The sequence below is a fragment of the Telluria sp. AC161 genome (assembly GCF_979258535.1).
Genome location: NZ_OZ409861.1, coordinates 2,451,700 through 2,509,370 on the forward strand (window position 1 = coordinate 2,451,700; position 57,671 = coordinate 2,509,370).

At 64.7% G+C, this 57,671-nt stretch carries 46 protein-coding genes (2 of these 46 only partly in view); 22 read left to right on the forward strand and 24 right to left on the reverse strand.

Annotated elements, in window-relative coordinates:
* Window positions 1-1,099, forward strand: partial view of a sensor histidine kinase gene (locus ACZ0AJ_RS10930; protein WP_499454478.1) — the 3' portion only. It extends 494 nt beyond the left edge of the window; the window shows 1,099 of its 1,593 coding nt (coding positions 495-1,593); its start codon lies beyond the left edge, outside the window; the stop codon is at window positions 1,097-1,099.
* Window positions 1,100-1,585: 486 nt separating this feature from the next.
* On the opposite strand, the gene ACZ0AJ_RS10935 is transcribed toward ACZ0AJ_RS10930, so the two are convergent.
* The gene (locus ACZ0AJ_RS10935; protein ID WP_499454479.1) at window positions 1,586-2,119 is read right to left on the reverse strand and encodes a DUF6985 domain-containing protein; all 534 of its coding nucleotides are present in this window, start codon (window positions 2,117-2,119) and stop codon (window positions 1,586-1,588) included.
* Between the two features lie 326 nt (window positions 2,120-2,445).
* Between ACZ0AJ_RS10935 and ACZ0AJ_RS10940 the strand changes: the two genes are divergently transcribed.
* From ACZ0AJ_RS10940 to tssA, 5 genes are all read left to right on the forward strand, one after another.
* On the forward strand, window positions 2,446-3,663 hold the full coding sequence (locus ACZ0AJ_RS10940; protein ID WP_499454481.1) for an efflux RND transporter periplasmic adaptor subunit: 1,218 nt from the start codon (window positions 2,446-2,448) through the stop codon (window positions 3,661-3,663).
* A 6-nt stretch (window positions 3,664-3,669) separates the two neighbouring features.
* Window positions 3,670-6,843 carry an efflux RND transporter permease subunit gene (locus ACZ0AJ_RS10945; RefSeq protein WP_499454807.1) on the forward strand — a complete coding sequence of 1,058 codons (3,174 nt, stop codon included), beginning with the start codon at window positions 3,670-3,672 and terminating at the stop codon, window positions 6,841-6,843.
* Window positions 6,844-6,850: 7 nt separating this feature from the next.
* Window positions 6,851-7,531 carry a winged helix-turn-helix domain-containing protein gene (locus tag ACZ0AJ_RS10950; protein WP_499454483.1) on the forward strand — a complete coding sequence of 227 codons (681 nt, stop codon included), beginning with the start codon at window positions 6,851-6,853 and terminating at the stop codon, window positions 7,529-7,531.
* Window positions 7,528-8,937, forward strand: coding sequence for a sensor histidine kinase (locus tag ACZ0AJ_RS10955; protein WP_499454809.1), 1,410 nt, complete (start codon window positions 7,528-7,530; stop codon window positions 8,935-8,937). The genes ACZ0AJ_RS10950 and ACZ0AJ_RS10955 overlap by 4 nt, the downstream gene beginning before the upstream one ends.
* Window positions 8,938-9,042: 105 nt before the next feature.
* Complete coding sequence (gene tssA, locus ACZ0AJ_RS10960; RefSeq protein ID WP_499454486.1) at window positions 9,043-10,152, forward strand: type VI secretion system protein TssA; 1,110 nt, start codon at window positions 9,043-9,045, stop codon at window positions 10,150-10,152.
* 356 nt (window positions 10,153-10,508) lie between these two features.
* Here tssA and ACZ0AJ_RS10965 read toward each other — a convergent pair whose 3' ends face one another.
* From ACZ0AJ_RS10965 to ACZ0AJ_RS10975, 3 genes are all read right to left on the reverse strand, one after another.
* Entirely contained in the window at window positions 10,509-11,162 is a 654-nt protein-coding gene (locus tag ACZ0AJ_RS10965; protein ID WP_499454488.1) for a YitT family protein, read from the reverse strand.
* Between the two features lie 223 nt (window positions 11,163-11,385).
* Window positions 11,386-11,535, reverse strand: coding sequence for a hypothetical protein (locus ACZ0AJ_RS10970; RefSeq protein ID WP_499454489.1), 150 nt, complete (start codon window positions 11,533-11,535; stop codon window positions 11,386-11,388).
* A complete protein-coding gene (locus ACZ0AJ_RS10975; protein WP_499454491.1) occupies window positions 11,522-12,451 on the reverse strand; it encodes a LysR substrate-binding domain-containing protein in 930 nt (309 codons plus the stop codon). Before ACZ0AJ_RS10975 ends, ACZ0AJ_RS10970 begins: the two co-directional genes overlap by 14 nt.
* A gap of 94 nt (window positions 12,452-12,545) precedes the next feature.
* Here ACZ0AJ_RS10975 and ACZ0AJ_RS10980 point away from each other — a divergent pair, with 94 nt between their 5' ends.
* Window positions 12,546-13,628 carry a tartrate dehydrogenase gene (locus ACZ0AJ_RS10980; protein WP_499454811.1) on the forward strand — a complete coding sequence of 361 codons (1,083 nt, stop codon included), beginning with the start codon at window positions 12,546-12,548 and terminating at the stop codon, window positions 13,626-13,628.
* 63 nt (window positions 13,629-13,691) lie between these two features.
* Window positions 13,692-14,174 (forward strand): RDD family protein, encoded by a 483-nt coding sequence (locus tag ACZ0AJ_RS10985; RefSeq protein WP_499454492.1) that lies wholly within the window; start codon window positions 13,692-13,694, stop codon window positions 14,172-14,174.
* On the opposite strand, the gene ACZ0AJ_RS10990 is transcribed toward ACZ0AJ_RS10985, so the two are convergent.
* Window positions 14,175-15,341, reverse strand: coding sequence for a mandelate racemase/muconate lactonizing enzyme family protein (locus ACZ0AJ_RS10990; RefSeq protein ID WP_499454813.1), 1,167 nt, complete (start codon window positions 15,339-15,341; stop codon window positions 14,175-14,177).
* A 96-nt stretch (window positions 15,342-15,437) separates the two neighbouring features.
* On the opposite strand from ACZ0AJ_RS10990, the gene ACZ0AJ_RS10995 reads away from it, so the two are divergent.
* The gene (locus ACZ0AJ_RS10995) at window positions 15,438-16,331 is read left to right on the forward strand and encodes a LysR family transcriptional regulator (RefSeq protein ID WP_499454493.1); all 894 of its coding nucleotides are present in this window, start codon (window positions 15,438-15,440) and stop codon (window positions 16,329-16,331) included.
* A 193-nt stretch (window positions 16,332-16,524) separates the two neighbouring features.
* Here the strand turns inward: ACZ0AJ_RS10995 and ACZ0AJ_RS11000 are convergent, their stop codons facing one another.
* Window positions 16,525-18,726, reverse strand: a complete 2,202-nt coding sequence (locus tag ACZ0AJ_RS11000; protein ID WP_499454494.1) for an NADP-dependent malic enzyme — start codon at window positions 18,724-18,726, stop codon at window positions 16,525-16,527.
* 141 nt (window positions 18,727-18,867) lie between these two features.
* A complete protein-coding gene (locus ACZ0AJ_RS11005; protein WP_499454496.1) occupies window positions 18,868-19,761 on the reverse strand; it encodes a LysR family transcriptional regulator in 894 nt (297 codons plus the stop codon).
* 81 nt (window positions 19,762-19,842) lie between these two features.
* Here ACZ0AJ_RS11005 and sugE point away from each other — a divergent pair, with 81 nt between their 5' ends.
* Window positions 19,843-20,163 (forward strand): quaternary ammonium compound efflux SMR transporter SugE, encoded by a 321-nt coding sequence (sugE, locus tag ACZ0AJ_RS11010; protein WP_499454497.1) that lies wholly within the window; start codon window positions 19,843-19,845, stop codon window positions 20,161-20,163.
* A gap of 214 nt (window positions 20,164-20,377) precedes the next feature.
* Window positions 20,378-20,587 (forward strand): cold-shock protein, encoded by a 210-nt coding sequence (locus ACZ0AJ_RS11015; RefSeq protein ID WP_258834693.1) that lies wholly within the window; start codon window positions 20,378-20,380, stop codon window positions 20,585-20,587.
* Window positions 20,588-20,704: 117 nt separating this feature from the next.
* Here the strand turns inward: ACZ0AJ_RS11015 and ACZ0AJ_RS11020 are convergent, their stop codons facing one another.
* The 3 genes from ACZ0AJ_RS11020 to ACZ0AJ_RS11030 all read right to left on the reverse strand — a co-directional run bounded on the left by ACZ0AJ_RS11020 (window position 20,705) and on the right by ACZ0AJ_RS11030 (window position 26,048).
* Complete coding sequence (locus ACZ0AJ_RS11020; RefSeq protein ID WP_499454498.1) at window positions 20,705-21,292, reverse strand: nitroreductase family protein; 588 nt, start codon at window positions 21,290-21,292, stop codon at window positions 20,705-20,707.
* Between the two features lie 71 nt (window positions 21,293-21,363).
* Window positions 21,364-23,934 (reverse strand): PepSY domain-containing protein, encoded by a 2,571-nt coding sequence (locus ACZ0AJ_RS11025; protein WP_499454499.1) that lies wholly within the window; start codon window positions 23,932-23,934, stop codon window positions 21,364-21,366.
* Entirely contained in the window at window positions 23,931-26,048 is a 2,118-nt protein-coding gene (locus tag ACZ0AJ_RS11030; RefSeq protein ID WP_499454501.1) for a TonB-dependent siderophore receptor, read from the reverse strand. Before ACZ0AJ_RS11030 ends, ACZ0AJ_RS11025 begins: the two co-directional genes overlap by 4 nt.
* Window positions 26,049-26,301: 253 nt before the next feature.
* On the opposite strand from ACZ0AJ_RS11030, the gene ACZ0AJ_RS11035 reads away from it, so the two are divergent.
* Window positions 26,302-27,285: a tripartite tricarboxylate transporter substrate-binding protein gene (locus tag ACZ0AJ_RS11035; protein WP_258834697.1), complete on the forward strand. Its 984-nt coding sequence runs from the start codon at window positions 26,302-26,304 to the stop codon at window positions 27,283-27,285.
* Between the two features lie 64 nt (window positions 27,286-27,349).
* On the opposite strand, the gene ACZ0AJ_RS11040 is transcribed toward ACZ0AJ_RS11035, so the two are convergent.
* Genes ACZ0AJ_RS11040 through ACZ0AJ_RS11055 form a run of 4 tightly spaced genes read right to left on the reverse strand, consistent with a single transcriptional unit; the run spans window position 27,350 to window position 31,411 of the window.
* Entirely contained in the window at window positions 27,350-28,528 is a 1,179-nt protein-coding gene (locus ACZ0AJ_RS11040; protein ID WP_499456776.1) for a CaiB/BaiF CoA transferase family protein, read from the reverse strand.
* A gap of 30 nt (window positions 28,529-28,558) precedes the next feature.
* Entirely contained in the window at window positions 28,559-29,716 is a 1,158-nt protein-coding gene (locus ACZ0AJ_RS11045) for an acyl-CoA dehydrogenase family protein (protein WP_499454502.1), read from the reverse strand.
* Between the two features lie 28 nt (window positions 29,717-29,744).
* Complete coding sequence (locus ACZ0AJ_RS11050) at window positions 29,745-30,587, reverse strand: HTD2 family dehydratase (protein WP_499454503.1); 843 nt, start codon at window positions 30,585-30,587, stop codon at window positions 29,745-29,747.
* Between the two features lie 26 nt (window positions 30,588-30,613).
* Entirely contained in the window at window positions 30,614-31,411 is a 798-nt protein-coding gene (locus ACZ0AJ_RS11055; protein ID WP_499454505.1) for an HpcH/HpaI aldolase/citrate lyase family protein, read from the reverse strand.
* A gap of 179 nt (window positions 31,412-31,590) precedes the next feature.
* Here ACZ0AJ_RS11055 and ACZ0AJ_RS11060 point away from each other — a divergent pair, with 179 nt between their 5' ends.
* Window positions 31,591-32,520 carry a LysR family transcriptional regulator gene (locus ACZ0AJ_RS11060; RefSeq protein ID WP_332530844.1) on the forward strand — a complete coding sequence of 310 codons (930 nt, stop codon included), beginning with the start codon at window positions 31,591-31,593 and terminating at the stop codon, window positions 32,518-32,520.
* Window positions 32,521-32,794: 274 nt separating this feature from the next.
* Here the strand turns inward: ACZ0AJ_RS11060 and ACZ0AJ_RS11065 are convergent, their stop codons facing one another.
* Window positions 32,795-33,934, reverse strand: coding sequence for a glycerate kinase (locus ACZ0AJ_RS11065; RefSeq protein WP_499454507.1), 1,140 nt, complete (start codon window positions 33,932-33,934; stop codon window positions 32,795-32,797).
* Window positions 33,935-33,946: 12 nt separating this feature from the next.
* Entirely contained in the window at window positions 33,947-35,260 is a 1,314-nt protein-coding gene (locus ACZ0AJ_RS11070; protein WP_499454508.1) for an MFS transporter, read from the reverse strand.
* A 245-nt stretch (window positions 35,261-35,505) separates the two neighbouring features.
* On the opposite strand from ACZ0AJ_RS11070, the gene ACZ0AJ_RS11075 reads away from it, so the two are divergent.
* Window positions 35,506-36,702: a sugar diacid recognition domain-containing protein gene (locus ACZ0AJ_RS11075; RefSeq protein WP_499454509.1), complete on the forward strand. Its 1,197-nt coding sequence runs from the start codon at window positions 35,506-35,508 to the stop codon at window positions 36,700-36,702.
* On the opposite strand, the gene ACZ0AJ_RS11080 is transcribed toward ACZ0AJ_RS11075, so the two are convergent.
* A complete protein-coding gene (locus ACZ0AJ_RS11080) occupies window positions 36,677-37,570 on the reverse strand; it encodes a hypothetical protein (RefSeq protein WP_499454820.1) in 894 nt (297 codons plus the stop codon). The two genes, ACZ0AJ_RS11075 and ACZ0AJ_RS11080, sit on opposite strands and share 26 nt — an antisense overlap.
* 266 nt (window positions 37,571-37,836) lie before the next feature.
* On the opposite strand from ACZ0AJ_RS11080, the gene ACZ0AJ_RS11085 reads away from it, so the two are divergent.
* The 3 genes from ACZ0AJ_RS11085 (at window position 37,837) to ACZ0AJ_RS11095 (ending at window position 41,987) form a co-directional block, all read left to right on the forward strand.
* Window positions 37,837-38,289 carry an RcnB family protein gene (locus tag ACZ0AJ_RS11085; RefSeq protein ID WP_499454512.1) on the forward strand — a complete coding sequence of 151 codons (453 nt, stop codon included), beginning with the start codon at window positions 37,837-37,839 and terminating at the stop codon, window positions 38,287-38,289.
* 169 nt (window positions 38,290-38,458) lie between these two features.
* Entirely contained in the window at window positions 38,459-41,200 is a 2,742-nt protein-coding gene (locus tag ACZ0AJ_RS11090; protein ID WP_499454513.1) for a TonB-dependent receptor, read from the forward strand.
* Between the two features lie 190 nt (window positions 41,201-41,390).
* Window positions 41,391-41,987, forward strand: coding sequence for a PEP-CTERM sorting domain-containing protein (locus ACZ0AJ_RS11095; protein ID WP_499454514.1), 597 nt, complete (start codon window positions 41,391-41,393; stop codon window positions 41,985-41,987).
* A gap of 33 nt (window positions 41,988-42,020) precedes the next feature.
* Here the strand turns inward: ACZ0AJ_RS11095 and ACZ0AJ_RS11100 are convergent, their stop codons facing one another.
* Window positions 42,021-42,398: a hypothetical protein gene (locus ACZ0AJ_RS11100; protein ID WP_499454515.1), complete on the reverse strand. Its 378-nt coding sequence runs from the start codon at window positions 42,396-42,398 to the stop codon at window positions 42,021-42,023.
* Window positions 42,399-42,792: 394 nt separating this feature from the next.
* Here ACZ0AJ_RS11100 and ACZ0AJ_RS11105 point away from each other — a divergent pair, with 394 nt between their 5' ends.
* Window positions 42,793-44,994: an EAL domain-containing response regulator gene (locus ACZ0AJ_RS11105; protein WP_499454516.1), complete on the forward strand. Its 2,202-nt coding sequence runs from the start codon at window positions 42,793-42,795 to the stop codon at window positions 44,992-44,994.
* Window positions 44,995-45,097: 103 nt separating this feature from the next.
* On the opposite strand, the gene ACZ0AJ_RS11110 is transcribed toward ACZ0AJ_RS11105, so the two are convergent.
* From ACZ0AJ_RS11110 to ACZ0AJ_RS11135, 6 genes are read right to left on the reverse strand one after another with little or no spacing between them, the layout of a single operon-like run.
* Complete coding sequence (locus ACZ0AJ_RS11110) at window positions 45,098-47,086, reverse strand: T6SS phospholipase effector Tle1-like catalytic domain-containing protein (RefSeq protein WP_499454823.1); 1,989 nt, start codon at window positions 47,084-47,086, stop codon at window positions 45,098-45,100.
* Window positions 47,079-47,549, reverse strand: coding sequence for a hypothetical protein (locus ACZ0AJ_RS11115; protein ID WP_499454518.1), 471 nt, complete (start codon window positions 47,547-47,549; stop codon window positions 47,079-47,081). The genes ACZ0AJ_RS11110 and ACZ0AJ_RS11115 overlap by 8 nt, the downstream gene beginning before the upstream one ends.
* 38 nt (window positions 47,550-47,587) lie before the next feature.
* Window positions 47,588-48,499, reverse strand: a complete 912-nt coding sequence (locus ACZ0AJ_RS11120; RefSeq protein WP_499454825.1) for a DUF4123 domain-containing protein — start codon at window positions 48,497-48,499, stop codon at window positions 47,588-47,590.
* Window positions 48,496-48,696 carry a hypothetical protein gene (locus ACZ0AJ_RS11125; protein ID WP_499454520.1) on the reverse strand — a complete coding sequence of 67 codons (201 nt, stop codon included), beginning with the start codon at window positions 48,694-48,696 and terminating at the stop codon, window positions 48,496-48,498. The genes ACZ0AJ_RS11120 and ACZ0AJ_RS11125 overlap by 4 nt, the downstream gene beginning before the upstream one ends.
* A 9-nt stretch (window positions 48,697-48,705) precedes the next feature.
* Window positions 48,706-51,576 (reverse strand): type VI secretion system Vgr family protein, encoded by a 2,871-nt coding sequence (locus ACZ0AJ_RS11130; RefSeq protein WP_499454521.1) that lies wholly within the window; start codon window positions 51,574-51,576, stop codon window positions 48,706-48,708.
* On the reverse strand, window positions 51,573-52,385 hold the full coding sequence (locus ACZ0AJ_RS11135; protein ID WP_499454523.1) for a hypothetical protein: 813 nt from the start codon (window positions 52,383-52,385) through the stop codon (window positions 51,573-51,575). Before ACZ0AJ_RS11135 ends, ACZ0AJ_RS11130 begins: the two co-directional genes overlap by 4 nt.
* A gap of 267 nt (window positions 52,386-52,652) precedes the next feature.
* Between ACZ0AJ_RS11135 and ACZ0AJ_RS11140 the strand changes: the two genes are divergently transcribed.
* The 4 genes in view from ACZ0AJ_RS11140 to tssM are tightly spaced (at most 49 nt apart) and all read left to right on the forward strand, a layout consistent with a single transcriptional unit that may run on beyond the window.
* Window positions 52,653-53,495 (forward strand): M15 family metallopeptidase, encoded by an 843-nt coding sequence (locus ACZ0AJ_RS11140; RefSeq protein ID WP_499454525.1) that lies wholly within the window; start codon window positions 52,653-52,655, stop codon window positions 53,493-53,495.
* Window positions 53,496-53,504: 9 nt separating this feature from the next.
* On the forward strand, window positions 53,505-53,774 hold the full coding sequence (locus ACZ0AJ_RS11145) for a PAAR domain-containing protein (RefSeq protein ID WP_499454526.1): 270 nt from the start codon (window positions 53,505-53,507) through the stop codon (window positions 53,772-53,774).
* Window positions 53,775-53,808: 34 nt separating this feature from the next.
* Window positions 53,809-55,272 carry a hypothetical protein gene (locus ACZ0AJ_RS11150; RefSeq protein ID WP_499454528.1) on the forward strand — a complete coding sequence of 488 codons (1,464 nt, stop codon included), beginning with the start codon at window positions 53,809-53,811 and terminating at the stop codon, window positions 55,270-55,272.
* 49 nt (window positions 55,273-55,321) lie between these two features.
* On the forward strand, window positions 55,322-57,671 hold the 5' portion of the coding sequence (gene tssM / locus ACZ0AJ_RS11155; RefSeq protein WP_499456777.1) for a type VI secretion system membrane subunit TssM. It continues 1,565 nt past the right edge of the window; the window shows 2,350 of its 3,915 coding nt (coding positions 1-2,350); it begins with the start codon at window positions 55,322-55,324; the stop codon falls past the right edge of the window.

Genomic DNA, 57,671 nt, shown 5'->3' on the forward strand with positions numbered 1-57,671 from the left:
GGCGGGCGAAATCGCCACCATCGAGCTGCGCGCCGCCTGCGAGCGTGAGCGCAGCAGCGCGCGCACACTGCGCACGCTGCTCGAACACCTGCCCGACGCCGTGCTGCTGCTCGACGCCGTGGGCCGTATCCTGTCGTGCAATCCGGCAGCCGAGGCGTTGTTCGGCTCGCCCTGCACCGTCCTGACTGGCCAGTCGTCGGCCCTGCTGATCGGCATGGCGCCGCAGGTCGTCTCGCACCACGAGGGCACTGCCCGCCGCGTCGATGGCAGCAGCTTTGCGGCCGAAATCTCGATTGCCGAAATGACGCTCGACGGGCATGTGCACCTGGTGGCCACCGTGCGCGACATGGACGGCCTGCGCGCGGAGCGCGAACGGGTGCGCGCCGCCAACCAGCGGCGTCACGACTACTTCCGCACCGCCAGCCACGAATTGCGCACGCCGATGGCCAGCATCCTCGGGTTTTCGGAGCTGCTCCTCAAGCGCGAGTTCGATCCGGCCACCGGGCGCGAGCTGATCGACATCATCCACCGCCAGGCCACGCGCCTGATCGGCCTGGTGAACCAGATGCTCGACCTGGCGCGCATCGATGCGGGCGGCGCGGCGCAGTTGCAGCCAACCTTGCTCGACCTGGCCGACATGATGGCCAGGATCCAGGGCGCGCTGGCCAACGACGCGCACGCCGCACGGATCGCGCTGGCCGTGGCGCCCGGCCTGCAGCCCGTGACGGCCGACGCCGCGCGCGTGCAGCAGGCGCTGGGCAATATCGTGAACAATGCGCTGGCCTACTCGGCGCCGGACAGCATTGTCGATATCAGCATCTCGCAGCAGGAACGCGCCGGGCAAGCCGGCGCCGCAGTGCGGGTGCGCGACCAGGGCGTGGGCATGACGCCGGAGCAGCGCAAGCAGGTGTATGACGCCTTCTGGCGCGCCAACGCCCTGCCCGACGTGCCTGGCAACGGCCTGGGCATGACCATCGTGCGCGAGATCGTGACCGCGCACGGCGGCGTGATCGAGATCGTGTCGGCGCCGGGGGATGGGACTGAGGTTGCGTTGTGGTTGCCGGCACGCGCTGGTGTTGGGGATGCAGCAGCAGTCTGATGCACCCGATTCTGGTGGGCGATGGCCAGGCCGGCCTGCGATGGCTGATTGACCTCAGTCTTGTCGCAGTGCGCGGTCGGCTGTCGCCAAGCCTTTGCGGCGCCTCGCCCATATCCATGCGCAGATACCGAATACCCCAGCCGTGAAACCGGCGCCACCAGCGATTGCAACGGTCAGTGGTTTAAGGGGAATGTCTTCTCCCAGCAGCGCGTAAAGCGTAAATACGTGGCGACGGAGAGCGCAGCCAGGATGATCCCCATTGTGCTCGCCCGCCTTCCCAGGTAACGCCACCGCGGTGTGCATCGCGCCCAGATGACTCCCGCTGCTACCAACGGACTGATGACAGCGCAAAGCATGAATAGCAGAACGAGTAAAAAGGAAAAAGCAAGTCAGTGTCTCTTGGTTGCTGATTCAAGCGCTGAACGTCCTATCTTGCCTGATCCGGTTCTTCGTTGAAGCACCATCAAGTTAGTACGTGCCTACCTATCAAGAGCCAATCGGACGATAGATAACGTTTTCGAGTTGTTCGTCTGCGTATGCATCAGCGTTCGTAACGTGACCATCATAAGGCCCAACTTTGCATACTGATTTCCCAGCCTTGAAGACGATTTGGAGACCATGTTCTGGCTCCCAATCGCAGTTGCACTCGATGGACACGTATATTCCCTTGTCCCCATATGGTCGGCGCCCCACGAATGCCTCTTCTCCCACTTGTACGTGATCCCAGACCTCACTCGGTGTGTTGATGCCGACGTATCCTTCGTCCGAGGGAGCCAGGTATCCGTTTATATCCCGATAATAGTTGAACACGTGAGGCTCAGCCGCTATTAGTACATCCTCGCCTATGGATAAGAACGCGCTGATCGCCAAATGAAAATCTTGTTGGTTCCCATCCTCTTCGTAACCCTCCAGCACCATACGAATTTTCTTGTTCCCGAAAACGTTGAGAGGCATAGGCATGCTGTAAAGCCAGCCGAAACGCACATCTTTTGTTACCGGACCAACTAAGGGTATCTGCATAGCTTCCTCATGCTTCGCTTCATGATTATTGAGTTATTGGTCGATCTGGATAGTCTGCTTTTTGCCGAAAACGCAAGTTGCCAGAGCATGTCCGCGCTGGCGTCTTGTGTCAAACTTTCCTGTTCTGTGTCGACTTTATTGTTTTGTGTCCGACGTTATTGTTCGTCCACAGCTGCGCAGACCTTCAAAGCTCGGCCCTGTTCAACGCTGACAGCGCCAACATTAACGATATTTAACGAATTAACCACCCCCGTTTAAGCCTGCGCCGGGCATAGTCGAAGGTAGGGAACAATACGCTCTCCACCTTGCAAACGGATCCGACACCCATGCCCTTGATGACCCTTCCGCGCCGCCCGGCGCTGGCGACCGCCATAACGGCCGCCGCGCTGCTCTCCGCCTGCGGCAAAGACCCCAAGCCTGCCCCGCCTGCGGTGCCCGAAGTCGCCATACTGACCATGGCCACCACGAACGTCGCGCTGAACATCGCCCTGCCCGGCCGCACGGCGCCGTTCCTGCTGGCCGAGGTCCGGGCCCGGGTCGACGGGATCGTGCAGGAGCGCCGCTTTACCGAAGGCGCCGACGTGCGCAAGGGCGAGCCGCTGTACCTGATCGATCCGGCGCCGTACCGCGCCGCCGTCAAGAGCGCCGAAGCCGAGCTGCAACGGGCGCAGGCGACGCTGGCCAGCAATGTGTCGCAACTGAATCGCAACCGCGTACTGGTGAAGGAAAATGCGGTCAGTAAGCAGGAATTCGAAACCGCCGAAGCAGCGCAACTCGAAGCGGCGGCCGATGTCGCCGCCGCCAAGGCCGCCCTCGAGGTGGCCCGCATCAACCTTGGCTACACCACCGTGACCGCACCGATCGCGGGCCGCAGCAGTGTGTCGGCCGTGACCCAGGGCGCGTATGTGCAAGGCAGCGCCGCCACCCTGATGACGACGATCCAGCAGATCGATCCGATGTACGTCGACCTGCAGCAATCGAGCAGCGAAGGCCTGGCGCTGCGGCGCGAGATCGCCGCCGGCCGCGTGCGCATGGAAGGCACCGACGCCGCCAAAGTCAGCTTGCAACTGGAAGACGGCAGCACCTACAGCCGCAGCGGCACGCTCGCGTTTTCCGGCGTGACGGTCGACCAGGCCACCGGCTCGGTCACGCTGCGCGCGCGCTTCCCGAACCCCGACAAGCTGCTGTTGCCCGGCATGTTCGTGCGCGCGAGCGTCAGCCAGGGTGTGCGTCAGGGCGTCATGCGCGTGCCTGCGACCGCCGTGACGCGCACGCCGCAGGGCACGGCCACCGTGATGGTCGTCGGCCAGGACAACAAGGTCGCACTGCGCACCGTGCGCACCGGCGCGCTGGTCGATGGTTTCTGGCTCGTCGACGACGGCCTGAAGGCCGGCGAGCGCGTGATCGTCAGCGGCGTGCAGAAGCTGCGGCCCGGCACCGTCGTCAAGGTCGCCGCAGCGCCGGCTGCGGCAGCACCGGCGGCGCCTACAGCAGCACCAGCAGCCACGGCGCCTGCCGCGGCCACCGCCGCGCGTCAGGAATAATCCAAGATGCCAAAGTACTTCATCAACCGTCCGATCTTCGCGATCGTCATCTCGCTGCTGATCATGCTGGTCGGCGGCATCGCGCTGCTCAAGATGCCGATCGAGCAGTATCCGCCCGTCTCGCCGCCATCGGTGCAGATCCAGGCGACCTTCCCCGGCGCGTCGGCCGAGACCATGCAGAACACCGTGATCCAGGTGATCGAGCAGCAGATGACGGCGATCGACAACCTGCTGTACATGCAGTCAACCAGCGATGACACGGGCCAGTCGACGACGTCGCTGACGTTCGCCGCTGGCACCGATCCCGACATCGCTCAGGTCCAGGTGCAGAACAAGCTGCAGGCGGCGGTCCCGCGCCTGCCGAGCGAGGTCCAGCAATCGGGCCTGCGCGTGACCAAGTCGACGTCCGACTTCCTGATGGTGGCGGCGTTCGTTTCCGACGACGACAGCATGACGAAGTTCGACATCGCCAACTACGTCGCCTCGAACATCCAGGACCCGCTCTCGCGCATGCCGGGCGTGGGCAGCATGAACCTGTTCGGCACCCAGTACGCGATGCGTATCTGGCTCGACCCGGTCAAGCTGACGAGTTTTGCTCTGACGCCGCTCGACGTGACGGACGCGATCCGCGCGCAGAACGTGCAGATCTCGGGCGGCCAGCTGGGGGGCACACCGGCGGTCCAGGGCCAGACCCTGAGCGCCACGATCAACCAGGCGACGATGCTGCGCACGCCCGAGGAATTCAAGCGCATCCTGGTCAAGGTCCAGCCGGATGGCTCGTCCGTGCGCATCGGCGACGTCGCGCGCGTGGCGCTGGGACCCGAAAACTACAACGTCGACGTGCGCTACAACGGCAAGTCGGCGTCGGGCCTGGGTATCCAGCTCGCGCCGAACGCCAATGCACTCGACACTGCAGAAGCCGTACGTGCGCGCTTAAAAGAGCTGGGCGAATTCTTCCCGCCGGGCCTGCGCACCGTGTACCCGAACGACGTCACGCCCTTTATCGAAACGTCGATCAAGGGCGTGACCCACACGCTGATCGAGGGCATCGTGCTGGTGTTCCTGGTGATGTACCTGTTCCTGCAAAACTTCCGCGCCACCCTGATCCCGTCGATCACGGTGCCGGTGGTGTTGCTGGGCACGTTCGGCATCATGTCCGCGCTGGGCTTTACCATCAATACGCTGTCGATGTTCGGCCTCGTGCTGTCCATTGGCCTCTTGGTCGACGATGCGATCGTGGTGGTGGAGAACGTCGAGCGCGTGATGCACGAAGATGGCTTGGCGCCGAAAGAAGCGACGATCAAGGCCATGAGCCAGATCACCAGCGCGCTGATCGGCGTGGCCCTCGTGCTGTCGGCCGTGTTCGTGCCCGTGGCCTTCTCGAGCGGCACAGTGGGCGCGATCTACCGCGAATTCTCGCTGACGGTCGTGGCCTCGATGCTGCTGTCGGCGTTCATTGCGCTGACGCTCACGCCGGCGCTGTGCGCCACGATGCTCAAGCCGGTCGACCCGGACCACCATGAAAAGAAGGGCTTCTTCGGCTGGTTCAACCGCTCGTTCGATGCAACCCGCGACCGCTACCTGGGCGGCGTGACCCGCATCCTGGGCCGCCGCGCACTGTGGATGGTGGTGTACCTGGTGCTGGTCGGCGCCGTGATCGCCCTCTTCCTGCGCCTGCCAGGCGGCTTCCTGCCGAAGGAAGACCAGGGTTATATGTTCGTCCAGGTGCAAACGCCGGCCGGCAGCACGCAGGAAACGACGGGCCGCGTGCTGGAAGAAATCAGCCAGTACCTGCTGAAAGAAGAATCGGCAGTGGTGGAAGCCACCTTCATGACCAATGGCGCGAGCCAGCCGCAGCGCGGCCAGAACCAGGGCCGCCTGTTCGTGCGCCTGAAGACCTGGGACGAGCGCAAGGACGAAGCGCTGGGTGTGTCGGCGCTGGCCAACCGCATCGCAGCGCGCTACGCCAACTACCAGGGCGCGACCATCAACACGGTCGAACCGCCATCGATCCGCGGCCTGGGCTCGGCCAACGGCTTCTCGCTGCAGCTGCAGGATCGCGGTGGCCTGGGGCACGACGCACTGGCCAAGGCACGCGACCAGTTGCTCGAGCTGGCGCGCAAGGAACCGAACCTGCAGCGCGTGCGCTTCACGGGCCAGGCCGACAACGCCACCTACAAGATCGACATCGACCGCGAAAAAGCCGCCGCGCTGGGCGTGAACCTGACCGAAGTCGACCAGACCTTCTCGACGGCCTGGGGCTCGCGCTACATCAACAACTTCCTCGACACGGACAACCGCATCAAGCGCGTGTACGTGCAGGCCGACGCCCAGTTCCGCATGAACCCGGACGACATCAAGCTGCTGTATGCGCGCAACGGCGCCGGCGAGATGGTGCCGTTTTCGAGCTTCGCCAGTGCGCGCTGGGCCTGGGGTTCGCCAGCGATGGCGCGCTACAACGGCATCGAGTCGGCCGAAATCCTGGGTCAGCCGGCGCCGGGCTTCAGCTCCGGCGAGGCGATGGCGATCATGGAACGCCTGGTGGGCGAACTCCCGGAAGGAATCGGCTTCGAATGGAGCGGCATCTCGCTGCAGGAGTCGCAGGCCGGCTCGCAGGCGCCGCTTTTGTACGCGCTATCGATCCTGGTCGTGTTCCTGTGCCTGGCCGCGCTGTATGAAAGCTGGGCGATCCCGATCTCGGTCATCATGGTGGTGCCGGTCGGTATCCTGGGTGCGTTGAGCGCAGCGACAGCCTTCGGCATGGAGAACGACGTGTTCTTCCAGGTGGGCCTGTTGACCACCATCGGCCTGTCGGCCAAGAACGCGATCCTGATCGTCGAATTCGCACGCGAACTGCAGATGCAGGGGATGGGCATTGTCGAAGCGGCGCTCGAATCGGCCAAGGTGCGACTGCGCCCGATCATCATGACGTCGATGGCCTTCATCCTGGGCGTGCTGCCGCTGGCCTTGTCGAGCGGCGCCGGTTCGGGCAGCCAGAACGCACTGGGCATCGGCGTCATCGGCGGCATGCTGACGGCGACGTTCCTGGCCACGTTCCTGATCCCGCTGTTCTACGTGATCGTCGCGTCGCGGGCCAAGACGCCGACGCATATCGATGACACGCCGGCCGGCGGCGAGGCGGCCGCGGAAACGTCTGAACCGCAGCCGCAAGCGCATTGAGGTCGCCGTGAAACTGCTCCTCATCGAAGACAACGAGCGCGTCGCGCGCTTCGTCACCAAAGGCCTGAGCGAAGCCGGGCACACGGTCGACCATGCCGACAATGGCCGCGATGGCATGGTCTACGCCGTCACCGAGCCCTATGACGCCATCGTCATGGACCGCATGCTGCCCGGCGGGATCGACGGCCTGGCACTCATCGAGACGCTGCGCCAGCAGGGCAACCGGGTGCCGATCCTGATACTGAGCGCCCTCGATGGCGTGGACGATCGCATCCGCGGTCTGCGCGCGGGTGGCGACGACTATCTGACCAAGCCGTTCGCATTCGGCGAACTGCTTGCGCGCCTGGATGCGCTGCTGCGCCGCTCGCAAAGCCAGGCCGTCGAAACCGTCATGACGCTGGGCGACCTGAGTGTCGACATGCTGGCGCACCGCGTCACGCGCGCCGGCAAGCAACTGGCGCTACAACCACGCGAATTCAAGCTGCTGACTTATTTGCTGCGCCATGCGAACCAGGTCGTCACGCGCACGATGCTGCTCGAGAACGTGTGGGAATACCACTTCGACCCGCAGACCAATGTCATCGATGTCCACATCAGCAAGCTGCGGCAAAAGATCGACGCCGGCTTCCCTGTGGCCTTGCTGCGCACGGTGCGTAATGCCGGCTACATGCTGACCGACCAGCCTTGAGCGAGACGCACACGATGCTCAGGCTCCCCAGCTTTTCCGCGCGCACGATCGCTATCGGTTATGGCCTTGTGACGCTGCTGGTACTGGCGATGTTCGCCGGGCCGCTGTGGTACGCGTGGCATACCAATATCGGCGAGGTGCGCAGCCAGTTGCTCAAATCCGACGCACAGCACCTGAGCAACCTGTTCATCCGCCAGGGCCCGCCCGCGCTGGCCGCCGCGATCGACAGCCAGGTCCACGGCGTGAACGACGGCGTGCGCAAGATCATGCTGTTCGTCGCGCCCGACGGCGCCAAGCTGGCGGGTAATCTGCAGGCGTGGCCCGAGGGCGTGCCCGACCGCGATGGCCTGTGCCGGGTAACGATCGTGGTCGACGACGTGCCGCGCAACGTGGAACTGGTGCGGGTGACGCTGGAAGACGGCTACCGGTTGCTCGTGGCCAGTAACCTCAATCGCTTCCAGAAGCTCGAACGTCTGTTCACATATGGCTTGCTGGGCTGCGCGATCACGGTGCTGCTCAGCGCCGCGCTGGGCGGCTTGATGATTCGCCGCGCGCTGCTGGGCCGCATGCAGGGCATCAGCGACACCACTGCGTCGATCATCGAGGGCAAGCTGTCGCACCGCCTGGTCGAACCGGGCGATGGCGACGAACTGCAGCAACTGACGCGCACCGTGAACCGCATGCTCGACCAGATCGAGCATCTGGTGACCGGCGTGCAGGATGTCTCGAACGCGATTGCGCACGACCTGCGCACGCCGCTGTCCGAGCTGCGCGCGCGGCTCGAAGAATTGTCGGTCGCGCGGCCAGCGCCGGACGAAACCTTCGTCGAAATCGACGCCGCGATCGATGACGTCGACCGCGTGATGGGCATCTTCAATGCCTTGCTGCGACTGGCCGAAATCGACAGCGGCAGCCGGCGCGCCGGTTTTGTCGATGTCGACCTGGCGGCGCTGGGCGCCGAAGTGACCGAGTTCTACGCGCCGGTCGCCGAACTGAAGGACATCGCGCTGGGCTTTGACGGCCCGGACAACCTGCACGTGGTGGGCGACCCCGTGCTGCTGGCGCAGGCGCTGGGCAATATGGTCGACAATGCACTGAAGTATGCGCCGGTGCGCGGCGCGATCGCGATCTCCGCGCAGCGCATCGATGCCGACACCGTGCAGATCGTCGTGGCCGACAATGGTCCCGGCATCCCCGTGCACGAACGCACGCGCGTCATCGAGCGCTTCTACCGGGTCGACGCGAGCCGCGGCACGCCCGGCGTGGGTCTGGGCCTGAGCGTGGTCTCGGCAGTGGCGCGGCTGCATGGCGGCACGCTGACGCTGGACGACAACCATCCGGGATTGCGGGCCACGCTGCGTATCGGCGCCATGACGCCGTCGACGTCGGCGTCGGCGTCGAATTAAGCTTCCGCTTGGGTTTCCAGCACCTGCCCTGCCGGCTGCATTTGCGCTACAGTGTGGCCTTTATTGGCGCCCCACTCTGTCGGGCCGCATTTACGGGAGAGCCCCATGCCTGAACCAGTTCCACCCAACGGCGACCTGACAAGACGCGCCGACGACCACTTCCTGCGCCACCTCGGCATCACCCTGGAGGTGCTGGCGGCGCCGGTAGATTCCGCCAATCCGACAGGCCTGCCGGCCCGTGCAACGAGCGTCTACCGCGCCATCATCGAAGCGCGCCAGGGCGACGAAGATATCCAGCCGCGCGGGGTCTGGCAGCGGCAACCAAAGCGCTCGGACTGGCCGCACGTCAGCAACCTGGCTGCCGGCGCCTTGCGCACCCAGGGCAAGGACCTGCAACTGGCCGCGTGGCTGTGCGAGTCCCAGGTCCACGAACATGGCATAAGCGCGCTGGCTCCCTGCCTGCTGCTGACGCACACGCTGTGCGAGCGTTACCCGACCGCCCTGCATCCGCAACTGGAACACGACGACACCGAAGCCCGCGCAAACATCCTGCGCTGGCTGGACCAGAAGCTGGCCCCGACGCTGCGCCAGTCGCCGCTATTCACAACGGACGACGGTCGCGCCACGACGTGGGCCGACTGCGAACAAACCGCGCACGAGCGTGATGCCGACGCCACGACCCGCAGTACGCTGGCAGCCATGCCACCAGCAATCCTGACCGGGCACATCACCGCACTGGAAGACGCGCACGCCACGATCGCCCAACTCCAAAACACCGTCAACACCCCGCAAACCACCACCGCACCGTGCCTGACGGCCCTGGCCGACCAGGTTCACGCCATCCTCTCAGCACTCCACAACGAACGCACGGCACGAGTCCCAGCACCAGCGCCAGTAGCCGTGCCAACCGAAGCGCCGGCAGAACCGTCCGAAACACCAGCCACCGCGCCCGCGACAAACACCGCCGAGCCCCACCACTTCCGCGACCGCGCCGACGCCTACGCCTGCCTGGCCGCCGCCGCCACCTACCTCGCCCACCTCGAGCCGCACAGCCCCACGCCCTACCTGATCAAGCGCGCCGTCGAATGGGGCAATATGAACACCGGCGCCCTCTACCAGGAACTCTTCATCCGCCTGGGCGGCCAACTGAGCATTTTCGACATGGTCGGCACCGACATGCTCCCCACCCCGCAAAAACCCACCCCACCCCAATAACCCCAAATAAAAATTAGGGTCAGAGTCGAATTGTTTGCCAACTTCAATAAATCAATTGTTTATTAATTCGACTCTGACCCTGATTGTTCAGGATGATTTGCAGGAGTCTATGGATGCTCTTGTGACATTAAATGCGCGAGAGGATTTACCTAGTACGAGGTAGCGCTAACAACAGTACAAAACAATTAGGGTCAGAGTCGAATTGTTTGTCAATTTTTATAAATCAATTGAAAAACAATTCGACTCTGACCCTAATTTTTATACAATTTTTACGGGCTCATCTTTAAGAGCCCGAATATGGCCGTTTGCTAAAGGCTATTACCCAATAATTCGACTCTGACCCTAATTGTTGGGGGTTAGCTGCCGAAGTAGCGGCCGGCGCGGTGCCAGGCCATGACCATGCCGCTCATGGCGATGGCGCTCAGGGCGGACCAGGCGACCTGGTGGGGGGCGACCAGCAGCAGTGCCAGCGCCAGGATGACGCTGTCGATCATGATCTGGGTGCGGCCGGCGTTGATGTTGTACTGCTTTTGCAGCCACAGCGTGACGATGCCCGTGCCGCCGACGCCGGCGCCGTGGCGCGCGAGTGCGAGGATGCCCATGCCGCAGAAGGTGCCGCCGCCCAGGGCTGCCACGGCCGGATGCACGCGGTCGATGACCAGCACGAACGGCATGATCTTGAGCAGGCCCATGATCATCGCGCTGCCGGCCAGCGACTTGATCGTGAAGCGCGCGCCCATGAAGAAGTAACCAAACAGGAAGAACGGCACGTTGATCATCATGAACAGCGTACCGACCGGCACGCCGGTGGAGTACGACGTCAACAAGGCGATGCCGGCGACACCGCCGGTGAGCAGGCCGGCTGCGTGCAGCAGCACGATGCCGATCACGACGAACAGCACGCCGACGACGATACCGTAGACGTCATCGAGCGTCGAATGCGGCTTGACCTCGATGATCGGACGCGATGGCTTGCTGGGAGAGCCTGGATACATGACAGACTGACTCACGCGCGCACCATCGCGCAGGCAGGACCAGACCGCGATGCGCACGTCGGCGCGAGCGCTATCACCACGCAAGCGGGAAAGTGGCGGCGCGGAGCTGCGCACACGGAATCGGCAAGCGTCGGGCTAGAGTTCATGGTCCTCGGATGATCGGATGGGTAAGAGAAGCTGCAGGCGGCGCAGGTCTGGTCGAAAGACGCAAACACGCAAACACGCAGGTTATGGCGCGCTACAGCCCGCCATTATCGCCCATGTTGCGGCGCAGTGTCGAGCCGCACGAACTGCCCATGTCGCGAATGAGCGAATGGATGGTGCGCTGCACCTTGGCGGTGCACGAATAGCTGCTCTTGCGCCGCTGCGGTGCGCTACACGCCAGCATCCGGTGCCCGATCCGCCGCCAGATCCGCCGCCAGTTCGCGCTCGAGGAATTCAACGCACACCCGCACCTTCGCCGAATTGCTCAGCCGCTGCGGATACACGGCCCACACATTGGCCTCCTGCGCAAACTCGGGCAGGATCTGCACCAGCTGCCCGGCCGCCAGCAGCGGCTGCGCGTGCCAGCGCGAGCGCAGCACGATCCCGGCGCCATCGAGCGCCCAGCGCAGCGCGATCTCGCCATGGTTGGTCGACAGCGCGCCCGATACCTTCACCGTCTCCTCAACGCCTTTCGCGCGCAGCCGCCACACGCCAAACGGATGGTCGCGCTCCTTGATCACCAGGCACTGGTGGCCCGCCAGATCCTGCAGCGTGCGCGGCGTGCCATGCTGCGCCAGATACGCGGGCGCCGCGCACAGGATGCGGTGATTGACCATCAGCCGCCGCGCGATCAGCTGCGGCGCGATCTCGTCGCCGATCCGCACATCCAGATCGAACCCTTCAGCCACCGGATCGACCAGCCGGTCGAACACCTCGAACCGGATCTGCAGCGCCGGATACGCGCGCGCCAGCCGGGCAATCGCCGGTGCGACGACCTGGCGGCCGAAGCCGAAGCTGCTGCACACGCGCAGCTGGCCACTGGGCGCCCGCCGCCGCTCGGCCGATTCCTCGATCAGGTCATCCAGGCTGGCGAGGATCGCCTGCGCCCGTTCAAACGCCTGCGCGCCATCCTCCGTGATGACCACGCGCCGCGTCGTGCGCTGGAACAGCCGCACGCCCAGCGCGGCCTCGAGCACCCCGATCCGTTTGCTGACATACGCGGCCGACATGCCGAGCGCCTGCGCCGCGCCCGCAAACGATCCCTGACGCGCCACGGTCACGAACACCCGCAGATCAGCATTCTCCAAGAGATTATTCACGCTACGTGTTCCTTGACTCCACAAGAAGCAGCATTATAAACACAGCGTTTTGCATTATTCTTGAACCATTCAGATCAGCTCAGAGGAGACACCCATGAAAACCCACAAGATCGCCGTGATCGCCGGCGACGGCATCGGCAAGGAAGTCATGCCTGAAGGCCTGCGCGCCCTGGACGCCACCGCCAAACGCTTCGGCATCCATCTCGAATTCACCACGTTTGAATGGGCCGACTGCGACTACTACGTCAAGCACGGCAAGATGATGCCGGACGACTGGCGTGCGCAGCTCTCCGGCTTCGAGGCCATTTTCTTTGGCGCCGTCGGCATGCCCGACATCGTCCCCGACCATATCTCGCTGTGGGGCTCCCTGCTCAAGTTCCGGCGCGAATTCGACCAGTATGTGAATCTGCGCCCGGTGCGCCTGATGCCCGGCGTGCCCTGCCCCCTCGCCAACAAGAAGCCTGGCGACATCGACTTCTACGTCGTGCGTGAAAACACCGAGGGCGAATACTCGTCGGTCGGCGGCAAGATGTTCGAAGGGACCGAGCGCGAATTGGTGCTGCAGGAATCGGTCTTCACGCGCCACGGCACCGACCGCATCCTCAAGTACGCGTTCGACCTGGCGCAGAGCCGCCCCAAGAAACACCTGACCGCCGCCACCAAATCGAACGGCATCTCGATCTCGATGCCGTACTGGGACGAGCGCGTGGCCGCCATGGGCGAACAATACGCCGACGTCAAATGGGACAAGTACCACATCGACATCCTGTGCGCGCGCTTCGTGATCTCGCCCGAGCGCTTCGACGTCGTCGTCGCATCGAACCTGTTCGGCGACATCCTGTCGGACCTCGGCCCGGCCTGCACCGGCACGATCGGCATCGCGCCGTCGGCCAACCTGAACCCGGACCGCACCTTCCCGTCGCTGTTCGAGCCGGTGCACGGTTCGGCCCCCGACATCTACGGCAAGAACATCGCCAACCCGATCGCGATGATCTGGTCGGGCGCGATGATGCTCGAGTTCCTGGGCCAGGGCGACGCCAACTACACGGCCGCGCATGACGCCATGCTGGGCGCGATCGAGCGCTGCCTGGTCGAGGGCCCGCGCACGCCCGACATGGGTGGCACGGCCAACACCACTGACGTGGGTCAGGCCGTCACGCGCTATCTCGAGACTTAAGCCACGCCCCGGTTGGCCAGTGCTATTGTGGGGGTCCTTACAGCACAATCAACCGGAGCCACCATGCAGCCGCACGAATCGACCGAACTGGAATACGTTGGTTTCTGGGCGCGCACCGGCGCGGCGCTCATCGACAGCATCCTGGTGATGGTCGTCGTGCTGCCACTGCTCTACGCCATCTACGGCGCCGCGTATTGGGACAGCACGGCGATGGTCATCGGTCCGGCGGATTTTGTCATCAACTGGCTCCTGCCGGCTGCCTTCGTGCTCGCGCTATGGATCAAGCTCTCGGCCACGCCGGGCAAGATGGCCGTCGGCGCGATCATTGTCGATGCGCGTACCGGCGGCAAGCCAAGCACGCGCCAGTTCATCATCCGCTACTTGGGCTACTACGTCTCGATGATCCCGCTGTTTCTGGGCATTCTCTGGGTCGGCTTCGACGCGCGCAAGCAGGGCTGGCACGACAAGATGGCCGGCACCGTCGTCGTGCGGCGCAAGGGCGGCACGACGCAGCCCGTCAAATTCGACGCATCGAACCGCGCCTGATCATTCGGTCAGGCGCCGCATCTGCGCAATCAGATCGGCCTTGCCCTCAAAACCAATCCCCGGCAGATCGGGCATCGTGATGTGGCCATCCTCGACCTTCACGCCATCCGGGAAGCCGCCGTAAGGCTGGAACAGGTCGGGATACGATTCGTTCCCGCCCAGCCCCAGGCCGGCGGCGATATTCAATGACATCTGGTGCCCGCCATGCGGGATACAGCGCTTGGCCGACCACCCGTGCTCCTTGAGCATGTCGAGCGTACGCAGATACTCCACCAGACCATAACTGAGCGCGCAATCGAATTGCAGCCAGTCGCGATCAGCGCGCATGCCGCCGTGGCGGATCAGGTTGCGCGCATCCTGCATCGAGAACAGGTTCTCGCCCGTGGCCATGGGATTGGCGTAGTAGTTGCGCAGCGTTGCCTGCAACTCGTAGTCGAGCGGGTCGCCTGCTTCCTCGTACCAGAACAGATCGTACGGCGACAGCGCCTTCGCGTAGCGGATCGCCGTATCCAGGTCGAAGCGGCCGTTCGCATCGACCGCCAGCTTCTGCCCGTCGCCCAGCACACTGAGGATCGAATCGATGCGGCGCAGGTCTTCGTCGAGCGAGTCGCCGCCGATCTTTTTCTTGACCACCGTGTAGCCACGATCGAGATAGCTGCGCATCTCGTCTTTCAGCTTGCCGTGGTCCTGGCCCGGATAATAGTAGCCACCGGCTGCATACACGAACACGCGGCGCTCCGGCTGGCCATTGCCATAGCGGTCGGCCAGCAACTGGAACAGCGGCACGCCCGCGATCTTGGCCGTCGCATCCCACACCGCCATGTCGATGGTGCCGATGGCCACCGAGCGCTCGCCGTGACCACCCGGCTTTTCGTTGGTGAACATCGTCTGCCAGATCTTGTGCGGGTCGAGGTTCGCGCCCGTGTCGTCCTGCAGCGCGGCCGGATCTGCCTCGAGGATGCGCGGGATGAAGCGCTCGCGCATCAGCGTGCCCTGGCCATAGCGGCCGTTGGAATTGAAGCCGTAGCCGATCACGGGTTTGCCGTCGCGGATCACGTCGGTCACCACGGCGACCACGCTCAGCGTCATCTTGCTGAAGTCAATGTAGGCGTTGCGGATCGGGGAGCTGATTGGAACGGTCTGCTCGCGGATATCGACGATTCTCATGGCGGTGTCTCTTGTGTGCTGGTTGAACGAGTCACCAGATTATTCGCTGCGGAGGCGGTTATGATTGAATCTCTTTCACAGGATTCTTCACCCAAAGTGAACAATGACCTCGCCTCGCATCTCGAATTCTTTGTGCTGCTAGCCCGCCACGGCAGCCTGAGCGCCGCTGCGCGCGCACTCGACCTCACACCGCCGGCTGCTACCAAGCGCCTGGCGCAGCTCGAAGAGCGCCTCGGCGTGCGGCTCGTGAACCGCACCACGCGTACCAGCAGCCTCACGCCCGAGGGCGAAACCTATCTGCACTACGCGACGCGCATCCTGGCCGACCTGCACGAGATGGAAGAAGCGGTATCGAGCACGCGCGCCGTGCCGCGCGGCCTGCTGCGCGTGAATGCATCGCTCGGTTTCGGGCGCACGACGATCGCGCCGCTGGTATCCACCTTCGCGCAGCGCTATCCGCAGGTGGAGGTGCAGCTCGACGTCACCGACCGGCCGGTGGACCTCGTCGCGGAAGGCATCGACCTGGCGATCCGCTTTGGCGAGCTGCCCGACCAGCGCCTGGTCGCGCGCCGCATCATGTCGAACCGGCGCCTCCTGTGCGCGTCGCCCCGCTATCTGGAACGGCATGGCACGCCGGCCAGCCTGGCCGATCTGGCCAGCCACCGCTGCATCGTGCACCGGCAGAACGACGAGGCGCATGGCGTCTGGCGCCTGGAACATGAAGGCCGCGCCGTGTCGGTCAAGGTCCAGGGTGCGCTGTCGAGCAACGATGGCGACATCGTGCTGGGCTGGGCGCTCGATGGCCACGGCATCCTGGTGCGCTCGGAGTGGGATCTGGCAAAGTACGTCGACAGCGGCCGGCTGCGCATCGTGCTGCCAGGGTACACGCAGCCCGAGGCCGACCTGTTCGTCGTCTATCCGAACAAGCGGCGGCAGTCGGCGCGGGCACGGGCGTTTGTTGATTTTTTGGTGGAGCAGTTCGGGGCATGATGCCGCGCGATCATCCGGCGCGACAATGGCGAGAATCACGATTGCCGCGTGGATGACGTAGGGTGGACGGGTTCCCCGTCCACGCGGTGATGGTTGACGGCGAGATCATCTGGCGGGAAAACGGCGCCAGTCACGATCGCCGCGTGGACGGCATAGCCGTCCACCCTACGACCGGCGGTCTCCGCCAGTGGTATTACTTGACGCCTGCCGCTGCCAGCGCCGTCATGTTGACGATGCGGCGCACGGTGGCGCTCGGGCTCAGGATGTGCACCGGCTTGGCCGCGCCCAGCAGGATCGGGCCCACGGTCACGCCCTTGCCTGCTGCGACCTTGAGCACGTTGAACAGGATGTTGGCCGCGTCCAGCGACGGCATCACCAGCAGGTTCGCGCTGCCCGTGTAGCCTGCGTCGATCTTGTACAGGTCACGGATTTCTTCCGACAGCGCAGCGTCGCCATGGATCTCGCCGACCACCGCCAGCTCGGGCGATTGCTCGGCCAGCAGCGCGCGTGCTTCGCGCATGCGCCTGGCGGACGGGCGCTCGGACGAACCTTGCGACGAGTGCGACAACAGCGCGGCCTTCGGCTCGAGACCGAAGTGCTGCAGCGTCTCGGCTGCCAGGCGCGTGATGGCCGCCAGTTCCTGGGCACTCGGCTGCTCGTTGACGTACGTGTCGGTGATGAACAGCGTGAACTTGTCGAGCACCAGCGCGTTCATCGCGGCCAGCACTTCGGCGCCCGGCGCCACGCCGATCTCGCTGCGCACGTGCTCCAGATGGTCGTCGTAGCAGCCGGTCATGCCGCAGATCAGCGCGTCGACCGTACCCGCCGCCAGCAGGCGCGTGCCCTGCAGCGTCGTATCGGCTTCGGCCGCAACAACGGTGTAGTCTAGGCCTTCACGCAGGCGCAGGCCCGCGTCCTTGATGGCGCGTTGCAGGACCGACGTGTCGCCGATCAGCACCGGATGGGCGATGCCCTCGTCGACCACGGCCTGCACCGCGCGCAACACGCGTGGCTCGGTCGCTTCTGCGTACGCCACCTTGCGCACGTCGGCGCGCGCCTTGTCGAACACCGGCTTCATGAAGAAACCGGTGTGATAAATCATCTGGCCCAGCTTGTCGCGGTAGGCGTCCATGTCGGTGATCGGGCGCGTTGCCACGCCCGATGCGGCGGCTGCTTCGGCCACGCGCGGTGCGATCGCGCCGAGCAGGCGCGGATCGAACGGCTTCGGAATGATGTACTCGGGGCCAAAGGCCAGGTCCTGGCCTTCGTAGGCCAGCGCCACCACGTCGCTCGCTTCGGCTTCGGCCAGTTCGGCGATCGCCGTTACGCAGGCCAACTTCATTTCGTCGGTGATGCGCGTGGCGCCACAATCGAGCGCGCCGCGGAAGATGTACGGGAAGCACAGCACGTTGTTGACCTGGTTCGGGTAGTCCGAACGGCCCGTGGCGATGATGACGTCCGGGCGCGCGGCCTTGGCCACTTCAGGACGGATCTCAGGTTCTGGATTGGCCAGCGCCAGGATGACCGGCTTGTCAGCCATCGTCTTGACCATCTCGCCTGTCAGCACGCCGGCGGTTGAGCAGCCCAGGAACACGTCGGCATCCTTGACGACATCGGCCAGCACGCGCGCATCGGTTGCCTGCGCATAGCGCGCCTTGTTCTCTTCCATATTGGCGTCGCGGCCCTGCCAGATCACGCCGCGCGAATCGACGACGTAGATGTTCTCTTGCTTCACGCCCAGCAGCACCATCATGTCCAGGCAGGCAATCGCCGCCGCTCCGGCGCCGGAGGCGACCAGCTTGATCTGGCCGATGTCCTTGCCGACGACTTTCATCGCATTGAGCAGCGCGGCGGTCGAGATGATCGCGGTGCCGTGCTGGTCGTCGTGGAAGACCGGGATGTTCATGCGCTCGCGCAGCTTCTTCTCGATGTAGAAGCATTCCGGCGCCTTGATGTCTTCCAGGTTGATGCCGCCGACGGTCGGTTCGAGCATCGCGATGGCGTCGATCAGCTTGTCCGGATCGAGTTCGTCCAGTTCCAGGTCGAACACGTCGACACCGGCGAATTTCTTGAACAGGCAGCCCTTGCCTTCCATGACCGGCTTGGCGGCCAGCGGACCGATATTGCCCAGGCCGAGCACCGCGGTGCCGTTGGTGATCACGGCCACCAGGTTGCCGCGCGACGTGTAATCGAACGCGGTGGCCGGATCGGCAGCGATTTCTTCGCAGGCATAGGCCACGCCCGGCGAATACGCGAGCGACAGGTCGCGCTGGTTCGACAGCGGTTTGGTGGCGATGACTTCGATCTTGCCGCGGGTGGGGCTGCGGTGGTATTCCAGCGCGTCGATCCGCAGTTGGGTGTTCTGTGCTTCGTTCAGCGTACTGTCGGTGCTCATGTTCTTCCTATGCTTATTGGGTGATGCGGCGTGGGAGGCGGGGCCGCCACAAGGCGCGCGCGCAACGATCCTCCCATTGTTGGGCAAACATTCTAGCCGAACCGACACCATCGCGTGCGCGACCGGTTCCCGCACGATCGTTCACATTTTCTGCACGTTCAGCAGTTCGACGAAGCGCGTCGCCGCCATGCCCAGCGGTCGTTCTTCGGTCCACACGATGTCGACGAAAAAGCGCAGCACGTTGGTCAGATTGGCGATAGGGATCTCGACCAGCTCACCGCCCTGCACCGCCTCGCGCACCTGGCTCGCTGGCAGCCACGCCCAGCCCAGACCCGCCTTGACCAGCGCCAGTGCCGCGATCGGGCTGTCGGTCTTCCACTGGAGCGATGACATTGCGATGCGCTGGTCCACCTGGTCGGTGTCGCGCCCCGCCACGACGATCTGGCGCTGCAGCAGCAGATCGGTATCACGCACCTGCGCCTCTTCGGCGCCCTTGAACATCGGATGAGCGCGCGCCGCCACCGCCACCAGGCGCTCCTCGGCCACTTCCTGGAATGCCTGATAGGGCGCCGCGCCGTAACGTTCGAACACCAGCGCCAGGTCGGCGCGCCCGCTGCGCACCATCGCCAGCGCATCGGCCTGCGGCGCGGTCAGCACCTCGACCTGCAGCAGCGGATGCTCGAGAGCCAGCGCGCGCAGCGCGGCGCTCCATGGCACGGTACCCAGCAGTTCGGGCACGAGCGCCAGCGTCAGCGACGCTTCCAGACCGCGGTTCAACGACAGCGCATGCACGTTCAGGCGCTGCAAGCCCTCGGCCAGCAGGCGCGCCTGCGGCAGCAGCGCCAGTGCCTGCGCTGTCGGCACCGGATTGCGACCGGCACGGTCGAACAGCTGCACGTCGAGCTGCGCTTCGAGATTTGCGATCGCCATGCTGACGGCCGACGGCACGCGACCGAGCGCACGCGCGGCTGCGGAGAACGAGCCATGGTCGATCGCCGCCAGGAAGGCTTTCACGTTGTCGAGGTCAAACGCCATCGTTCAATTCCATTGATAGGTGCTGACTTTTTTCATCACCAGATTCGACATAGTATCGGGCCTCACACAATCGGAGGCAACATGGTCTGGATACTGCTGGTCCTTGCAGGACTGTTTGAAATCGTCTGGGCCGTTGGCCTGAAATACACGGAAGGCTTCACGCGCCTGTGGCCTACGGCCGGCACGGTCGCCGCCATGATCGTCAGCTTCGGCCTGCTCGCCCACGTGCTCAAGACGCTGCCAATCGGGACCGCCTACGCGATCTGGACGGGGATCGGTGCCGTCGGCACGGCCCTGGTGGGCATCATCGTGCTTGGGGAATCGGCGTCACCGGCGCGGCTGGCGTGCATTGGCATGATCGCGGCGGGCATCGTCGGACTCAAGCTCGTTTCTGCACACTGAGGTCAATGCGGGAAATGAATCGACAAATCGTTAGGACATTCTGGAAAAGCCGTGTATCTTCAACGCTGCACCACATCAAGTCGTTGTTATTGTTGGCTTTTCTCTCCCGCCTCGCCTCTTCCGGCAGTCCAGTTTGATTCCCCCGCTTTTATCTTCTCTTGGTTGAACGTGCGTATTGGGCGATTTTGCCCATGTCACTGCAAAGGAATTCAACATGACTACCCAAACCGGCACCGTAAAATGGTTCAACGACGCAAAAGGCTTCGGCTTCATCACGCCTGATGGCGGCGGCGACGATCTGTTCGCGCACTTCCAGGACATCCAATCGGAAGGCTTCAAGAGCCTGGCCGAAAATCAGCGCGTATCGTTCGAGCGCTCGACCGGCCCTAAAGGCGAAAAAGCCGGCAACATCTGCGCGATCTGATGCTGCCCTCGTGACGCCGCAGCGCGCACCACGCAGATAGCGTGGGCGCAGCCGCAGCGCACATTGAAAAGCCCGCCAATCGGCGGGCTTTTTGCTGTCTGGGCGTTCAACGCGACCTTACAAACTACTCAGGAACTGGCTCACATCTGGCCGCACACGTGGTGCCTTGACGGTCGACGCGGTACCCAGACCGATGAAGCAGATGGCCCGCTCGTGCGCCTCCAATCCCAGCAACGTGCGCATGCCCGCGAAATCCATCGCCGCGCCGCTGGCAAGGCCACTTGCAAAGCCCAGCAGCTGGCTTGCCACCAGCATGTTCTGGATGGCGCAGCCAAGCGACACCAGTTTTTCGTGCGCCGGGATGATGGTGCCCGGTTCGTCACGCAGCACCGCCACCAGCAGACATGGCGCGCGCAGGGCCTTGTCGTGCGCGGTGGCGAGTGCCTCGTCGCCGCAGGCCGGATCGCGCGCCAGCACGGCAGCAGCAAACACGTCGCCCAGCAGATGCCGCTTGTGCAGCGGGATCAGGATGAAGCGCCACGGCCGCAGCAGGCCATGGTCGGGCGCCTGCGCGCCGGCTTCGACAATGCGCAACAGGGCCGCGTCGTCCGGGCCGGGCGCGACGAGGCGGCGCAGCGTGTAGTTGCGCCGCGCGGCCAGGATGGTCAGGAAATCGTCGGCGCCAGCCGGATACTCGGTATGCATGGCGCCAGTATAGCGACAGCGCCGCCGATTCGCCGGAGTGGGCGAACTGACGGTGCACAGTGAATGCACGCTCAGTACACGTCGCGCCGGTAACGGCCCGCATCGATCAGGCGGTCGCGCCCGGCCTTGCCCAGAATCGCCGCGAGCGCTGCATCGACTTCCCCCGCCATGCCCTGCAGGCTGCCGCAGACATGGATGACCGCATCGCGTTCGACCCAGTCGCGCAGCGTATCGGCACGTGCGCGCAGGCGGTCCTGAACATACTCGGGCGCGTCGTCGCGCGAAAACACCAGATCGCATTCCGGCAGTGCGCCGGCGGTGCGCCACGCGGCGATTTCGCCCGCGCACAAGCTGTCGAAGGCGCGCTGGCGTTCGCCGAACAGCAGCCAGTTGCGGTGCTGCCTGGCCAGCACGCGGCTGCGCAGGTGCGCGCGCAGGCCGGCCATGCCCGAGCCATTACCAATATAGATGCAGGGCCGCGCATCATGCGGTCCGTGGAAGCCCGGGTTCGTCGCCAGCCGTGCGCGGACCATCGCGCCGACGGCGAGATGCGCAGTCAGCCAGCCGGATGCCAGGCCCATGCCCTGCTCGTGGCGCTGCTGGCGCACGAGCAGCGTCAGTGCGCCATCCTGCGGGATGCCGGCAATCGAATAACGGCGCGGTGCCAGCGGTTTGAGTGCGTCGGCGCATTCCTGGGTCGATGCGAACGCATGCCCGGCACCGGGCAGCTCACTCCAGGCCAGCGCGTCGCGCAGCGTCTGGGGTTCGCCCTGCCAGGTCACACGCGCCGCGCCATCCAGGTGACTGGCCGCCAGCCAGGCATCGACGGTCGCCGCCGTGTGGCACGCGGCGACGTCAAGCAGGTCGCCGGCTTGCCACTGCTGATCTGCCGTCGTCTGCAGCACGATTTCATACAGCGGCGCGCCCAGGCTGCCGGGATTCAAGTGGGTACGGGCGACAAGCCGCCAGTCGGTCATCGGTGCCGCGTCATTGGCAGCGGCGGGCAGCGTGCCGGCTGCCGCACCCAGTGTGCCCAGCGCATGCATCCAGCGGCCCAGCGCCGCGGCGTCGCCCTGATCGACGTCGATCCGTGGGAACAGCGCCGTGGCGCCCAGCGCCCCGAGGCGCTCGTCAAGCGCAATGCCATAGCCGCAGTAGCGCGCGTAATTGCGGTCGCCCAGCGCCAGCACCGCGTACTTGCAGCCAGCCAGCGTCAGTGGCCCTGCATGCAGCTCGCGCGTGAAGCGGCGCGCCGCGTCGGGTGCCTCGCCGTCGCCAAAGGTCGCCGCCACGAACAGCGCGTGGTCGTAACCGGCCAGTTCGCCCGGACGGAGCGCAGACACCGCACGCAGGTCGACCGCGCGGCCACCGGCGCGCAGCGCGGCGGCGCTGTGCAGCGCGATCCGTTCGGCCTGGCCGCCCTGGCTTGCAAACGCCAGCAGGATCGGTGCGCCGGCGCCTGGCGTGGTGGGTTCGCTCGTCATGGCGAGCGCCCGTTCGCGCGCCAGTGCGCGCTGCTGGCGGCGACGACCCAGGTACAGCAGCCAGCCGGTGATGGCAAAGCCGGGCAAGGCCAGGCTGGCGAGCATCATGATGACCCGCCCCGGCAGGCCGAAATAGCTGCCCGTGTGCAGCGGCCGGATCGTGGTCAAGGCGCGCTGGCCGACGGTTTGCGCGCCGTAGGGTTCGTTCTTGAGCAGTGCGCCGTCGCTGGCGCGCAGCGACATGCGGTTGCGGGCGCGCTCGTGCGGGCCGTCCTGCGCAATCCACGTCAGCTGGTAGGCGCCGCTGCCGCGTTCCGGCAGGCGGATCGTCGCGCTGGCCCAGTTCGGGGCATGCGCAAGGAAGGTGTTCCAGGCCGGATCGAGTGCGGCCAAGCCATCCGGCGTTGCTGCGCGCTTGCGTTCGCGTGGCTTCGACATCGTCTCGGCTGCGGCGCGGCGCTCGTTGCCGGCCCAGCCCTGCACCGTGTCGCGCACGACGTCAAAGCTCCAGTAAATGCCGGTGCCACCCACGATCAGGTAAGCCACCAGCGCCCAGGTGCCGGCAATCGCATGCAGCGCCCACAGGAACGAGCGGCCACGCAGGCTGGTATTGAAGGTAAGCCAGGTGCGCAAGTTGGCGGGTTTGCGCGGCCAGCGCAGATACAGGCCGCTGAGCGCGAGCCCCACGAGGGACAGTGCCAGGATGCCCAGCACGAGGCGGCCCGGCGCGCGCGGCAGCAGCAGCCAGCGATGCAGCTCCTCGACCCAGTTGAACGCGGCCTCGAAACGAAGCGCCGGCAACACGGCGCCGCTGTACGGGTGGACCCGCACGTCCGGACCGCGCCGCTCGCCCGGCGGCGCGGCAAAGCGCACCAGCGCCGTGCTGCGCGGATCCGCTTCCAGCACGATGCTCACCACGCGCTCACCTGGGCGTACGCGCTGCGCGGCCTGCAGCAGCTGTGCGGGCTTCAGGCGCGGACGTGCTTCGGCGTCGACCGTCATGACGCCCGGATTGAGCACGTCCAGCAGTTCGTCCTCGAATGCCATGATGGCGCCGGTCAGCCCGATGACAGCCAGCAGCGTGCCGGCCGTGATGCCGACGAACCAGTGCAGCTGGAACCAGACCGCGCGCAGCGACGGCAGGCGCCAGCGGCTCACAGCGCGACCTTCATCGACAGCTTGATCAGCCGTGGCAAGCCGGCGCTCAGGCGCGTGCCGGCGCCGGCCCAGTACCGCTTGTCGGCGGCATTGTCGACATTGAGCTGCCACGTGGTGCGTTTTCCCGCGAACTGGCCGATGTAGCGGGCGCCCACGCTGAGCAGCGTCGTGCCACCCAGCCAGGCCTGGTTCAGGTCATTCACTGGCCGCCGGCCCGTGTAGTACGCGCCGCCCGTCAGCGCCAGGCCGGGCACCGCATCGAGGTCCCAGGCCACGAAGGTGCTGGCGGTGCGGCGCGCCGCGTTCTCGGGCGGCTTGCCGTCATACGCCGCGTTGATATTGCGGAAAGCCGGATCGAGCCACTGGGCCGACGCCTGCCAAGCCACACTGCGCAGAATGCGGCCCTGCGACGACAGCTCCAGGCCGCGATACCGCTGCTCGCCGTCAGCAGTGAAGACATTGGCGCTGTTGGTGTAGTAACCGGGGCGCTCGATTTCAAACAGCGCCGCCTGCGTCAACAGGCCGCCGGTCGTACGCCAGCGCGCGCCGACTTCGCGTTGCTTGCTCACGCCAGGCGCCAAGCGCGTGCCCTCATTCGCAGTGCCGGCCGGTGCGGCCTCGCCCTCTTCCAGGCCTTCTGCCGCCGACGCATACACGGAGAGATCGTCGCGCAAGCGGTAGACGACCGCCGCCATCGGCGTTGTCTCGCTCGCGTCGTAATCGTTCACGCCCTGCGTGCTGCGGTAGTCGACGCGGCGCACGCCACCGATGAATTGCCAGCTGCCCAGGCTGATGCGATCGACCAGGTACAGACCCTGGTCGCGCGAGTCGAGGGCTGCGGTCGTGGGCGTCGCCGGCCGCGCACCGACCGAGAAATTCGTCACCGGCAGCGGCGCATACAGGTTCTGCGCGGGGATCGTGTAGTTCGCCTGATAGATCGGGGCCTGGCCCTTGTCGGTATCGCTCGCGCCGAGCGTGACTTCATGCGTCAGGGAGCCCGTGCGCAACTGGCCCGCCAGTTCGGCGCGCAGCATGCGCGAATCGACGTCGGCATGCTGCAGATTGCCGGTGATGCGCCCTGCCCCGGTCGCGACGCTCGCCGCATTATTGAAGCGGAAGATCGGCAGCGAGCGATCGCGCTTCGTTTCGGCGTGGCCCGCTTCAAGCGTCAGTGCCCAGGCGTCGTTCAGCGCGATGTCTGCGCGCAGCTGTGCATTGCGTGCATGCGTTTCGAACCTGGCCCAGTCGGGGCCGACGAGACGGCGCGGATCGACCGCGCGCGGCAGCGTGATCACGCCGCCCACGGTCGGCGGCAGGTTGATCCCGGCCTGCTCGGTCACGCGACGCTTGTCGTATTCCAGGTCAGCCCGCAGGCGCACACGCGCATTGACGCGCCAGTCGAACGCGCCGGAGACGAAGCCGCGGTTGCCGTTGCCGACGCCATCGAGGTGCGAGCCGAGCGTGCCACCGGCTGCGTTGATGCGCACGCCGAATGCGTCATCAACACCATAGCGGCGCGCAGCGTCGAGCGTGGCGACGACCGTCCCGTTGCTGTCGGCCTGGGCGCCGACGTTCGTCAGCGGCGTGCTGCCGGCGCGCTTGGTGACGAAGTTGACGACGCCGGCCGGCGACGTGAAGCCGTAATACAGCGCGGTCGCGCCCTTGAGCACCTCGACGCGCTCCTTGTTCTCCATCGACACCTGGCCGAAGTTCATGAGCGGCAGCGAGCCATTGAGGCGGTAGTTGGTGCGGTTTTCGACAGCGATGCCACGGATGACCAACTGGTCCCACGTGTCGCCACCGTTCTGCTGGCGCGTCACGCCGGCCGTATTGCGCACTGCGTCATACAGACCGGCTGCGCCCTGCAGGTCGAGCACGTCGCGCGTGATGACGTTGACGGTCGACGGCACGTCCATCACGTCGCTGCCGCGAAAGCTCCCGGCTTCCACCGTGTTGGGCATGAAGCCCTGCGCCTTCACCGCCGTCACGCGCACTGCCGGCATGGCGCCACCATCGGCATCCTGCGCCATCGCTGCCGCTGGAAACGCCTGAGGAAACACCAGGGACAGGGCAAGAACGAGACGCGACGGACGCAGGGAAAGGGACGAGGACATGAGAAGAAGCAGTGATGAGGAGCAAACCGAGATTCTATCGTGAATGAGAATCATTTTCAATGACGGCTGCAGGTATCCCTGGACTTGCTGCAGATGCACACCGAGCATTGGTCGTACCTATCGCCATTTTTGATGGAGGCATCAGAAAACGCTATTTACATGTGCATGTCATTCAATTCTATGATGACTTGACTGCATCAAACGCCACGCGCGGGGCAGCTTCGAGCAAAAAAGCCTATAACAGGAGACACGCATGCCGACACACGCAATCACACGCAGGGTACTGACCACCGCAATCGCCTTGCTCGCGTCAAGCACCGCGCTTGCCGCCGACTATCCGGAAAAAACCATCACCCTCGTCGTCCCGTTCTCGGCCGGCGGGCCCACCGACGTCGTGGCCCGGATCCTCGGGCAGAGCATGGCGAAGTCGCTCAAGCAATCGATCATCGTGGAAAACGCCCTCGGCGCGGGCGGCACGCTGGCCGCCGGCCGCATCGCGCGCGCCACGCCAGATGGCTACACGCTGCTGCTGCACCATAACGGCATGGCCACCAGCACGACGCTGTACCGCAAGCTCGCCTTCAACCCCATGACCGACTTCGAGTACATCGGCCAGGTGGCCGACGTGCCAATGGTGCTCATGGCGCGCAAGGACCTGGCGGCCAATACGCTGCCCGAGCTGATTGCGATGATCAAGTCGAAGAAGGACGCGATGACAATGGGCCACGCGGGCCTGGGCGCCGTGTCGCACCAGTGCGGCATGCTGTTCCTGAGCGCGATCGGCGTGCCGCTGACGACCGTTCCCTACAAGGGCACGGCGCCCGCGTTGAGCGATATGCTGGGTGGCCAGATCGACCTGCTGTGCGACCAGACGACGCAGACCACGTCCTACATCCGCACCAATCGCGTCAAGGTGTACGGCGCAACGACGAAGACCCGCATTCCGTCGCTGCCGGCCCTGCCAACGCTGGCCGAGCAGGGCATGGCCGGTTTCGAGATGTATGTGTGGCACGGCATGTACGCGCCGAAAGGCACGCCGCCAGCGGTGGTGGCGCGCATTGGCACGGCGCTGCGCGAGGCGCTCAATGACCCGAACGTGAAGGCGCGCTTTGCCGAACTGGGCGCCGAGCCGGTGTCGGATGCAAAGGCCACGCCGGAAGGCTTGCGCACGCACCTGAAGGCCGAGATCGACAAGTGGGGCCCGATCTACAAGAAGAACGGCGCGTTCGCCGACTGATAGGTACCACACAAAAAGCCCGCGCAGCCATCACGGCGGCGCGGGCTTTTTTTATCGCTGCTCGCTAGACGGCGCCCTGCGCGTGCATGGCCGCGATGGCCGCCGCGTCGTAGCCCAGCTCCGCCAGGATCGCATCCGTATGCTGGCCGAGCGCCGGCACCGGGTCCATGCGCGGCGTGACGTTGTGCGGCAACCCGGGCGGCAGCATGGCGGGCACGCGACCGTTGGCGGTGTCGACGTCGGTCCAGCGCCCGCGCGCCTTCAGTTGCGGATGGTCCCAGACTTCGTGCATGTCGTTGACCTGGGCATTGGCGATGTGCGCCAGCTCCAGCCGCTCGCGCACCTGCTGCGCCGTCAACGTCGAAAACGCCGCCACGATCAGCGCCGCCAGTTCATCGCGCGCTGCGACGCGGCGTGCGTTGGCGTTGAAGCGCGGATCGGTCGCCAGGTCGGGCGCCTCCAGCACGATGGCGCAGAAGGCCGCCCACTCACGTTCGTTCTGGATGCCCAGCATGACCGACTTGCCGTCGCCGGCCAGGAACGGCCCGTACGGGAAGATGGTCGCGTGCGAGGCGCCCGTGCGCGGCGGCGGTGGCGCGCCGTCGTACGCGTAATACAGCGGATAACTCATCCACTCGGCCATGCTCTCCAACATCGACACGTCGATGCGGCAGCCCTCGCCCGTGCGCCCGCGCTGCAGCAGCGCGGCCAGGATGTTCGTGTATGCGTACATACCGGCCGCAATATCGGCAATCGAGCAGCCTGCCTTCGACGGTTCGTCCGGCGTACCGGTGATCGACAGGAAGCCCGATTCGCTCTGGATCAGCAGGTCGTAGGCCTTGCGGTCGCGGTACGGACCGTCGCTGCCGTAGCCGGAGATGTCGCAGACGATCAGGCGTGGATGGCGTTCTTTCAGCGCTTCATAGGACAAGCCAAGGCGCTCGGCCGCGCCGGGTGCGAGATTCTGCACCAGCACGTCGGCTTCTGCCAGCAGGCCGGCCAGCACGGCGTCGGCCTGTTCGTGCTTGACGTCGAGCGTGAGGCTTTCCTTCGAGCGATTGGTCCAGACGAAGTGCGAGGCCAGGCCATTGACGCGTTCATCGTAGCCGCGCGCGAAGTCGCCGCTGCCGGGTCGCTCGACCTTGATGACGCGCGCGCCCAGGTCGGCCAGCTGGCGCGTGCAGAACGGCGCCGCGATCGCGTGTTCGAGCGTGACGACGGTGATGCCGTCGAGAGGTCGCAGGGGTTTCATGGGTGTCATGAGCGTGCCTCCTCAGAACGAGCGTGGCAGGCCAAGCACATGCTCGGCGACGTATGACAGGATCAGGTTCGTCGAGATCGGCGCCACCTGGTACAGGCGCGTTTCGCGGAACTTGCGCTCGACGTCGTATTCGGACGCGAAACCGAAGCCGCCGTGGAACTGCAGGCAGGCGTTGGCCGCTTCCCACGAGGCTTCAGCGGCCAGCATCTTGGCCATATTGGCCTCGGCGCCGCATGGTTTGTGCGCATCGAACAGCGCGCAGGCTTTAAAGCGCATCAGGTTCGCCGCTTCGACGTTGATGTACGCGCGCGCAATCGGAAATTGCACGCCCTGGTTCTGGCCGATGGGGCGCCCGAACACGACGCGCTCGTTGACGTACTTGCTGATCTTGTCGATGAACCAGTAGCCGTCGCCGATGCATTCGGCGGCGATCAGCGTGCGCTCGGCGTTCAGGCCATCGAGGATGTACTTGAAGCCCTTGCCTTCTTCGCCGATCAGATTCTCGGCCGGGATTTCCAGGTTTTCGAAGAACAGCTCATTGGTCTCGTGATTGACCATGTTCTGGATCGGCTGCACGACCATGCCCTGCTGGATGGCGTCCTTGATATCGACCAGGAAGATCGACATGCCCTCGGATTTCTTCGTGACCTCGGCAAGGGGCGTGGTGCGCGCCAGCAGGATCATCAGGTCGGAATGCTGCACGCGCGAGATCCACACCTTCTGCCCGTTGATCACGTAGCGGTCGCCCTTGCGCACGGCCGTCGTCTTGATCTTGGTGGTGTCGGTGCCGGTGGTGGGCTCGGTCACGGCCATCGATTGCAGGCGCAGTTCGCCGCTGGCGATGCGCGGCAGGTAGTGGCGCTTCTGCGCCTCGGAGCCGTGGCGCAGCAGCGTGCCCATATTGTACATCTGGCCGTGGCAGGCGCCGGCGTTGCCACCCGAGCGGTTGATCTCTTCCATGATGACCGACGCTTCCGTCAGGCCCAGGCCCGAGCCGCCATATTCCTGCGGGATCAGCGCAGCGAGCCAACCCGCTTGCGTCAGCGCGGTAACGAAAGCTTCGGGGTAGCCCCGCTCGTCGTCGACCTTGCGGAAGTACTCGGCCGGAAATTCGGCGCACAGGGCGCGCAGCGCGTCGCGGATGTCTTCAAAATCGTGGTCGGTGTGCATGCGGTCTCCTGGTATCTATATGGTTGGATTACGCCAGCAGCGCTTCGGCGCGCATGGCCAGCTGGCCATCGTGGGTCTTGGCCCACAGCGTGATCGTGTGGCCGTCCGGCTCGACGCGACCGCAGACGCTGAAGCGGTGGATGTCGAACAGCGGCTGCACGGCGCGGAACGAAAACGCGGTGACGGCGGCGGCCGGCCGTTCGCGCCGCACGAGGTCGAGCAGCAGGCTCGCGATCAGCGGGCCATGCACGATCAGGCCGGGATAGCCTTCGACCTGCGTCACGTAGGGCTGGTCGTAATGGATGCGGTGGCCGTTGAAGGTCAGCGCCGAGTAGCGAAACAGCAGCACCGGGTCGGGCGTGATGTCGCGGATCCAGTCGTGGTCAAGGTCGGCCATCACCGGGACCGGCACCGGATCGCCCGGCAGTGGATTGGCGCGATAGACGATGTCGTGTTCTTCCTCGATCGCCACGCCGGCCGCACCTTCTATGACGTGACGCACCAGCACGAACACCAGCTTGCCGCTGCGGCCTTCCTTGCTCGTGATGTCGGCGATGGTCGACACGCGCCGCGCCTGGTCGCCGACCTGCAGCGGCGCCAAAAAGCGCAGGCGTCCGCCAGCCCACATGCGGCGCGGCAGATCGACTGGCGGCAGGAAGCCCCCGCGCAGTGCGTGGCCGTCCGGGCCGAGTTGAGACTGCCGGTGCACGGGCAAGAAGTACAGCCAGTGCCATAGCGGCGGCACGGCGCTGCCGGGGTGCGGGGCCGGGTCATCGCGATCGAGCAGCGCGGCCATCGCCGCGAGCGGCGCCGCGGTGATGGCGTCCAGCCCTTCTTCGGTACGGCCCTGCCAGGCGGTCAGATTGTCCATGGGGTGTCTCCTGTCGTTGTCTTGTTCTAGTCGGATGCTTCGTCGACGATGCGCTGGGCCCGGAGGATCACGGGGCGGTCGACCATCTTGCCGTCCACGGCGACGGCGGCGCCGTTGGCCTCGCGCGCTGCGGCCAGTACGCGCGTGGCCCATGCCAGCTCGGCATCCGTGGGCCGGAAGCCTGCATTGACGGGCGCCACCTGGCGCGGATGGATGCACAGCTTGGCGCCGAAGCCGAAGCGGCGGGCGCGCAGGGTGTCCGCGTGCAGCTGGGCGTCGTCGTCCAGCGCCACGCTCACGCCGTCTATGGGGGGCGCCAGGCCGGCCACGCGCGAGGCCAGCACCAGCATCGAGCGGAAGTGCAGCAACTCCTCGTCATCCCCCTCGATGCCCAGGTCAAACTGGAAATCGATCGAGCCGAATGCCAGGCGCGCAACGCCTTTCACACGCGCCAGCGCATCGACGGCCGCCATGCCGCAGGCGGTTTCGATCAGCGGCAGCACGGGCAGGCCAAGCTGCGCAACGCGCCGCAGGTTGTCGACCGATTCCGCCTTCGGCAGCATGATGGCGGCCACGCCCGCGTGACGGCACAGGGCCAGGTCATCCTCGAACCAGGGGGTGTCTTCGGCGTTGATGCGCACGACGACTGGCATGGATGGGTCAAGCATCGCTGCCACCTGCATGCGCGCGGCGTCCTTGTCTGCGGGCGGGACAGCATCTTCCAGGTCGACGATCACGGCGTCTGCGCCGCTATCCAACGCGCGGACAAAACGCTCGGGGCGGTTGCCAGGGACGAACAGGTAAGAACGGGGGATGGCAGGCATGACGAACCAGTCGCGTGGGGGGATCGAGACCCATCATAAATTTGAATCCAGGTGACTCGGAAATAGAAAAACGTGATTCCACGATCACGTGAGCGCATGGCTGGCAGGGATCACGCCCTGGTATTGCAGGCAGCCGAGGAATAGCTTATGTTGATGGCACGACCACTTGAAGGACGACCATGGACATCAAGCAGATCCGCACGCTCATCGCCATCGCCGAAACGGGCAGCGCCACCAAGGCGGCGGAACTGCTGCACCTGGTGCAACCGGCGGTGTCGCGCCATATCCGGATGCTCGAAGAAGAATGCGGCGCCCTGCTGTTTGAGCGCGAGCGCCACGGCATGGTGCTGACCGACGCCGGCCGCACGCTGGCTGAATACGGCCGGCGCGCGCTGCGTGAACTGGACAAGGCGCGTGCGGAAATCGGCCCGGCCGCCAATGCGATCTCGGGCCGGCTCATGATTGGCCTGCTGGCCAGCACCAGCAATCTGCTGGCAACCGAGCTGGTGGCGCGTGTGCGCGCGAAGCACCCTGCGGTCACGGTCGGCATCAATGTCGGTTATGCAGGCAATGTCGTGCAGTGGCTGGAAGCCGGTGAAGTGGAACTGGCGCTGCTGTACGACACGCGCGCCTCGAATGGCTTGCAGGTCGAAGCGCTGCTCGACGAGCGCCTGTACGTGATCGGCCCACCGGGCGAGATCGATGCGTCGACGCCGTTTCCGTTGAAACAGTTGCGCGACCGCCCGATGATCCTGCCAAACGCCCCGCATGGCCTGCGCAGCATCATCGAGCACGCGCTGGCAGTGGCCGGCATCAGCGTCGACGTGGTAGCCGAAACCAACGCGCTCGACCTGCAAAAATCGCTGGTCAACAAAGGCTTCGGCTACAGCATCCTGCCCAGCTCCGCGATCCTCGACGAACTGCGCGACGGCACGCTGTCCGGCGCCCCGGTCGGCACCCCCGACCTGTCACGCCGCATCGTCCTGGCACGCGCCGCCACCCGCCGCGCTTCACCCGTCAGCGTGGCAGCCGCCCCGGAACTGGTCGGCCTGATGAAAGAAATGGTCCTGAGCGGCGCCTGGCCCGGCGCCGCCTGGATCGGCCGCTAACCGCACCAGCAGCAGCCACTGGCTGGCTAGCTGCCAAAGCAATTGCACAATAATTCGACTCTGACCCTAATTATTAAGCAGCCCCGACAGTCAAAGAAACAATTAGGGTCAGAGTCGAATTGTTTGACAACTTTTGGGAATTGCCCAATAAATCGACTCTGACCCTACTTGTTGGCGGGGCCGAGCAATTGCCCAATAATTCGACTCCGACCCTCATTGCGGAGAAATCGGATCAATTGCTCAATAATTCGACTCTGACCCTCATTAGGTGGGGTTAGAGGGATTGGCCGAGTTTGAGTGTGGCGGCGACGTTGCGGGCGGTGGTGCGAAGGTTGAATTCGGCGTTGGCGAGGGCTTCGGCGACTGTGCCGGCTTTCATGATCGTGCTGAAGGTGGCGTCGATGCCGTGGGCGTGGAGGGCGCTGGCGTCGTGGCCCAGGCAACCGCCGATGGCGATCACCGGTTTGCCGTGGCGCGCGGCGACGCGGGCCACGCCAATCGGGGTTTTTCCGTTGACGGTCTGGCTGTCGATGCGGCCTTCGCCCGTGATGACCAGGTCGGCCAGCGCGACGGCGGCATCCAGTCCGACGGCGTCGGCGACGATTTCGCTGCCCGGCCGTAGGCGACCCTTGAGGAAGACCAGCATCGCGGCGGCGATGCCACCACCGGCGCCGGCGCCCGGGACGTCGGCCACGTCCTGGCCCAGGTCGCGCGCGATGACGGCGGCGTAGTGGCGCAGGTTGGCGTCGAGCTGGGCGACCATCGCCGGCGTGGCGCCCTTTTGCGGGCCGAAGATGGCTGAGGCGCCATTCACACCAACCAGCGGGTTGCTGACGTCGCACGCCACCTCGAATACCGACTCCAGCACGCGAGCGTCGAGCTGCGTGATGTCGATGCGCGCGAGGTTGGCCAGCGCTGCGCCACCCGGTGCCAGTGGTGCATCCTGCGCATCGAGCAGCCGCACGCCCAGTGCTTGCAGCATCCCGGCGCCGCCGTCGTTGGTGGCGCTGCCGCCCACGCCGAGGATGAAGCGGCGCGCGCCGGCGTCGAGCGCGGCGAGGATCAACTCGCCCGTGCCACGGCTGGTCGCGTTCAGCGGATCGCGCGCGGCCGGCGGGACCAGTTCCAGGCCGCTGGCGGCGGCCATCTCGATCACGGCGATGACGTCGCCGCCCGTCAGGCCGTAGAAGGCATCGACGGGCGTTCCCAGCGGACCGGTGGCGCGCAGGTCGACGCGGCGGCCGGCCGTCGCGGCAATCATCGCCTCGACGGTGCCTTCGCCACCATCGGCGACGGGAATCTTGACGTAGCTGGCGTCAGGGAAGATCTCGCGGAAACCCGCCTCGATGGCGCTGGCTGCTTCCAGCGCCGACAGGCTTTCCTTGAATGAATCGGGTGCGATCACGATGTGCATGCTGCGCTCCGATCAACGATTGACGAGGCGCGCTGGCACCACGAGCACCAGCATCGCGCCGATGAACAGCACGGTCGACAGGATGTACAACGCCATGTCCGTGCTGCCGGTGGCGTCCTTGATCCAGCCCACCAGGAACGGGCTGAGGAAACCGGCAATCTGGCCCATCGAATTGATCAGCGCCAGGCCGGCGGCGGCGGCCGCGCTGCCCAGGAACGCTGCCGGCAGCGGCCAGAACATCGGCAAGCCGGTCAGCGCGCCCATCGTCGCCAGACTCAGGCCGATCATCACCAGCACCACGTTATCCGAGAAGTTCGCGGCCAGCAGCAGACCCACCAGCGCCATCAGCAGTGGCGCCGACAGGTGCCAGCGGCGTTCGCGCCGGCGGTCGGCCGAGCGGCCCACCAGCACCATGAAGACACCGGCGAACAGGTAGGGAATCGCGCTGAGCCAGCCGACCGTCGTGGCGCTTTCGAAGCCCAACGACTTGATGATCGACGGCAGCCAGAAGTTGATCGCATACACGCCCATCTGGATGCTGAAGTAGATAAAGCCGAGCATCCACACATGCCAGTCGCGCAGCACGGCGCCGAACGAGTGCACCGCATGCGTGCCGCTCGAGCGCTGCGCTTCGTCCTCGTCGAGCGCCGTCTGCATCGCCGTTTTTTCCTCGGCCGTCAGCCAAGGCGCCTGCGCCAGGCTGTCGTTCAGGTAGAACAGCACCGCGACACCCAGCAGCACGGTCGGAATCCCCTGCAGCAGGAACAGCCACTGCCAGCCATCCATGCCGCCCTGGCCGGCCGAGAAGTGACTCAGCATCCAGCCCGACAGCGGGCCACCGATCAGGCCCGAGACAGGAATGGCCGACATGAACAGCGCCATCACCTGGCCGCGCTTGTGCGCCGGGAACCACTTGGTGAAGTACAGGACCATGCCCGGGAAAAAGCCCGCTTCGGCCACACCGGTGAAGAAGCGCAGCACATAGAATTCGACCGGGGTGCTCACGAACAGCATGCAGGCCGACAGCGCGCCCCAGGTCATCATCATCACCGCGATCCAGCGCCGCGCGCCGAGCTTGTGCAGGATGAGGTTACTCGGCACGCCGAAGGTCACGTAGCCGATGAAGAAGATGCCAGCGCCCAGGCCATACACGGTTTCGCTCAGTTGCAGCGCGTCGAGCATCTCGAGCTTGGCGAAACCGACGTTGACGCGATCCAGGTAATTGAAGAAGTAGCAGACGAAGATGAAGGGGATCAGGCGCCATGTGGCCTTGCGGTAGGCGCCGTCGAGCAAGCTCGCGCCGGGGGTGCTGGCAATGGTACTCATGCTGTCTCCGAATATATGGTCATGTAATCATCGAGATTATCAACCAAACAAGGGCTGCCAGGCGTCGGCGACACGCACAATTCAAGCCGCCTGATTCTCGCCTTTTTTCAGGCAAGTGCACAAGTTGATGACCAAATCCGTGTTCACGTACCCTATCAGCATGCCAACCCCACGCGCCCGGACCGCGCACTCGCCCGGCATAATTGTGCATAATCACAAACGCCCTCCTCCAACCAGAAACCACCATGCACATCCTCGACACCGGCCTCGCCCAGGAAATCGTCGCCCGCACCATGCGCATCATCCCGTTCAACGTCAACGTGATGGATGCCCATGGCGTGATCCTCGCCAGTGGCAACGCGGCGCGGGTTGGCGAGCTGCATGCCGGCGCCCTGTTGGCGCTGGCCAAGAAGCTCACCACCGAAATCGATGCGGCGGCCGCGCACAAGCTGCATGGCGCCCAGCCGGGCATCAATCTGCCGCTGTGCGTCGGCGGCGAGATCTGCGGGGCGGTGGGCTTGTCCGGTGCGCCCGACGCCGTGCGCCAGTTCGGCGAGCTGGTACGCCTGAGCGCCGAGATGATCCTCGAGCAGGCTGCCCTGACCCAAACGCTGCAAAGCCATTCACGCTACCGCGAAGCGTTCGTGCTCAACCTGATCCGCTACGAGCCGGGCGCGCGCGCCGAACTCGAAGGCTGGGCGCAGCGGCTCGGGATCGACATCGAGCGCATGCACCTTGTGTTTCTGGTCGAACTGCAGGGCGTGCCGGCGGCGGTGGACCATGCGCCGAGCGCTGTGCAGCTGCTGCAGATGCGGCTCCTGGCGCGCCGCGACGATGCCCTCACCGCCACCGTCGGCCCCGCCGAACTGGTGCTGCTCGAGGCCTGGGAGCCGTCACGCAAAGGACTCGAGACACCGCCGCAGCGCCGTCTCGACGCCCTGGCCCAGCTATTGCGCGAGGAATGCACGCTGCCGTTCACGCTGTCGATGGGCATTGCACTGCCCGGCATCGATGGCGCCGCGATCTCGTACGGGAGCGCGCGCACCGCCAGCCGGCTCGGGCGCGCACGCCATCCGCAGCAGCAGGTTTTCAGCTATTACGAGATGGCCTTGCCGGTACTGCTGTCGGGCCTGGACAGCGGCTGGCAGGCGCACCAGCTGCGCATGCCGATCGCGCGGCTCGCACACGACAAGAGCCGCGCCATGCTGCGCGCGACGCTGTCCGCATGGTTCGAGCAGAACGAGAATTCGGCCGCCACCGCGAAGGCACTGGGCATCCACCGCAACACGCTCGACTACCGGCTGCGCCGCATCGGCGAGCTCACGGGCCTGGACCTCGGCGCGAGCGAAGACAAGCTGCTGCTGTATGTGTCGTCGTTGTTGAGCCCGACGCTGAGTTCGACGTTGAGCCCGACGGTCAGCCCAGACGCCCCGCCGGCATAGCCGACAATCCGCCGCCCGGCATCGAGGCCGGCACGACGCCCGACTTGTTGTCGTTACGCTCGCGCCGTGCTTTTGCAGCCGCAGCGATGCGGCGTGCTTCGATCAGGGCCGCCGCGCGCTGTTCCGGCGTCAGCTGGCCCCCCAGCGCGGTCAGCAGTCCGCTGCCCTCGGCGAACATCTGCGGCGACCGGTCACCAGGCTGCGCGACCTCCGCCTCGATCAATCCAACCGCAACCAGATAGCCATACCCCTGCACCGGACGCTTGTCCGTCAGGTCCGAGCCACCCAACTTCTGCAATCCCCACAACATCAGTGCGGTCGTGTCCCCCGCCTCGGCCGCCGTGTCGAGCTGGGTGGCCGCCGTCGCCTTCCATTCGCGCACCAGGGGGTCGTCGGGCCGCGTCGTCAACGCGCTCGGATCGCCAAACGGGCCTTCGACGGCATGCATCCATGCCGCGCCCGGCACGCCAGCCTTGACGGCCGTGGCCAAGTAGTCGAGACGGGCCAGCCGCTCGCGCTCCGTCATCGCGCCACACATGCGCGTCATGTTCCGGCGCTCCTCGGCGTTCAGCGCGCGTTTCGCGCCCAGCTTGTTGTCGTGCATCTCGAGATCCTGCCGCCGGTTGAACGACGCGCAGCTCGAGACAAGCATGTAGGCCGCGTAGGCATCGTGCGGATCGTGTGAGGCCAGCAGATCGGCCACGTGCGCACTCAGGTTCGGGCTAATGGCAGCAGCCAGCACCGACGCTGACACTGCTGCCGATACCGCCTGCGCCGGCACGTGCACGGGCACGGCGGCACGAGGCGCAGCCGGCGACGGTGCGCCCGCCACGGTGACGACCGTGTCACGTGTCGAACTGTTCCACATGAGCCCTGCCACGCCAATGCCAGCGACGACGAGCGCGCCGACCAGCCATTGTTGCCGACGTTTTTCCATCACAGCGCCTCCCCGGTGAAATGCATCGATCGGACCGAGTATAGCCAGCGCCTGCACGCTATTTCTCACACATTATGGCGACAGCCGGCACAGATACACTTTGTAGCATTGCTTACTGGAATTCTTAACATGTTAGGGGGCGCCCGTAGTCTAATGAACTCATCGATTCAACGGATCGGCCACCAGGAGAAATAATAATGAAAACCAAGTTCATCGCAGCACTGATTGCATTGACCTTTACCGCGAGTGGCAGCGCTTTTGCACAACGCGGCGATCACGGATACGATCGCGATCACGACCGCAACGGCTATTCGCAACAACAGCACAACGACCGCCGTGACGATGATCGCCGCGACGACAACCGCAACGACCGCCACAACGGCCCGCGCGCCAACGATAACAAGCATCGCAACGACAGCGCCCAGTATTATCGCCGTGACGATTCCCGCGGTGGCGGTCCACGCCACGATATGCGCCGCGGCGGCAAGCTGCACAAGGAATATCGCCACGATCGCTATGTGGTCAATGACTGGCGCGGTCGCCACCTGAGCGCGCCACCCCGTGGATATCACTGGGTCCAGACCGGTAACGATTATGTGCTGGCAGCGATCGCCACCGGTATTATTGCCCAGGTATTGTTCGCGAATTAAACGCTGGAAGATGCCCCTATAAACCGCTCGTCGAAAGACGCGGCGGTTTTTTTACGCACACGCGTACCATATTTACAACATCCATTCATCGCTCTCCATTTGTTGCATCCCTTCAACCTCGCGCACGTTTAATATCAATCAATGCGCTTTATGTGACAACGGAGATTTGATGAATACGAATTTGAAACCAGGCGCCCGCGCCGTGCGTGGCGTGCTCCTGGCATGCGCCGGAACGACCATCGCCCTGGCGAGCCTGCCCCTGGCCGCGCAGACGTTGCCGGCGGTATCGGCAGCCGAGTTGCCGCGCGTCGAAGTCACGGGGTCGGCAATCCGCCGCGTGCAGTCTGAAACCGCGCTGCCGGTGCAAACGATTTCACGTGCCGAGATCGAGAAAACAGGCGTGACCACTGCTGCTGAATTGATGGGGCGCGTTTCGGCCAACAGCAATGGCCTGACGGACGGCGCCAGCATCAACGTCGGCGGCGACCAGCGTGGTTTCAACAGCGCCAACCTGCGTGGCATCGGCACCTCGTCCACGCTGGTGCTGCTCAATGGCCGGCGCATGGCCAACTTCGCCTCGCCTGGCGACGACAGCGGCGTTGACCTGAACAATATCCCGGCCGCAGCGCTCGAGCGCGTCGAAGTGCTGCTCGACGGCGCATCGGCACTGTATGGCACCGATGCCATCGGCGGCGTCATCAACTTCATCACCCGCAAGGACTTCCAGGGACTGGAAGCGAACGTGTACGTCGGCACGACCGACGAAGGCGGCGCCGGCAAGCGCACCGCCAGCCTCAGCGCCGGCAAGGGCGTACTCGAGCGCGATGGCTACAACATCTTCGCCGTGGCCGACTTCCAGCGCACCAATCCCCTGAACACGTCGCAGCGCAGCTTCATCCCGGGCCTGCAGGTCGAGCAGCGCTTGGGTCACCTGCTGTCGAGCTACACGAGTCCGGCCAATATCCGCCTGACGTCGGCCCAGCGCGACCATCTGCAGGAGATCGGTTTCACACTCAATGGCAAGCCGATCACGAACCGCCTGATCAACCTGTCGGTCCCGGGCTGCGCGCCGCCGGCCAATGTGTACCTGCCGGATGGCACGGGCGGCGTCGATGCCTGCACCTATAACTATATGGGCGACACCGAGCTGTATCCGAAGTCCGAAAAAGCCAGCGTGCTCAGCCGCGCTGTCATCAAGCTGGGTGGCTCGCACCAGGCCTATGCCGAAGTGGCACTCAGCCGCGCCAAGACCGACTACACCGGCTCGTCGGCGCGCGTGGCGGGCTACGTCGATTATTCGCGGGTGCCGCAACTGGCCGGCACCGGCCTGGATCAATTGGACGACGACATCCCGGGCGAACTGGAATTGCGCATGCGCCTGAACGAAGCGGGCCAGCGCACCAGCACCCTCACCAGCGAAGGCGTGCGTTTTGTCGTCGGCGTCACGGGCACCGTGGGCGGCTGGGATTACGACACCGCGTACAACCACAGCGTCAACACGGTCAAGGACCGCGACACCCATGGCTATCTGCTCTACAACGAGCTGCTCGAAGGGATCGCCGACGGCCGCATCAACCCGTTCGGCCCATCGAGCCCGGAAGGCCGGGCGCTGATCGACAGCATCCAGGTCGACGATGTCGTGCGCCGCGCGCGCGGCACGCTCGACGCCGTCGACGTCAAGTTGTCGCGCGCCCTGATGCCGATGGCCGGCGGCGACCTGGCGGTGGCGATTGGCGGTGAAGCACGGCGCGAGAAAAACCAGTTCACGCCATCGGCCCTGCTGTTGAGCGACAACATCAACAATGACGCGGCGCCCGAAGGCGGCCGCGCCACCAGCGACAGCCGCGATGTGGCGGCGGTCTATGGCGAAGTGCTGGTGCCGTTCGCGAAGCAGTGGGAAGCACAGCTGTCGGCACGCTACGACCATTACGAAAACGTTGGCGGCGCGACCAGTCCCAAGATCGGCCTGACCTACCGGCCAAGCGACGCGCTGCTGCTGCGCGGCTCGGCCGGCCGGGGTTTCCGCGCGCCGTCGATGACAGAGCTGTACCGTCCGACCGTCTACAGCAGCACGGCCACCCTGCCCGATCCGGTCTACTGCGCCACGGTCGAGAACAATTATTCGGACTGCGCCGACAACTGGGACACGCGCCGCTACAGCAACGACGCGCTGAAACCCGAACGGAGTCGCCAGTTCTCGCTGGGCGCCGTGTTCGCCGCCGGCAAGCATGTCAGCGCTTCGCTCGACTACTGGAACATCAAGCGCACGAACCTCATCAGCGAAATCGGCGACGACATCATCCTTGGCAACCTGGCCAAATACGGCGACCTGGTCTATCGCGACGAGGACGGGCTGATCGACTACATCGAACTGCGCAAGGACAACCGCGGCGCGCAACTGGCGCGCGGCCTCGACCTGGCGCTGACGGTACGCGGTATCGACACGGCCATCGGCCGCTTTGGCGGGCGCCTGAACGGCACCTATGTGCTGACGTCGAAAATCCAGAATGCGCCCGGCGATGCGTTCGTGAGCAATCTGAACCGCTTTGTGACCGACGGCGTGGTCCAGCGCTGGCGTCATACGGTGAGTGTCGACTGGGATCGCGGGCCGCTCTCGGCCAGCTTGCAAAATACGTTTTCGAGCGGCTACGAAGACCAGAATACGGCAATCAATATCGACAATGGCAGCGTGGTGGCGGCCAACCGGGTCAAGCGTTATTCGTTGTGGGATTTGTCGAGCGCGTATGCGGTCAATACAAACCTGAAACTGCGCGTGGGTATCCAGAATCTGTTCGACACGAGTCCGCCTTATTCGAACCAGGCGTATTTCTTCTTATCGGGTTACGACCCAAGCTATACCGATCCGCGCGGGCGCCGTTTTTATGCCAGTGCGAATTATTCGTTCAAATAAGGATTGAACGGTCTTTACGGAATTCTGCCAAACGGCAGAATCCCGAATGCCAATGTCGAAAAAGCTTACACGTGTAAATACAAGTCGCAGGGGTTGATTAAAATTCCTATTGGAATCAGATGGTTGACACCAGCTGGAAGCATGGCACGGTTACTGCTAGTTACAAGGCTCACACTAACCGGAGAAAACCATGTCCCTGCGATCGCTTAAAAACCTGCTTGTCGGCCTGTCGTTGCTGGTTTGCACGTCTGCATTTGCCGTACCATTTGTGGTCAACGTCGCGGGGGTCCAGAGTTTCGGTGCGCCGGGAGCGGCCGGAAATACGGTATTTACCCTCAACGTGGGAGCAGGCTCGCGGGTTACCGGTATCGCTTACGACGTCAACATCACGGCGTTCAACCCGAGCTATTTGTCCGAAATCGGTCTGTACTTCAGCGATTCGGCACAGTCCACTGGCGTCTATTTCACTCCGGGGTTTCAGAATCCAAATCCTGGTACCGGCAACTACGCCGATTCAGCCAACCTGATCGACTTCGGACTGGACTTTTCGGTCGGCGCCGATGGCCTTCTGCGACTGGAATTCTTCGAGGATTTCAATGATTCGGCAGTATCGCCGGACGGTGTCTGGAACTTCGGCACGATCACCTTCGATGTGACGGGCGATAACGTGCCTGGCGACCCGGGCACCGACGTGCCTGAGCCGGCAACGGGCATGTTGATGGGTGCTGGTCTGGCGCTGATGGGCTTTACTGCCCGTCGTCGTCGCTCGAACGGCAAGGCGGCGTAAGCAGCCACCTGGCGCAGTCGCCTGCATGCTGCTTCAGAGAGACTGGTTCTCGATACGGACCAGTCTCCAGCAATCGTCCATCTTGAAGTAATACGACACCAGGTAATCGGTGTCGGGCTTGGCCAGATTGACCCGCGCCGTCGACACGGTGACGTCTTCCAGTTGCATGACAAGCGCATTGTCCTTGCGCTCCTGGGCCAGGGGCATGACGGGAAATTCAGCCGACTGGACCGTGGTGTAGATCCGTTGCACCGCCTCGTCGCTGGAAAATCGCTGAATGAAGAATGAAATGTCCTGGGCCGGGCAAACGTTCGACGACGTGGTCGCGGGCGCATCCGACTGGGTGTTCAACTGAGCCGCCTGGCCATGGCCTGCTGCCATCAGCAGCAGTGCAACAAATAGCTTGTTCAAACCACCCACATTGACCTCCCGGATCGATCCCTTCAGAAATGGCGTGCCGCAATCAAGCTGACCGCCGGTCGATGACCCGACCGATCAGCGTGCCTTGCAACCTGCGCACCAGTTTATCAGAAGAGCAATAGTGCTCTGAACACGATCGGCCTGGTTGACGAAGACCGTGCCCGGGTCGTTAAGGCGCCACCAGGAAAAAATGATGCGTCCTGCGGCATTTCTGTCGTCATACAGGAACGAAACCCATCTGACATGACGCATTTCTGCACACGATTGCATTGTCATGCATCAAATGCAACGGATAAGCTGGCATTATGTGGAAGATAAGACATGAACGTCTGCAGCGCTCACGGGCGCCAGGCATAGAAAATCGCACGGCACTGACAGAATGACGATGAATCGATTTCGAACTACCGGACTCCCGGCCAGCATCCGGGGCACGTTGCCCACTCATCTTGACGCATCCGCCACCCCTTCTTCCCACCGCCCCCGCCTGCTTCTGGTCGACGACGAGCCACGCGTGCTGGCTTCATTGCAGGAAATGCTCAAAGGCAGCGGCTACGCCATCACGACGGCCGACAGCGGCACTGCCGCGCTGGCGTGCCTGGCAGAGATGCGCTTCGACCTGGTGCTGCTTGACCTGCTCATGATGGATGTCGACGGGCATCAGGTCATGGACTTCATCAATCAGCAAGACATGAAGGCCGACGTCATCGTTGTGAGCGGCACCGTCGGCATCGAGTCGGCCATCGGCGCGCTGAAGCGCGGCGCCCACGATTACCTGCGCAAGCCGTTCAGCCGCGAAGAATTGCTGCGCACGGTGGACAACGCGCTCAGGCAGCGCGACCTGCAGCAGATCAACCGTCGCATGGTGGCAGCGCTTGCGCTGTCCGAGAAAAAATACCGTTACCTGGTCGACGCCTCACCCGACATGATCTACATGCTCGGTCATGAAGGCCGCTTCACCTACGTCAATGACCGCGCGTGCCAGATGCTGGGCTACGAACGGGAAGAACTGCTGGGCCAGCACTACACGGCGCTGCTGCATGCCGAAGACCATGAACGCGCACTCTATGTATTCAACGAGCGGCGCGTTGGCGAGCGGGCCTCCCGCGACGTCGAGCTGCGCGTGACATGCCGCGCGGGCCAGCAGCACACACACGACGCTGCTGACACGTCCGTGATGACGATCTCGCTCAACGCGATTGGCATGCACCGTGAAAAACGCGATCCGCACACGCCGACCTATGTCGGCACCTACGGCATCGCGCGCGACGTGAGCGCGCGCAAGCGTGCCGAGGCGGTCATCCATCACCAGGCCTACCACGACATCCTGACCGACCTGCCTAACCGCGTGCTGTTCAAGGACCGACTCGGCCTGGCAATGCTGCAGGCCCGGCGCAAGCGCACCGAGCTGGCCGTGATGTTCATCGACCTGGACCGCTTCAAGCTCGTCAACGACACGCTCGGCCACGGCCATGGCGACAAATTGCTGCAGCAGGTGGCGCTGCGCCTGAAGGATTGCCTGCGCAAGGGCGACACGCTGGCACGCCAGGGTGGCGACGAATTCACGATCGTGCTGCCCGACCTGCGCTCGCGCGACGATGCGCACGTGGTCGCCGACAAGTTCATCGAGCAGCTGCAACAGCCGTTCGACCTGAGCGGCAACGAGGTGCATATTTCGGCGTCGATCGGCGTGGCCATCTACCCCGAACACGGCGAATCGATCGATGAATTGCTGCGCAATGCCGACATCGCAATGTACCGTGTGAAAGACCTCGGCAAGAATGGGCACGCCTTCTACGACCCGTCGATGCACGATGCGCTGCACCAGAACGTCGCGCTCGAACAGCATCTGCGCCGCGCGCTCGAACGCAATGAACTCGAGATGTACTACCAGCCGCAGATCGACGCCGCCAGTGGCCGCATCATCGGCGCCGAGGCGCTGATGCGCTGGAACCATCCGGTGCGCGGCCTGATCATGCCCGGCGAGTTCCTGCCGTTCGCCGAAGAAAGCGGCCTGATCGTGCCGATCTCGGAGTGGATGATCGACACCCTGTGCCGCGACATGGCGCACTGGGGCACGGACGGCGCAGACCCGCTGACGCTGTCGCTGAATCTGTCGCCACATTATCTCGATCACAGCAAATTCTTCGAAACGATGCGCAATGCCCTGGAGCGCTACGACATCGGCCCCGGGCGGATCGCCGTCGAGATCACCGAAAACATCTGCATCCGCAATCCGCAATATGCGATCGAGCAGCTGAAAAAGCTCGGGCAGTTGGGTGTGTCGGTGGCCATTGACGATTTTGGCACCGGGTATTCGTCGCTCGCGTATCTGCACCGGTTTCCGATCCACACCATCAAGATCGACCAGTCCTTCGTGCAGCAGATCAGCGACGAAGACGGGCATTATCCGGTCGTGCTGGCGATCATCTCGATTTCACGTGGCCTGAATCTGGACCTGGTGGCCGAAGGCGTGGAGACCGAAGTGCAGGCGCGCTATCTGCGCGCGCACGGATGTTCGACGATGCAGGGCTTTTTGTTTCACCGGCCGATGCCACTGGGGGGATTTGTCAACGTGCTCAATTCGTAGCGCCGTTGCGTCGGCAGGGCGCGTTACCTGCCATGACGAACTGAGGACGCTGCGCAGCTTGCGCAAGGCAGCATGAGAGAAGATCGCATTCGCTGCGATCCTCTCAGAACCAGTCGTTCGCCTGACGTTTGATCCAGTTGACCCCGCGGTCATACAGCCGATGTGCATCGTCTCCGACCTCGGCAGCTTTTCTGCTTGCCGCTGCGGCGGCGTCCCTGCCGGCAGCCGTGGTCGCATGCACGCCGCGGTCGATCGCGTTGCCGGCTGCATGCGCCTGACGCCGCGCGTATTCGGCTAACTCGTGCGCACGGCGCTGCGCGGCGTCGGCCGTTTCACTGGCGGCTTTCGCGGCAGCATCGTAGGTACGTTTGGCTGCGGCGCGTGCTTCCGCGGCCTTTTGCAGCGCATACTGCTTGGTCTCCTCGGCCTTGCGCTCGGCAGCCGCGACCAGCGCATCGGCGCGGCGCTGCGCTTCGGCGGCGGCATCCTTGGCGGCCTGCGTGGTCGTGTCTATCGCCTGGCCCACTTGCCGCTTGCCCGACTCGTAGGCGCTGCTGACGGCGTCGCTGGCGGCGCTGGCCTTGCCGCCGATCCAGTCCCCCCATTCGGTCCAGACGCTGACGGTCGATTCAAGCACGCCGCGCGGCTTGAAGTAGCTGAATGGCTCGGCATTGAGAACGAAGTCCACTTTCGAGTCGTGGATAAAGTGCGACACGAAACCAACCACGCCGGTGCTAACCGGTGTATCCCATGCTGACACCTGCCACTCTTCGAGCTTCACATATTGTGTGTAGCCGTTGACATGATCGCCGCCCATGCGGACACCCTGTCCTTGTTTGACTGCGGTGCGATGACGCCGAATTTCTTCTTCCATGCCCACCGGACCGATACGCCTTGACCAGGACTCTTCGCGACGGCGCTGTCCCGGTGACTGCATACCCTGACGATGCATGGTGCCATTGGCACTGTAGAACACCTCGAGATGCCGCTTGATCTGGGATTCCACCGTGCCTGACAGTGCGCCACATGCGGCCATGTACTTGCGGTAGGCAGCGAAAGTAGCGGGATCGCACTTGAACCGTTCGTTGAATAATCCTTCGCGCCATGCTTCGATCTCGTCGTATGAGCGCATACGCACGCCGCTGACGACTGATTCACGCATCATGTCGCGCATCGGAATGCGCGAGTAATTATCGGAAATACTCTGATCGTCCGGCCCGTAGCCGCCGCCGACGTCCGAGTGCACGCCGGGGTAGACCTTTTCTTCCCATGCCCCCGCGAGCTTGCCGTTTTTGCGGATCAGGTCGACCGGGAAAGCGAAGCGCACTTCATGGGCGGCGACGTAATGCACGCAGCGCTCGACACGCGGTGACACGATCAGGTCGCGCTCCTGGAATGGCAGGCGGGCATTGGTTGAAGGCACGCCAAACGATGCAACCGTGTCGAACACGCCCATGAATTGCATCCGCAACGGGTAGCTGTGGAAATACAGGTCGTCGCCACGCTGCTCACTCTGACTGATCACGCGATTGGAAAACGCACGCGACAGCGCTGCGCCCCGCGAGAAACCAAACAGCGACATCGTGATGGTTTTGATCAGGCGGTGCTTGCTCAACGCCTTGTTCACGTCAGCGAAGCCTTTTGCCGTGGCAGTTTTTGCATAGGTGGCCAACTCGCCGCCTGCGGCTTGTGCGTTCGCGATCAACAGCGCCTTGAGCCGCTCATTGACCATATCGTCGCCATGACCCAGACGCCGGTCGCCACCGGCGCCGAACGCCAGACCGCCCACGTTGTCCTGGAGCCAGATACCGGTCGAATCGAGCCAGCCGGTTGCCGTGCCGTTGAAGCGTGTGCCAACGCCCGCCACGTACACCGCATAGGTCGCCTTGGCATCATCCTTGATGGCAGCGTCATACATGCGCCCGACATTGCTCCAGCTTTTAGTGGCAGCGTCGTTTTCCCAGTTATTGCCGGTGCCATCGAAAAATACGGACAGATGGACGACATCCCGACAGTCCTGGAACGGCGATGGCGGGCCGTCCGGGACGTCACGATTGGTGGCAACCGCAGCGACGGCCGCGTCATCAGCCACGGCGCTGCTCCTGTGCCATGGCGATACCGCGCGGTGTGCGGTCTGGCACGCCCACCGAGGTCGTCAACTCGACGGTATCGTCCGGATAAATATGCACACCCAGAAATTTGGCGCCCTGCACCACGTTATCGAGACGCAGCGGATTTTTGTTGGAAACCGTTTCGCCATTGCGAGGTGTGCCCTTCGGACCATCGAGTCGCCAGGTCACTTTTTTCGGGCCAAGCGCAAAGGGCACGCCGGTAAAGATGCCGCCCCCGGTGGACGGATAGGCGTCACTGGTTTCGCCAACCTTGCCGTCGATGAACACATCGAAGATGGGACGGTTGAGATAACTGAACAGCACGACATCCAGTACGACTTTCATGGGTTTCGCCTCACAAAAATTTGCAACGGGAAGAATGGCAACGGCGCCGAGAAAATGACGCCGGTTCGTTCCGGCAAAAGGAATTTTGCTGTTTTTCATATTGATCTTTCAACTTTTGACCGGAGCGTGCCACATCGTCACGGTTCAGCCGGTTTGGACGGCGGCAATAATCCCATCGCGTCATCAAACTTGATGTCGCCACGCTTGACCCGCGCCATCAGCGCAATGATCTGTGCATCGCTATACCAGCGCTCGCGGTATATCAGCGTCATGCAGACATAGTTGACCAGATCGCGCATCGACGTCAGGCCAATGGCGCGCGCGCCGGCCAATGCCTTTTTTACATAGGCATAGCGTGAGGCCTCCGGGACATGCCGAAGCAGATTGGGCTGGTTCAGATCGACAAAATACAACACATGATCCGGCACGCCAGCTTCGACCAGCTGGTCGACCTGATTCTGGGTCAGGAGCAGCGGCGCCGGCAAGCGCACTGCCGGCGTGGCGCCGACGTCGACCGCGTGCTGCTGACCGTCGCGGTCCCAGTACCACCAGCCGGCCAGTCCGCCAAACAGCTGTGCGCGCTGGCCCGCATCAAGTACCGGTCCCTTGACGTGCAGTGTGGCGTCATCTGGCTGCCCGACCAGCGTGCCGAGGATCGCAGAATCCCAAAACCCGAAGAACATGTCGTAGTCGTCCGGCAGGCGGATTTCGGTGAACTGCTTGAGCTGCACGAACAAGGCATCGAACGCCAAAGGACTGGCGACGACGGTCAGGCTCGGCTCTAGCGGCGCTGGTCGGCCGAGCCAGCGGGCGATCCATTGCCAGGCGACGCCGCCCTGACCTGGTGGCGCCAGTTGTACGAGGTGCGGCGACTGCGCCGCCAGCGGACTGCCTTGCGTTGCGCCCAACAGGCAGCGCACTGCGGCGCCGGGACCGTCGATGGCGCCGGGCAGCGTGGCGTCTTGCGCGCTGTCGGCGATGGCATACCAGCGCCAGTCGGGATGCTGCGCGGCCAGCACGGCGATATTGGGTTGCGTGACCATCGTCATACCCATTTACTGACGAATGCCGTGCGCTGTTTGGCGCGCTTGGCCAGGCATTCGACGCACAGCGGCTTGGCCGGTGCGGCCGGCTTGGCCGGCGAGGCTGAAGTACGGCCCGCAGCAGCCAGCACAGACACGCTGCCCAGCGCGCCAAGCAGCCAGCGCCGGGTAATCCGCGTGGTGTTTTTTAACGATATCTTCATACCCAAAGCCTATGTACCTTTATTGATGAATGCCGTGCGCTGCGCCGCCCGCTTGGCCAGGCACTCCACGCACACACCCTGCGGCAGGAACGGCAGCTTGTAGTTCACTTCCTGGCTGGCCATAAAGCTTTTCTTCGCCGCGTGGATCGTGATCTTCCCCGGACACTGCACGGTGATATTCCCACCTTCGATCGTGATATTCGCCCCGCCCGCCGTCGACAGACTGATGCTCTTGGCCGCCGCCCAGTCGACATGCGCATTGGCGCTGATGATGTCCACCTGATCGCGCGCCTGCACATTGAGCACATCGCCCTGCGCCTGCAGATCCACCGCGCCCTGCGCCGCGATCAATTGCAGGCCGATGTTATCGTCGCCCGCCTTGACCGCTCCGCCCAGCATGCCGATCGCCTGTCCGCTATGGATGCGCAACTGGCCACCGGTGACGAACTGCGTGTCCTGCCCGCTCATCAAGGTAATGGTTTCACCATTGGCCAGTTGGATATCCTGCCCTGCCACCACGCCAAGGCCAGCTTTGGCGGCAATCGCAATCACCGCCGAACTGCTGTTGGGCAGTTTGCCATCGTCCGGCGCGACCGGTTTCGCAGACATCTCGCCGCGCGCCGCATCCACGCTCTCGCCACTGAGCATGCCCGAGACCGCCGTCAGCATTGCCGGCAGCGGCGCTTCCTTGTCGTCGAGCTTGCTGGCATTGGCTTTCGCAGCGCCGAGATGGCTGGCGAACGCCACTGTCTGATGCGTCGTCGCCGCCGCGCTGAAGGTTTCGCCAAGCTTGACCGCCTGTTTCAGCATGGCAATCCCGGCCACGTTGTCGCCGGCCGGCTCGCGCGCATCGGCACCATGGGTGATCTTGTAACTCGTCACCAGCAAGCCCGTGGCGGCGCGCACCGCGCCATAGCCGTCCGTGCGCAATTCGGCGCCCAGCCCGCGCAGGCTGCCGCGATAGTTATCTGCCGTGTGAATCAGGTGGCCCAGGTTCAGTTCACTGGCAGCATGAGTGCTCTTGAGCTGGATACGGCCCTGGCTGTCGGTATCGTCGAACACGAGCTGGTTGTAGCCGCTGCCACCGAATTCTTTGCTGCGGATGCCCCACTGCGCCGCGCTGTTGCGGTGACCGACGCTGGCCGCCGCTGCACCGTGCCACAGCGGCTCGTTGCCACCCGCCAGGTTGCCTTGCGCCGAGACGGCGTGATCGTTGGCGGCGCCGAAGATCGCCGTGTCGCTGTCCTGTTCACTCTTGCCGCCTGGCGTCGGTAGCGTGCCGCCTTCGCCCTGGCCGTTGTACAGCGCGCCGACGATCAGCGGTCGGTCGATATCGTTTTCGAGAAACTGCACCAGTACTTCCTGGCCGATGCGCGGCAGGAACTGGCTGCCCATGCCGCCGCCGGTCGAGCGCTGCGCAACGCGTACCCAGCAGGTCGCGTTGGCGTCTTCCTGCCAGTGGAAGCGGATGCGTACTCGGCCGAGCCGGTCGCAGTGGATTTCATCGGCGCCGCTCGCGCTCGCGCCGCCGCCGGGCCCGACCACGATCGCGCTCTGGCTGCCGTGGGCGGTCGGCTTCGGGTGGTGGCGCAAGCCGTTTTCGCCCACCACCGGACGCCACGGGGTATCGGCGGCGATGGCATCGACCAGGTTGGCGTAGCCGCTGGTGCTGGCCTGGGCGATGACGGCGGCCAGTTCAGGATCCTGCTCGGGCAGTGTCTGCTCCAGCAATTCTGGGATCGGCCCGAACAATTCGGCCAGTCCCTCCCTGGCGGGCTTGGGCAAGTTGTTCACACCCACGCTCACGACGCGCAGTGCAACATACGCCGGATCAGCATCGGCGCCGGCGCCGGCCTGCAGCGGCCCCTGCGTCAGGGTGAAACGGGTGCCGGCGCGCAGCGTGCGCACCGTCGAGCGGGCCTGCCACAGATGGCGGCGCGCTTCGTTGGCCTGCATCTGCAACAGCGCGTAGCGGCGCGCCTGGGCGCCGTCGGCGTAGAAATACTGGCCGGGCGTGTCGAAGCTTTCCAGCAGCGGCGCGTTGGGGCCACCCACGGCGCCCGCGGTCGGTACGCTGGCGGCCACGGCTTTCTTGGCCTTGTAGTCGTAACTGAGTACGGTGGAGAGGCCCACACGCAGGCTGCGCCGTGCCCGCAGCGATTGCACGCTGTCGTGCGCTTCGCCGGCGCGCGCGCCATGGAAGCGAATGCCGCCGCCGGCGCTGCTGCTGGCGTCCTCGGGGGTCGCGCTGGCCTGGCTGCTGTCGCCGAACAGCACCACGCCGTGGCCCTCCTCCGTCTCTTCGATGCGCCAGCTTAGGCCTTCTTCGGTCAGCAGCCGTGTGACGAAATCGAGGTCGGATTCGCGGTACTGGCAGCAATAGCTGCGCACGCCGGCATCGGCCATGAAGGCTGCCGTTTCATCGCTCCAGCGCCATTCGGCGTGCGGTGCGTGTTCCTGGAACACGATGTCGACGATTTCCATCACCGTCTTGTCTTGCCATACGCGGCTGTTGCGCACCTGGCCAAGGCGCCACAGCCACGGCTGCAAGCGCAGCCGGTAGCGTGCCAGGCCGCCAAAGCTACCCAGCATTGCCGCTTCGCTGACCAGGCCCGTGAAGCGGGCACGCGTGCCGTCGACCAGGCTCGTCTCCAGTACGGCCGACTGGCCCAGCAACGACGCGACGTCGAGCGCGGCATCGGTGGCGAGCACGATCACGTCGCGCGTGCCGATCGCCTGGACGCCGTCATCGGCGGCGAACGCTTCGACCATCAGGCCGCTACCGCCCTCGTCATCGCCCAGTTGCAAAGCGTACAGCCTGGTATGGCTGGAAAAGCCGGCCAGCGCGGCAAGCACGTCGTCGACCAGCGCCACACTCATCGTTTCACCTTGCAGGCGGCAGCCGTGGCGCGGCCATCGCAGGCACGTTTGCGGCACGCGGCCAGCTCGGCCTTCGGCTGCTTCTTGCAGTACGCCAGTTCCTGTTCGAGGCTGGCGCGGGTCCTGGCCTGCGGGGCCGGCTCGGACGCCTGGGCGTGCGCGATCAGGGCAGAGAGCAGCATCACGTCGCCGTCCGGCGCCGGTGCAAGTTTCGGCACCGCCTTTGGTGCAGGTTTCGCGGCCGCCACGCGTTTGACCGGTGGCTTTGGCTTGGCCGGTGCGCTTGCGCGGTCTGTCTTGCTGGCGGCAACCTTGGCAGCAACCGGCGCAGCCGCGGCCGCGGCAAGCGCACCGGCCGGTGCTTCCAGCGCCTGGCTCAGGACGTCGCCGGTGGCGCCAGCCGCAGGTGCCGCTGGCGGCTCGGCAGCGAGCATCTCGCTCAGGCTCGGTTGCGCGTCCGGCAGTGGTGCCGAATGTGCCTGGTGGTCTTCCTCGATGATCGCCGTCGCTGGTTCACCCGCTGCCGGCGCGACGGCGCCATTGGCAGCCACATCGGTCTGCGCAACGACTTCTGGTGTCGCCGCAGCAACGATCACCGGCGCCGATGGTTCGCGCTGCTGGCCATACCACAGCCCCGCGCCACCAGCCACGGCCGCCACCAGCAAGCCCGAGAACGCCCATATCCAGGGGGCGCGCGAACCATGCCTTGCCTTGGGCGAGGACGCCGCCGAGCGCTTGCCGCCGGACGCCTCCAGCGTCGACAGTATGCGGTTGCGCTCGGCTTCGGCTTGCTGCGCAGGGGTCAGCAAACTGGGCGGTCCATTGCTGAAAGTCTTGTCTTTTCGTTGCAAAATTCAAGCTCCTGATCGTTGTTGCAACACTTTACGCTAATAAATTGACTAACGCGATACCGCACACAATTGCCAACAGTCAGTTGCGCAGAAGACTGCACAGTTGGGTAGAATGAGCCGTTCTTATCAGACTAGTAAGTTGTACTTGGAAGAAATACCGCTCGTTGGGAACCTGGCAAACGGTCTGGCGCCGGGGATCGACGAACGGTCAAACACGGAGTCAAAGTGTTGTTACTGGCCATTGCCCTGTATTTTGTTCTGGCCTGCCTGATTGGCTGGCTGGTGTTTTTCCCTGCAGGGCGAGGCATGGCGATGCAGGCCGCAGCGCGTTTGGAATCGCAGCTGGGCGCATGGCTGGCGGGCGTCAAGCGCATGCGCGTGCCTGCTGCGCGGTCGGCTGCGGGCGCAGTGCCCGCCACCCCGCGCCGCCCCGCCCAGTCGGCAGTTCGTTACTGGCCCTGGCTGCTGGCGGCAGCGCTGCTGGCGGTGCCACCGGCGCTGGTGTTCCTGTCCGGTGGCAGCCATATGCTGGACGGCTACGAGGTATCGACGCGCGAAGTCAATACGCAGGTGGCGTCGCTGCTGCAGGGCGAACAACTGGCGCCGCCGGCGACGCTGCCGCCGGCCGTGTTTGCGACCGCCGACGTGGCCGCGGAGCGGCCGCTGCTGCGCACGGCCAGCCGCAACTGGGCATTGCTGGACCCCGAATTCACGCAGCGCTTGCTGCTGGTGTTCAAGATCATGAAAGAGCAGCACGGTTACGACATGGCGATCCTCGAAGGCTATCGCAGCCCCGAGCGCCAGAATGCGCTGGCGTCAATGGGCACCAGTGTTACCAATGCCGGCGCCTGGCAAAGCTGGCACCAGCACGGCCTGGCCGCCGACTGCGCCTTTCTGCGCGACGGCAAGCTGGTGATCACCGAAAAGGATCCGTGGGCCATGCGTGGCTACGAGTTGTACGGCCAGGTGGCCGAGTCGGTGGGCCTCACCTGGGGCGGCCGCTGGAAGATGATGGATTTCGGGCACACCGAATTGCGGGTGCCCGGCGTGATGAAACGAAAGTCTTAGGGAGACATGATGGCAGGTCCCGTAATTCGTTTGGGCGACAAGACCTCGCATGGCGGGGTCGTGGCGAGCGCATCGATGGTCAGCGACAGCGGTGGCGTGCCCATTGCGCGCATCGGCGATACCGTTGTCTGTCCGCTGCACGCCAGCACCCCGTGCCTGATCGTCAGCGGCGATCCGACCATGATCGTCGATGGCAAGCCAGTGGCCCGCCACGGCGACCTGACCAGCTGCGGTGCGACGCTGATCGCCAGCCAGCAAAGCACCGTGGACCAGGTCTGACCATGCCACCTGATTACTTGCAAAGGCAGAACCGATGCGTCCCTGGCTGAGCCGAACCCTGATCGTTGCCGCTGCGTTCAGCGCCTGCTGGCTGGGCGCCCTGTGGTACTGGCGCTCCACCACACGCATGCCGGACACCGGGGATATCGTCATCTGGCTGGTGTTGATGCCGCTGTTCCTGCTGCTCGTGCTGTGGGCAGGCCGCAAGATCATCGCGGCTGTCAGTGCGCGTTCGGCTGCAGCCGCTGCCGTGGCCGCCGCGACGGCGGCGCAGGCCGCGGCAGCGCCTGTGCCCGATGCCGCGCAGCCGACCGCGCTGGTGGTCCTGGCTGGTGCGCTGAACATGCCGCACGGCGACAACGTCGACGCGCTGAGCGGAGCGTTACGGTCGCGCCAGGCCAATCTGCAGCTCGACCCGACGCTGACGGACGAGCGCGGCTACCCGATCCTTAGTGGCCGCGCGGCCAGCGTCGATAGCCTGGCGCAGCAAGAGACGATGGATGAATGGCTGCAACAGCACCATCCCGATCATTTGCTGGACGACGAACAGTGGCGTGCGCTTTCGCTGGGCAGCGTTGTCGCGACCGAACTGGCGTATGGGCTAGGCCCGCACCCGGCGCTGCCGGCTTATCTCGATGCGCTTCAGGCCGGCAAGACGACCCCGCCCCTGCCCACGCTGCAACTGGTGCTGCTTCTGCCCGCCGAATGGAATCCACCACAACGCGCCGTCGCCGCCGATTGGCTGCGCAATATCATTGAACTGCATGGCTGGCCGCAAGCCCACGTGGCCACCGTGCTGGCCGATGCCAGCGCAAACGTCACAATGGGGCCGCTCGCGCTGGTGGACTCGCTGTCCAAACACGCGCAGCAGGCCGAACAACCGTTCCTGTGCATGCTGCTGGCGTGCGGTTCGCGCATTGGCGAAGGGAGCGTCGAGACCTGGGCCGATCAATTCATCCTGCTTGACAGTCGCCACCCGAACGGGCGTGTGCCCGGCGAAGGCGCAGCTGGCCTGCTGCTGGCCGATCGCGCCCAGGGTGCCCTGTTCGACGCGCCCGACGCGGCGCTGCTATACCCGGCCGCCAGTGGCGTGCGCGCCAGTTCGGCCGACGGCCGTGGCCGCATCGACAGCACCCTGATCACGCAGCAGGCGACTGACCTGCTGGCCAGCGCCGGCATTGCTGCGAGCAGCGTCACGCTGGTCAGCGCTGACAGCGACGCCCGCGCCAGCCGCGTCGGCGAAACTCTCGGTATGGCAACCAACCTGCTGCCCGAGCTCGATCCGGCCAGCCAGGTCGTGACCGTGGCGGGGGCGTGCGGCGATGCCGGCGACGCCACGCTGCTTGCGGCGCTCGTGCTGGCCCAGCATCACGTGCGCAGCGGCGCCGGCGCCGCGCTGTGTGTCAGCAACCTCGACCCGGTCCAGCGCAGCGTTGCGTTGCTGGGGCCGCAACCGGCACCGCAACTGTCGCCGCAACCTGCCTCAATCGCCGCATGAGCCAATTTCTCCTTTCCCTTCAACTGACGTCCGTCGCGCCCATTCTATGATGCAACGATTCTGGCATACCCTTACCGCTCGCTTCAGCCTGGCCGCCATCGGCTTCGCAGCCTTTGCCCTGGCGCTGTTGATCGCCGCCGCCGTGTTCGACGTCTCGTACGTCTGGGTCGGCGCCGCGCTGCTCGCGGCGCTGCTGCTGTACGGCGCCGTCTGGCTCTACAAGCGCCAGATGCGCCTGCGCTCCGGCGCGGCCTTCGGCGGCATGCTCGAACAGCAGGCGGCCGCGCCAGTGGCCAGCGCGGCGCAGCGCGAAGAGAACGAAGCGATCCGCCAGCGCATGGTCGAGGCGATCGGCACGATCAAGACCTCGAAGCTGGGCCAGTTGTCGGGCGATGCCGCCCTGTACGAACTGCCCTGGTATATGGTGATCGGCAACCCGGCGGCCGGCAAGAGTACCGCGATTGCCAGCTCGGGCCTGCAGTTCCCGTTCGCCGACAGCAAGATCGTGCAGGGCGTCGGCGGCACCCGCAACTGCGACTGGTTCTTTACCACCGACGGCATCCTGCTCGACACGGCCGGACGCTACTCGGTCAATGAAGAAGACCGCGGCGAGTGGATGGGCTTTCTCGACCTGCTGAAAAAATACCGCAAGCGCGCGCCGATCAACGGCATCATCATCGCCGTCAGCATCGCCGAGCTGACCGGCAACCGGCCCGAGTTCGCGATCAACCTGGCCAAGAACCTGCGCCAGCGTGTACAGGAACTGACCGAGCGCCTCGAAGTGCATGCGCCGGTCTACGTGATGTTCACCAAGGCCGACCTGATCACGGGCTTCAACGAATTCTTCCAGGACGCCGAACGAGGCGACCGCGACAAGGTCTGGGGCGCTACCCTGCCCTACAGCCAGACGAGCTCGAAAGCCGATGTGCTGGAGCAGTTCGATGCCCGTTTCGACGAACTGTATGACGGCCTGAAAGAGCTGAGCATGGCAAATATGGCCCTGCAATGGCGCGAGCAGATGCCGCCGGGCGTATTCACGTTCCCGCTCGAATTCAGCTCGATCAAGGGCCCGCTGCGCACCTTCATCGCCACGCTGTTCGAAGAAAACCCGTTCCAGTTCAAACCCGTGTTCCGCGGCTTTTACTTCACCAGCGCCGTGCAGGAAGGCGAGACCGTGTCGGCCTCGTCCGAACGCGTCGCGCACCGCTTCGACCTGCAGATGATGCCGGCCTCGCGCTCCGAAGTACAGGAGCAGCACGGTTACTTCCTGCTGAACCTGTTCCGCAAGGTGATCTTTGCCGACAAGGACCTGGTGGCGCAATATGCCAGTCCGGCCAAGACCCGTGCGCGCTACGTGACGTTCTTTGCCGTCGTGGCACTGTCCGGCCTGGCGCTCGGCGGCTGGTCGTGGTCGTACCTGGCCAACCGCCAGCTGGTGGCCAATGTGCAGGCCGATCTGGACCAGGCCATCAAGGTGCAGGACAAGCGGCTCGACCTGGCATCGCGCTTCGAGGCGCTGGAAATTCTGCAGGACCGCATCGAACAGCTTGACGCCTACCGCGACAAGCGCCCGCTGGCGCTGAGCCTGGGCTTGTACCAGGGCGAAATCCTCGAGCAGAAGCTGCGCCAGGAATACTTCGCGGGCATGAAGGAAGTGATGCTCAAACCGGTGGGCCAGTCGCTCGAAGCCTTCCTGGGTGAAGTCAACAGTGGCGCGGCGCAGTTGCAGCCGATGTCGGCGCCGCCGCAGTCGGGTGCAGTCGGCGGGGTCGTGCCGGTCGCGGCTTCTGCTGCTGCAGCTGCACCTGGCACGGGTTCTGCACCTGCAGCCGCTGCTGGTGCGCCCGGGACGCTGCCGGCCACGCCACTGGCGCCGGCCGCCGCCGTCAACTTCGGCGCGCTGCAGTTCAAGGATGCTAATCCGGCAAACGTCGAAGATGCCTATAACGCACTAAAAACGTACCTGATGCTGAGCGACAAATCGCGCGCCGAAGCCAGCCACCTGAATGACCAGCTGACCCGCTTCTGGCGCGTCTGGCTCGACAGCAACCGCGGCACGATGACGCGCGAACAGATGATCCGCAGCGCCGAACGCATGATTTCGTTCTACCTGAGCCAGCTGAACGATCCGGCCTGGCCGACCATCGACGGCAAGCTCGCGCTGGTCGACCAGACCCGCGACAACCTGCGCCGCGTGGTGCGCGGCATGCCGGCGCGCGAGCGCGTGTATGCCGACGTCAAGGCCCGCGCTGCCACACGCTTCCCGTCGATGACGGTAGCGCGCGTGGTCGGCGACGGTGACAAGGAACTGGTCGTCGGCAGCTATGCGATTCCGGGCACCTTCACGCGCGACGCCTGGGACAACTACATCCAGGGCGCGTTCCGCGACGCCGCCAACC

Coding starts and splice junctions, on each gene's coding strand:
- ACZ0AJ_RS11055 (WP_499454505.1), bottom strand. CDS start 31,411: ATGCCTGCCATCCCCCGTTCTTACCTGTTCGTCCCTGGCAACCGCCCC.
- ACZ0AJ_RS11005 (WP_499454496.1), bottom strand. CDS start 19,761: ATGGCGTTTGACCTCGACAACGTGAAAGCCTTCCTGGCGGCGATCGAC.
- ACZ0AJ_RS11015 (WP_258834693.1), top strand. CDS start 20,378: ATGACTACCCAAACCGGCACCGTAAAATGGTTCAACGACGCAAAAGGC.
- ACZ0AJ_RS11085 (WP_499454512.1), top strand. CDS start 37,837: ATGAAAACCAAGTTCATCGCAGCACTGATTGCATTGACCTTTACCGCG.
- ACZ0AJ_RS10945 (WP_499454807.1), top strand. CDS start 3,670: ATGCCAAAGTACTTCATCAACCGTCCGATCTTCGCGATCGTCATCTCG.
- ACZ0AJ_RS11065 (WP_499454507.1), bottom strand. CDS start 33,934: ATGCACATCGTGATCGCACCCGATTCATTCAAGGAAAGCCTGTCGGCG.
- ACZ0AJ_RS11050 (WP_499454503.1), bottom strand. CDS start 30,587: ATGGACAATCTGACCGCCTGGCAGGGCCGTACCGAAGAAGGGCTGGAC.
- ACZ0AJ_RS11020 (WP_499454498.1), bottom strand. CDS start 21,292: ATGCATACCGAGTATCCGGCTGGCGCCGACGATTTCCTGACCATCCTG.
- ACZ0AJ_RS11105 (WP_499454516.1), top strand. CDS start 42,793: ATGAATCGATTTCGAACTACCGGACTCCCGGCCAGCATCCGGGGCACG.
- ACZ0AJ_RS11080 (WP_499454820.1), bottom strand. CDS start 37,570: ATGTGGAACAGTTCGACACGTGACACGGTCGTCACCGTGGCGGGCGCA.
- sugE (WP_499454497.1), top strand. CDS start 19,843: ATGGTCTGGATACTGCTGGTCCTTGCAGGACTGTTTGAAATCGTCTGG.
- ACZ0AJ_RS11115 (WP_499454518.1), bottom strand. CDS start 47,549: ATGAAAAACAGCAAAATTCCTTTTGCCGGAACGAACCGGCGTCATTTT.
- ACZ0AJ_RS11075 (WP_499454509.1), top strand. CDS start 35,506: ATGCACATCCTCGACACCGGCCTCGCCCAGGAAATCGTCGCCCGCACC.
- ACZ0AJ_RS10980 (WP_499454811.1), top strand. CDS start 12,546: ATGAAAACCCACAAGATCGCCGTGATCGCCGGCGACGGCATCGGCAAG.
- ACZ0AJ_RS11070 (WP_499454508.1), bottom strand. CDS start 35,260: ATGAGTACCATTGCCAGCACCCCCGGCGCGAGCTTGCTCGACGGCGCC.
- ACZ0AJ_RS11150 (WP_499454528.1), top strand. CDS start 53,809: ATGCGTCCCTGGCTGAGCCGAACCCTGATCGTTGCCGCTGCGTTCAGC.
- ACZ0AJ_RS11030 (WP_499454501.1), bottom strand. CDS start 26,048: ATGTCCTCGTCCCTTTCCCTGCGTCCGTCGCGTCTCGTTCTTGCCCTG.
- ACZ0AJ_RS10970 (WP_499454489.1), bottom strand. CDS start 11,535: ATGCTGGCGTGTAGCGCACCGCAGCGGCGCAAGAGCAGCTATTCGTGC.
- ACZ0AJ_RS11145 (WP_499454526.1), top strand. CDS start 53,505: ATGGCAGGTCCCGTAATTCGTTTGGGCGACAAGACCTCGCATGGCGGG.
- ACZ0AJ_RS11060 (WP_332530844.1), top strand. CDS start 31,591: ATGGACATCAAGCAGATCCGCACGCTCATCGCCATCGCCGAAACGGGC.
- ACZ0AJ_RS10985 (WP_499454492.1), top strand. CDS start 13,692: ATGCAGCCGCACGAATCGACCGAACTGGAATACGTTGGTTTCTGGGCG.
- ACZ0AJ_RS11045 (WP_499454502.1), bottom strand. CDS start 29,716: ATGCACACCGACCACGATTTTGAAGACATCCGCGACGCGCTGCGCGCC.
- ACZ0AJ_RS11095 (WP_499454514.1), top strand. CDS start 41,391: ATGTCCCTGCGATCGCTTAAAAACCTGCTTGTCGGCCTGTCGTTGCTG.
- tssA (WP_499454486.1), top strand. CDS start 9,043: ATGCCTGAACCAGTTCCACCCAACGGCGACCTGACAAGACGCGCCGAC.
- ACZ0AJ_RS11000 (WP_499454494.1), bottom strand. CDS start 18,726: ATGAGCACCGACAGTACGCTGAACGAAGCACAGAACACCCAACTGCGG.
- ACZ0AJ_RS11130 (WP_499454521.1), bottom strand. CDS start 51,576: ATGAGTGTGGCGCTGGTCGACGACGTGCTTGCCGCGCTGGCCGGCTTT.
- ACZ0AJ_RS10940 (WP_499454481.1), top strand. CDS start 2,446: ATGCCCTTGATGACCCTTCCGCGCCGCCCGGCGCTGGCGACCGCCATA.
- ACZ0AJ_RS10935 (WP_499454479.1), bottom strand. CDS start 2,119: ATGCAGATACCCTTAGTTGGTCCGGTAACAAAAGATGTGCGTTTCGGC.
- ACZ0AJ_RS10990 (WP_499454813.1), bottom strand. CDS start 15,341: ATGAGAATCGTCGATATCCGCGAGCAGACCGTTCCAATCAGCTCCCCG.
- ACZ0AJ_RS11120 (WP_499454825.1), bottom strand. CDS start 48,499: ATGACGATGGTCACGCAACCCAATATCGCCGTGCTGGCCGCGCAGCAT.
- ACZ0AJ_RS11090 (WP_499454513.1), top strand. CDS start 38,459: ATGAATACGAATTTGAAACCAGGCGCCCGCGCCGTGCGTGGCGTGCTC.
- ACZ0AJ_RS11035 (WP_258834697.1), top strand. CDS start 26,302: ATGCCGACACACGCAATCACACGCAGGGTACTGACCACCGCAATCGCC.
- ACZ0AJ_RS11125 (WP_499454520.1), bottom strand. CDS start 48,696: ATGAAGATATCGTTAAAAAACACCACGCGGATTACCCGGCGCTGGCTG.